The sequence below is a fragment of the Streptomyces kurssanovii genome (assembly GCF_040677245.1).
GTDB lineage: Bacteria > Actinomycetota > Actinomycetes > Streptomycetales > Streptomycetaceae > Streptomyces > Streptomyces kurssanovii.
In genome coordinates this window covers 56,232-113,902 of sequence record NZ_JBFAQK010000012.1, presented here as the reverse complement: position 1 = coordinate 113,902, position 57,671 = coordinate 56,232, and the positions used below count along the sequence as shown (strand labels likewise).

45 protein-coding genes, 1 tRNA gene and 1 riboswitch (2 of these 47 cut by a window edge) are annotated in these 57,671 nt (G+C 71.6%); of the genes, 25 read left to right on the top strand and 21 right to left on the bottom strand.

The features are described from left to right. On the top strand, positions 1-1,947 hold the 3' portion of the coding sequence (gene ppc / locus AB0K36_RS12150) for a phosphoenolpyruvate carboxylase (protein ID WP_364591958.1). It extends 783 nt beyond the left edge of the window; the window shows 1,947 of its 2,730 coding nt (coding positions 784-2,730); its start codon lies off the left edge, out of view; the stop codon is at positions 1,945-1,947. Between the two features lie 180 nt (positions 1,948-2,127). On the opposite strand, the gene AB0K36_RS12145 is transcribed toward ppc, so the two are convergent. From AB0K36_RS12145 to AB0K36_RS12115, 7 genes are all read right to left on the bottom strand, one after another. Beyond that, the gene (locus AB0K36_RS12145) at positions 2,128-2,874 is read right to left on the bottom strand and encodes an LPXTG cell wall anchor domain-containing protein (RefSeq protein WP_364591955.1); all 747 of its coding nucleotides are present in this window, start codon (positions 2,872-2,874) and stop codon (positions 2,128-2,130) included. Positions 2,875-3,064: 190 nt separating this feature from the next. Continuing rightward, a complete protein-coding gene (locus AB0K36_RS12140; protein WP_364591952.1) occupies positions 3,065-3,535 on the bottom strand; it encodes a hypothetical protein in 471 nt (156 codons plus the stop codon). 263 nt (positions 3,536-3,798) lie between these two features. Continuing rightward, entirely contained in the window at positions 3,799-4,392 is a 594-nt protein-coding gene (pth, locus tag AB0K36_RS12135; RefSeq protein WP_364591949.1) for an aminoacyl-tRNA hydrolase, read from the bottom strand. Between the two features lie 106 nt (positions 4,393-4,498). Next, positions 4,499-5,095, bottom strand: a complete 597-nt coding sequence (locus AB0K36_RS12130) for a 50S ribosomal protein L25/general stress protein Ctc (protein ID WP_189469218.1) — start codon at positions 5,093-5,095, stop codon at positions 4,499-4,501. A gap of 256 nt (positions 5,096-5,351) precedes the next feature. Further along, the gene (locus AB0K36_RS12125; protein WP_005316590.1) at positions 5,352-6,329 is read right to left on the bottom strand and encodes a ribose-phosphate diphosphokinase; all 978 of its coding nucleotides are present in this window, start codon (positions 6,327-6,329) and stop codon (positions 5,352-5,354) included. 123 nt (positions 6,330-6,452) lie between these two features. After that, positions 6,453-7,901, bottom strand: coding sequence for a bifunctional UDP-N-acetylglucosamine diphosphorylase/glucosamine-1-phosphate N-acetyltransferase GlmU (gene glmU, locus AB0K36_RS12120; RefSeq protein ID WP_189469223.1), 1,449 nt, complete (start codon positions 7,899-7,901; stop codon positions 6,453-6,455). Positions 7,902-8,026: 125 nt separating this feature from the next. Beyond that, positions 8,027-8,098, bottom strand: a tRNA-Gln gene (locus AB0K36_RS12115). Positions 8,099-8,216: 118 nt separating this feature from the next. On the opposite strand from AB0K36_RS12115, the gene AB0K36_RS12110 reads away from it, so the two are divergent. Then, positions 8,217-9,539 (top strand): sensor histidine kinase, encoded by a 1,323-nt coding sequence (locus tag AB0K36_RS12110; protein WP_364591944.1) that lies wholly within the window; start codon positions 8,217-8,219, stop codon positions 9,537-9,539. A 76-nt stretch (positions 9,540-9,615) separates the two neighbouring features. Here the strand turns inward: AB0K36_RS12110 and AB0K36_RS12105 are convergent, their stop codons facing one another. Together AB0K36_RS12105 and AB0K36_RS12100 are read right to left on the bottom strand one after the other, a co-directional pair. Next, positions 9,616-10,107 carry an SUKH-3 domain-containing protein gene (locus AB0K36_RS12105; RefSeq protein WP_159691190.1) on the bottom strand — a complete coding sequence of 164 codons (492 nt, stop codon included), beginning with the start codon at positions 10,105-10,107 and terminating at the stop codon, positions 9,616-9,618. A 10-nt stretch (positions 10,108-10,117) separates the two neighbouring features. Then, positions 10,118-10,624, bottom strand: coding sequence for a YwqJ-related putative deaminase (locus tag AB0K36_RS12100; RefSeq protein ID WP_364591940.1), 507 nt, complete (start codon positions 10,622-10,624; stop codon positions 10,118-10,120). A 231-nt stretch (positions 10,625-10,855) separates the two neighbouring features. On the opposite strand from AB0K36_RS12100, the gene AB0K36_RS12095 reads away from it, so the two are divergent. Beyond that, positions 10,856-11,869 (top strand): SMI1/KNR4 family protein, encoded by a 1,014-nt coding sequence (locus AB0K36_RS12095; protein ID WP_189469228.1) that lies wholly within the window; start codon positions 10,856-10,858, stop codon positions 11,867-11,869. 7 nt (positions 11,870-11,876) lie between these two features. Next, on the top strand, positions 11,877-14,633 hold the full coding sequence (locus AB0K36_RS12090; protein WP_364591937.1) for an SUKH-4 family immunity protein: 2,757 nt from the start codon (positions 11,877-11,879) through the stop codon (positions 14,631-14,633). A gap of 73 nt (positions 14,634-14,706) precedes the next feature. Here AB0K36_RS12090 and AB0K36_RS12085 read toward each other — a convergent pair whose 3' ends face one another. The 3 genes from AB0K36_RS12085 to AB0K36_RS12075 all read right to left on the bottom strand — a co-directional run bounded on the left by AB0K36_RS12085 (position 14,707) and on the right by AB0K36_RS12075 (position 18,606). Then, the gene (locus tag AB0K36_RS12085) at positions 14,707-16,308 is read right to left on the bottom strand and encodes a sodium/solute symporter (RefSeq protein ID WP_364591934.1); all 1,602 of its coding nucleotides are present in this window, start codon (positions 16,306-16,308) and stop codon (positions 14,707-14,709) included. Further along, complete coding sequence (locus AB0K36_RS12080) at positions 16,305-16,778, bottom strand: DUF485 domain-containing protein (RefSeq protein WP_364591931.1); 474 nt, start codon at positions 16,776-16,778, stop codon at positions 16,305-16,307. Before AB0K36_RS12080 ends, AB0K36_RS12085 begins: the two co-directional genes overlap by 4 nt. A gap of 304 nt (positions 16,779-17,082) precedes the next feature. Then, the gene (locus tag AB0K36_RS12075; RefSeq protein WP_364591928.1) at positions 17,083-18,606 is read right to left on the bottom strand and encodes an MFS transporter; all 1,524 of its coding nucleotides are present in this window, start codon (positions 18,604-18,606) and stop codon (positions 17,083-17,085) included. Positions 18,607-18,993: 387 nt separating this feature from the next. Between AB0K36_RS12075 and AB0K36_RS12070 the strand changes: the two genes are divergently transcribed. The 3 genes from AB0K36_RS12070 (at position 18,994) to mfd (ending at position 26,175) form a co-directional block, all read left to right on the top strand. Beyond that, complete coding sequence (locus AB0K36_RS12070; RefSeq protein ID WP_364591925.1) at positions 18,994-19,782, top strand: ABC transporter ATP-binding protein; 789 nt, start codon at positions 18,994-18,996, stop codon at positions 19,780-19,782. Continuing rightward, on the top strand, positions 19,779-22,355 hold the full coding sequence (locus AB0K36_RS12065) for an ABC transporter permease (RefSeq protein ID WP_364591922.1): 2,577 nt from the start codon (positions 19,779-19,781) through the stop codon (positions 22,353-22,355). Before AB0K36_RS12070 ends, AB0K36_RS12065 begins: the two co-directional genes overlap by 4 nt. A gap of 286 nt (positions 22,356-22,641) precedes the next feature. Further along, the gene (gene mfd / locus AB0K36_RS12060) at positions 22,642-26,175 is read left to right on the top strand and encodes a transcription-repair coupling factor (protein WP_364591919.1); all 3,534 of its coding nucleotides are present in this window, start codon (positions 22,642-22,644) and stop codon (positions 26,173-26,175) included. A 169-nt stretch (positions 26,176-26,344) separates the two neighbouring features. On the opposite strand, the gene AB0K36_RS12055 is transcribed toward mfd, so the two are convergent. Further along, on the bottom strand, positions 26,345-27,634 hold the full coding sequence (locus AB0K36_RS12055; RefSeq protein WP_364591916.1) for an SGNH/GDSL hydrolase family protein: 1,290 nt from the start codon (positions 27,632-27,634) through the stop codon (positions 26,345-26,347). A 250-nt stretch (positions 27,635-27,884) separates the two neighbouring features. Here AB0K36_RS12055 and AB0K36_RS12050 point away from each other — a divergent pair, with 250 nt between their 5' ends. Both AB0K36_RS12050 and AB0K36_RS12045 read left to right on the top strand, forming a co-directional pair. Next, positions 27,885-28,655 carry an HNH endonuclease family protein gene (locus AB0K36_RS12050; protein WP_364591913.1) on the top strand — a complete coding sequence of 257 codons (771 nt, stop codon included), beginning with the start codon at positions 27,885-27,887 and terminating at the stop codon, positions 28,653-28,655. A gap of 89 nt (positions 28,656-28,744) precedes the next feature. Further along, positions 28,745-29,491, top strand: coding sequence for an N-acetyltransferase (locus tag AB0K36_RS12045; protein ID WP_364591910.1), 747 nt, complete (start codon positions 28,745-28,747; stop codon positions 29,489-29,491). Between the two features lie 55 nt (positions 29,492-29,546). Here AB0K36_RS12045 and AB0K36_RS12040 read toward each other — a convergent pair whose 3' ends face one another. Further along, entirely contained in the window at positions 29,547-30,275 is a 729-nt protein-coding gene (locus AB0K36_RS12040; RefSeq protein ID WP_364591907.1) for a nucleoside/nucleotide kinase family protein, read from the bottom strand. 112 nt (positions 30,276-30,387) lie between these two features. After that, entirely contained in the window at positions 30,388-31,185 is a 798-nt protein-coding gene (locus AB0K36_RS12035; protein ID WP_364591904.1) for a DUF4190 domain-containing protein, read from the bottom strand. Positions 31,186-31,478: 293 nt separating this feature from the next. Here AB0K36_RS12035 and AB0K36_RS12030 point away from each other — a divergent pair, with 293 nt between their 5' ends. The 3 genes from AB0K36_RS12030 to AB0K36_RS12020 all read left to right on the top strand — a co-directional run bounded on the left by AB0K36_RS12030 (position 31,479) and on the right by AB0K36_RS12020 (position 35,843). After that, positions 31,479-33,509 (top strand): N-6 DNA methylase, encoded by a 2,031-nt coding sequence (locus AB0K36_RS12030; RefSeq protein ID WP_364592062.1) that lies wholly within the window; start codon positions 31,479-31,481, stop codon positions 33,507-33,509. A gap of 100 nt (positions 33,510-33,609) precedes the next feature. Further along, positions 33,610-34,338, top strand: a complete 729-nt coding sequence (locus tag AB0K36_RS12025) for a hypothetical protein (RefSeq protein WP_364591901.1) — start codon at positions 33,610-33,612, stop codon at positions 34,336-34,338. Then, on the top strand, positions 34,335-35,843 hold the full coding sequence (locus tag AB0K36_RS12020; RefSeq protein ID WP_364591898.1) for a serine/threonine-protein kinase: 1,509 nt from the start codon (positions 34,335-34,337) through the stop codon (positions 35,841-35,843). The genes AB0K36_RS12025 and AB0K36_RS12020 overlap by 4 nt, the downstream gene beginning before the upstream one ends. Positions 35,844-35,883: 40 nt before the next feature. Here AB0K36_RS12020 and AB0K36_RS12015 read toward each other — a convergent pair whose 3' ends face one another. Further along, entirely contained in the window at positions 35,884-36,786 is a 903-nt protein-coding gene (locus tag AB0K36_RS12015; protein WP_364591895.1) for a class I SAM-dependent methyltransferase, read from the bottom strand. A gap of 49 nt (positions 36,787-36,835) precedes the next feature. Then, positions 36,836-39,349 carry a YfhO family protein gene (locus AB0K36_RS12010; protein ID WP_364591892.1) on the bottom strand — a complete coding sequence of 838 codons (2,514 nt, stop codon included), beginning with the start codon at positions 39,347-39,349 and terminating at the stop codon, positions 36,836-36,838. Positions 39,350-39,473: 124 nt separating this feature from the next. On the opposite strand from AB0K36_RS12010, the gene AB0K36_RS12005 reads away from it, so the two are divergent. Together AB0K36_RS12005 and AB0K36_RS12000 are read left to right on the top strand one after the other, a co-directional pair. Beyond that, positions 39,474-40,463 carry a glycosyltransferase family 2 protein gene (locus AB0K36_RS12005; protein WP_364591889.1) on the top strand — a complete coding sequence of 330 codons (990 nt, stop codon included), beginning with the start codon at positions 39,474-39,476 and terminating at the stop codon, positions 40,461-40,463. Continuing rightward, positions 40,460-40,879, top strand: a complete 420-nt coding sequence (locus AB0K36_RS12000; RefSeq protein WP_364591886.1) for a GtrA family protein — start codon at positions 40,460-40,462, stop codon at positions 40,877-40,879. The genes AB0K36_RS12005 and AB0K36_RS12000 overlap by 4 nt, the downstream gene beginning before the upstream one ends. 73 nt (positions 40,880-40,952) lie before the next feature. On the opposite strand, the gene AB0K36_RS11995 is transcribed toward AB0K36_RS12000, so the two are convergent. Next, complete coding sequence (locus AB0K36_RS11995) at positions 40,953-42,263, bottom strand: polysialyltransferase family glycosyltransferase (protein WP_364591883.1); 1,311 nt, start codon at positions 42,261-42,263, stop codon at positions 40,953-40,955. Continuing rightward, entirely contained in the window at positions 42,260-43,210 is a 951-nt protein-coding gene (locus AB0K36_RS11990; RefSeq protein WP_364591880.1) for a glycosyltransferase family 2 protein, read from the bottom strand. The genes AB0K36_RS11995 and AB0K36_RS11990 overlap by 4 nt, the downstream gene beginning before the upstream one ends. Before the next feature lie 318 nt (positions 43,211-43,528). Between AB0K36_RS11990 and AB0K36_RS11985 the strand changes: the two genes are divergently transcribed. From AB0K36_RS11985 to AB0K36_RS11945, 9 genes are all read left to right on the top strand, one after another. Beyond that, entirely contained in the window at positions 43,529-44,179 is a 651-nt protein-coding gene (locus AB0K36_RS11985; protein ID WP_364591877.1) for a SurA N-terminal domain-containing protein, read from the top strand. Positions 44,180-44,201: 22 nt separating this feature from the next. Further along, a complete protein-coding gene (locus tag AB0K36_RS11980; RefSeq protein WP_364591874.1) occupies positions 44,202-45,197 on the top strand; it encodes a nucleoside triphosphate pyrophosphohydrolase in 996 nt (331 codons plus the stop codon). After that, complete coding sequence (locus AB0K36_RS11975; protein ID WP_364591871.1) at positions 45,194-46,447, top strand: cytochrome P450 family protein; 1,254 nt, start codon at positions 45,194-45,196, stop codon at positions 46,445-46,447. The genes AB0K36_RS11980 and AB0K36_RS11975 overlap by 4 nt, the downstream gene beginning before the upstream one ends. A 141-nt stretch (positions 46,448-46,588) precedes the next feature. After that, positions 46,589-47,578, top strand: coding sequence for a transglycosylase family protein (locus AB0K36_RS11970; protein WP_364591868.1), 990 nt, complete (start codon positions 46,589-46,591; stop codon positions 47,576-47,578). Between the two features lie 353 nt (positions 47,579-47,931). Continuing rightward, positions 47,932-48,069: riboswitch (cyclic di-AMP (ydaO/yuaA leader) on the top strand. 4 nt (positions 48,070-48,073) lie between these two features. Beyond that, a complete protein-coding gene (locus tag AB0K36_RS11965; RefSeq protein ID WP_364591865.1) occupies positions 48,074-48,757 on the top strand; it encodes a transglycosylase family protein in 684 nt (227 codons plus the stop codon). A gap of 308 nt (positions 48,758-49,065) precedes the next feature. Further along, positions 49,066-50,361, top strand: coding sequence for a phosphopyruvate hydratase (gene eno, locus AB0K36_RS11960; protein WP_189469277.1), 1,296 nt, complete (start codon positions 49,066-49,068; stop codon positions 50,359-50,361). Between the two features lie 125 nt (positions 50,362-50,486). After that, on the top strand, positions 50,487-50,969 hold the full coding sequence (locus tag AB0K36_RS11955) for an FtsB family cell division protein (RefSeq protein WP_364591862.1): 483 nt from the start codon (positions 50,487-50,489) through the stop codon (positions 50,967-50,969). Between the two features lie 57 nt (positions 50,970-51,026). Next, positions 51,027-51,557 carry a DUF501 domain-containing protein gene (locus AB0K36_RS11950; RefSeq protein WP_364591859.1) on the top strand — a complete coding sequence of 177 codons (531 nt, stop codon included), beginning with the start codon at positions 51,027-51,029 and terminating at the stop codon, positions 51,555-51,557. A 20-nt stretch (positions 51,558-51,577) separates the two neighbouring features. Beyond that, entirely contained in the window at positions 51,578-52,519 is a 942-nt protein-coding gene (locus tag AB0K36_RS11945; RefSeq protein WP_364591856.1) for a Ppx/GppA phosphatase family protein, read from the top strand. A gap of 45 nt (positions 52,520-52,564) precedes the next feature. Here AB0K36_RS11945 and AB0K36_RS11940 read toward each other — a convergent pair whose 3' ends face one another. Continuing rightward, on the bottom strand, positions 52,565-53,365 hold the full coding sequence (locus AB0K36_RS11940) for a VOC family protein (RefSeq protein ID WP_364591853.1): 801 nt from the start codon (positions 53,363-53,365) through the stop codon (positions 52,565-52,567). Between the two features lie 470 nt (positions 53,366-53,835). Between AB0K36_RS11940 and AB0K36_RS11935 the strand changes: the two genes are divergently transcribed. Continuing rightward, the gene (locus tag AB0K36_RS11935; protein WP_364591850.1) at positions 53,836-55,215 is read left to right on the top strand and encodes an NAD(P)/FAD-dependent oxidoreductase; all 1,380 of its coding nucleotides are present in this window, start codon (positions 53,836-53,838) and stop codon (positions 55,213-55,215) included. A 282-nt stretch (positions 55,216-55,497) separates the two neighbouring features. Then, complete coding sequence (locus AB0K36_RS11930; RefSeq protein WP_364591847.1) at positions 55,498-56,796, top strand: class I SAM-dependent methyltransferase; 1,299 nt, start codon at positions 55,498-55,500, stop codon at positions 56,794-56,796. 85 nt (positions 56,797-56,881) lie between these two features. On the opposite strand, the gene AB0K36_RS11925 is transcribed toward AB0K36_RS11930, so the two are convergent. Then, positions 56,882-57,671: the 3' end of an ABC transporter permease gene (locus AB0K36_RS11925; protein ID WP_364591844.1), read on the bottom strand. Its footprint extends 1,748 nt past the window's final position; 790 of the gene's 2,538 nt are visible here — the last part of the coding sequence; its start codon lies off the right edge, out of view; its stop codon occupies positions 56,882-56,884.

Genomic DNA, 57,671 nt, shown 5'->3' with positions numbered 1-57,671 from the left:
CTCCAGCACGAGCACGGCATCACCGACGCCATCGAGGTCATCGACTACCTGCGCGGACTGCTGTCCAACTCCATCCGCTACGCCGGGGCCACCGAGGAACTGCTCGCCTCGCTGCAGACCGACCTCGAGCGGCTGCCCGAGATCAGCCCCCGCTACAAGCGCCTCAACGCGGAGGAGCCCTACCGGCTCAAGGCCACCTGCGTCCGCCAGAAGCTCGTCAACACCCGCGAGCGCCTCGCCAAGGGCACCCCGCACGAGGAGGGCCGCGACTACCTCGGCACCGCCGAGCTGATCAGCGACCTCACCCTCATCCAGACCTCGCTGCGCGCGCACCGCGGCGGTCTCTTCGCCGACGGCCGCATGGACCGGGTCATCCGCACCCTGTCCGCGTTCGGCCTCCAGCTCGCCACCATGGACGTCCGCGAGCACGCCGACGCCCACCACCACGCCCTCGGCCAGCTCTTCGACCGGCTCGGCGAGGAGTCGTGGCGGTACGCGGACATGCCGCGCGACTACCGGCAGAAGCTGCTCGCCAAGGAGCTCCGCTCCCGGCGGCCCCTCGCGCCCACCCCGGCACCGCTGGACGCCGCGGGACAGAAGACCCTCGGCGTCTTCCACACGGTCAAGGAGGCCTTCGAGCGGTTCGGCCCCGAGGTCATCGAGTCGTACATCATCTCGATGTGCCAGGGCGCGGACGACGTGTTCGCCGCCGCGGTCCTCGCCCGTGAGGCCGGCCTGATCGATCTGCACGCGGGCTGGGCCAAGATCGGCATCGTGCCGCTGCTGGAGACCACCGACGAGCTGAAGGCCGCGGACGTCATCCTCGAGGGCATGCTCGCCGACCCCTCCTACCGCCGGCTCGTCTCGCTGCGCGGCGACGTCCAGGAGGTCATGCTCGGCTACTCCGACTCGTCCAAGTTCGGCGGCATCACCACCAGCCAGTGGGAGATCCACCGCGCCCAGCGCAGGCTGCGCGACGTCGCCCACCGCCACGGCGTGCGGCTGCGTCTCTTCCACGGCCGCGGCGGCACCGTGGGCCGTGGCGGCGGCCCCTCCCACGACGCGATCCTCGCGCAGCCCTGGGGCACGCTCGAGGGCGAGATCAAGGTGACCGAGCAGGGCGAGGTCATCTCCGACAAGTATCTGATCCCGTCCCTGGCCAGGGAGAACCTCGAGCTGACGGTCGCCGCCACGCTCCAGGCGTCCGCCCTGCACACGGCGCCCCGCCAGTCCGACGAGGCGCTGTCGCGCTGGGACGCGGCCATGGACACCGTCTCCGACGCCGCGCACGCCGCCTACCGCAGGCTCGTCGAGGACCCGGACCTGCCGGCGTACTTCTTCGCCGCCACCCCCGTGGACCAGCTCGCCGAACTGCACCTCGGCTCGCGGCCCTCGCGCCGTCCCGACTCCGGCGCCGGCCTCGACGGACTGCGGGCCATCCCGTGGGTGTTCGGCTGGACGCAGTCGCGGCAGATCGTGCCGGGCTGGTTCGGTGTCGGATCCGGCCTCAAGGCGCTGCGCGAGGCCGGTCTGGACACCGTGCTCGCGGAGATGCACGGCAACTGGCACTTCTTCCGCAACTTCATCGCCAACGTGGAGATGACGCTGGCCAAGACGGACCTGCGGATCGCCCGCCATTACGTCGACACGCTGGTGCCGGAGAACCTGAAGCACGTCTTCGAGACCATCGAGGCGGAGCACGCGCTCACCGTCAGCGAGGTGCTGAAGGTGACGGGCAACGACGAACTGCTCGGCTCCAACCCGGTGCTCCAGCAGACGTTCGCCATCAGGGACGCCTACCTGGACCCGATCTCCTACCTCCAGGTGGCGCTGCTCAAGCGGCAGCGTGACGCGGCCGAACGCGGCGAGGAGGCGGACCCGTTGCTGGCCCGCGCCCTGCTGCTGACAGTCAACGGCGTCGCGGCCGGCCTGCGCAACACCGGCTGACGCCGGGTGCATGAAGGTGCCCCCGCCGACCGCTGACATGCAGCGGACGGCGGGGGCACCGTCGTTCAGGCACCGCGTTCAGGCACCGTCGTTCAGGCGCCCTCGTTCACGTGCTGTCGTTCAGGCACCGTCGTTCACGGTTCCGTCGTCAGGCACCGTCGCGTTCACGGTGCCGTCCGTTCAGTGCTGACGGCCGGCCGTGCGGCGTCGCGCCAGCAGGTAGCCGCCGGTGGCGACGAGGGCCGCGGCGGCGGCCGCGAGCGCGCCGATGGGTGCGCCGTTGCCGGTCTCCGCCAGGTCACCGGCCGCGTCGTCGGCGGACGGCGAGGAACCGTCGCCGCCGGCGGGCGCGGAGGCGGCCGGGCTCGAGGAGTCGGGCGCGCCCGGGGTGCTGCCCGGCTCATCGCCGGGCTTGTCGGACGGCGTCGCGGACGGCTTGTCGCTCGGCTTGTCGCTCGGCTTGTCGGAAGGCTTGTCGGACGGCTCGCCCGGACCGGACCCCTCCGCCGGGCAGGTGTGCGACAGGTTGAACTTCTTCAGGTCGCCGCCCTTGACCTCGGCGGTGACAGCGGTGAGCGTGGCCCCCGGCTCCGAGGCGACATAGGCGTGCTTGTCGGAGGGCGGGCCGAACGAGGTGAGGACCTGCTGCCCGCCGGGCTCGAACGTCACCGTCAGCTTGACGAAGACCGACTCGTTGCCGGGCAGCACGAAGTGCCAGCCGTCCTTGCCGTCCGGGACACCGGGGCAGTTGTCCTCCTGCGGAGCTGCCCCGTCCTGCGTGGTGGCGGTACGCGGAAGCGGCTGACGCAGCTCCACGGTGTACGGATCGCTGCCGGTGGCGAGCGCCGGGGCAGCGCCTGCGACGAGGAGCAGAGAAGCCGCGGCGGGAAGCGCTGCGGCTGCCCAGCGGGTCCTGAGAATGGGCATTGAGATACCTCTGGGGCAGGTGAAGGGGAGGGGCCGTGGGAGGTGGCGGCTCAGCGTCCTGTGAACCGGCGAACCAGTCAAGAGGTGAAGTGCCGCATGCGCCCCAAGAGTTCCCGCTCATCCCGATAGTCCGGATAACGATCAGGTGAATGCGCCGTTCCGCTACGGCACTTGTGCCCGCCGACCGCGCTCACAGCGCCAGGAACGACGCCAGCAGCATGGCCCCGCCCAGGCCCGCCGCACCCCACGCGAGCCGGGTCAGCCGCAGCCCGCCACCGATCACCAGGGCCGCGAGCAGCAATGCCCCGCCCAGGGGAACCCACGCGTACAGACCGCCCGCCGGGCCCGTGCGCACCGCCTCGACCGTGCCGGGCTTCAGGACGACGGCCAGCGTGACGCCTTTCTTCACCGCGACGGACTTCTCGATCGTCACGTCCGCGCGGTCGGGCGCCGGAGCCTTCGGCGTGTAGGCGCCGGTGCAGGTGTCGTCTTCGCAGCGGGAGACGGTGAGCGTGCCGTGCTCACGCCCCTTGGACAGCAGGATGTGCTGGGCAGTGCCCCATGACGACCAGAAACCTGCGATCAGCAGCAGAAGGGCGACGAGCGCCATCGCCGCGTTTCGGGCGTGGACCAGTATCCGGCCGGAGGAGTTCCGCTTCATGGGCCGCGATCCTTGGCCATGGGGCTACGCCGGGTCAACTCCGGCTGGTCGGGAAGCGGCCTCCTGGCCCGGGCGAGCTGGACGCTCGGCCACCCCGGTTCGCGCGTAGGGGCGCCTGATCGGTGCAGGCGGGCAACGTCCCCGCTGCTCGCGGCAACTCTTCGGCGAAGACCGGAGCTCCTCCGAAATGGGCGCACGTGGACGGACTTCGGGACGTACGCGTCCGACAGCTGACCGGTCGCCGTACCCGGCCGCCCGGGTCGTCAGGAGTTGTACGTCCCCTGCGCCCGCTCCAGGCCGTCGATCACCAGGCACTCCACCGCGTCGGCCGCGCGGTCCACGAAGTAGTCCAGTTCCTTGCGCTCCGCCGAGGAGAAGTCCTTCAGGACGAAGTCCGCCACCTGCATCCGGCCCGGCGGCCGGCCGATGCCGAAGCGCACCCGGTGGTAGTCCGGGCCCATCGCCTTGGTCATGGACTTCAGGCCGTTGTGCCCGTTGTCCCCGCCGCCCAGCTTGAGCCGCAGCGTGCCGTAGTCGATGTCCAGTTCATCGTGGACGGCGACGATGTTCGCCGTCGGCACCTTGTAGAAGTCGCGCAGCGCCGTCACCGGGCCGCCGGACAGGTTCATGTACGACATCGGCTTGGCCAGGATCACCCGCCGGTTCGACGGCCCCGGAGCACCGATCCGGCCCTCGAGCACCTGTGCCTGGGTCTTCTGGGCACGCTTGAACGAGCTGCCGACGCGCTCCGCCAGCAGGTCCGCGACCATGAAGCCGACGTTGTGGCGGTTCGCCGCGTACCCGGGCCCGGGATTGCCGAGACCGACGATCAGCCAGGGCGCGTTCGTGTCGGACATCTGTGCTGCGTCTCCTCGTAGAGATGGCCGTGAACAGGGGAACGGGGTGGCGGGCCGCAGCCCGCCACCCCGTCGACAGTCGTCAAGCTCGAGAAGAGCTTACGGCTCAGGCCTCCGCGGCCTCTTCGCCAGCGCCCTCGGCACCCTCGGCGGCCGGCTCCTCGGCCTGCGCGGCCAGGATCTGCAGGACGACGGTGTCGTCCTCGACGGCCAGCGTGGTGCCGCTCGGAAGGGTGATGTCCTTGGCGAGGACGGAGTCACCGGCCGAGAGGCCCTCGATGGAGACCGAGACGGACTCGGGGATGTGCGTGGCCTCGGCCTCGACCGGCAGGGCGTTCAGCACGTGCTCGAGCAGGAACGCGCCGGGGGCCAGGTCGCCCTCGGTGTGGACCGGGATCTCGACGTTGACCTTCTCGCCGCGCTTCACGAGGAGCAGGTCGACGTGCTCGATGAAGCCCTTCAGCGGGTCGCGCTGCACGGCCTTCGGGATGGCCAGCTCGCTCGTGCCGCCGAGGTCCAGGGAGATCAGGACGTTCGGGGTACGCAGGGCGAGCAGCAGCTCGTGGCCCGGCAGCGTGACGTGGACCGGGTCGGTGCCGTGACCGTACAGAACGCCGGGGACCTTGCTGTCGCGGCGGATACGGCGGGCAGCGCCCTTGCCGAACTCGGAACGGCGCTCGGCGGTGAGCTTCACCTCGGACATGTGCACTCCTCGTATTGAGCAGAAATCTGGTGGCGGTCACCCGGCCACGACAGGCCTGCTACGAAGAGCGCGTCGATAACGGACCGCCGCACGAAAGTGCGGCCTCCCTCGCCGAGCAACTTCGACAGTCTACCCAGCACGCTCCCTCAGCCCAAAGTGGATCACTCCGGCATGCGCAAGGCCGCCCCGCGCGATGCGGGGCGGCCTACGAGGAACGTTACGCCGGGCCGTTACGCCCGGCCGTCGCGTCCGTCCGTCACGCCTGCTCCTCGAAGAGGCTCGTCACGGAGCCGTCCTCGAAGACCTCACGCACGGCACGGGCGATCGTCGGCGCGATCGACAGCACCTTGATCTTGTCGAGCTCCAGCTCGCCGGGGGTGGGGAGGGTGTTCGTCAGGACGAACTCGCTCACCTTCGAGTTCTTCAGGCGGTCCGCCGCAGGCCCGGACAGGATGCCGTGCGTCGCCGTCACGATCACGTCCTCCGCGCCGTGCGCGAAGAGCGCGTCCGCCGCGGCGCAGATCGTGCCGCCCGTGTCGATCATGTCGTCGACCAGGACGCAGACGCGGCCCTTGACCTCGCCGACGACCTCGTGGACGGTCACCTGGTTGGCGACGTCCTTGTCGCGGCGCTTGTGGACGATCGCCAGCGGCGCGTCCAGCCGGTCGCACCAGCGGTCGGCCACGCGCACACGGCCGGCGTCAGGGGAGACGATCGTCAGCTTGTCGCGGTCGACCTTGGCGCCCACGTAGTCGGCGAGCACCGGCAGCGCCGACAGGTGGTCCACGGGGCCGTCGAAGAAGCCCTGGATCTGGTCCGTGTGGAGGTCCACCGTGAGGATGCGGTGGGCACCCGCGCACTTCAGCATGTCCGCGATCAGACGGGCCGAGATCGGCTCACGGCCCCGGTGCTTCTTGTCCTGGCGGGCGTAGCCGTAGGACGGGATGATCACGGTGATGCTGCGGGCGGAGGCCCGCTTCAGGGCGTCGATCATGATCAACTGCTCCATGATCCACTTGTTGATCGGCGCCGTGTGGCTCTGGATCAGGAAGCAGTCCGCACCACGGGCGGACTCCTGGAAGCGGACGTAGATCTCGCCGTTGGCGAAGTCGAAAGCCTTCGTCGGGACGAGGCCGACACCCAACTGGTGTGCAACCTCCTCGGCCAGCTCGGGGTGGGCGCGGCCGGAGAAGAGCATCAGCTTCTTCTCGCCGGTCGTCTTGATCCCGGTCACAGCACTGTCTCCTCAGACGTGTTCTCTGGTCGCGGAGTCAGGGCACCAGGGTCCTGGACGCGAGCCAGCCGAATTTTGTGTGCACGTATCACGGTACGCCGAGTTCGACGCAGCCGTTTTTGGTCAGTTCTCCTCGGCGACCTGTTCCGTTGCCGCCGCGGCAGCCTGGGCGGCCGCGCTTCCGGGGCGCTTGCGAGCCACCCAACCCTCGATATTCCGCTGCTGGCCGCGGGCGACGGCCAGCGAACCGGCCGGCACATCCTTCGTGATCACGGAGCCCGCGGCGGTGTATGCACCGTCCCCGACCGTGACAGGAGCCACAAACATGTTGTCCGAGCCCGTCTTGCAGTGCGACCCGATCGTCGTGTGGTGCTTCGACTCCCCGTCGTAGTTCACGAAGACGCTCGCGGCGCCGATGTTCGTGTACTCGCCGATCGTCGCGTCGCCCACGTACGACAGGTGCGGCACCTTCGTGCCCTCACCGATCGACGAGTTCTTCATCTCGACGAACGTGCCCGCCTTGGCCTTCGCGCCGAGGCGCGTACCGGGCCGCAGGTAGGCGAACGGGCCCACCGAGGCGCCCTCGCCCACGGTGGCCGAATCCGCCACCGTGTTGTCCACCCGGGCGCCCGCGCGCACGGTCGTGTTCGTCAGGCGCGAGTTCGGACCGACCTCCGCGCCCTCCGCGATGTGCGTGGCGCCGAGCAGCTGCGTACCCGGGTGCACCACGGAGTCCGGCTCGAACGTCACCGTCACGTCGATGATCACGGAAGCCGGGTCCACGACGGTGACGCCGGCCATCATGGCCTGCTCCAGCAGCCGCTCGTTCATCAGCTTGCGGGCCTCCGCCAGCTGCACCCGGTTGTTGATGCCGAGGATCTCGCGGTGGTCGCCGGCCACGGAGGCGCCGACCCGGTGGCCCGCCTCGCGCAGGATGCCCAGCACGTCGGTCAGGTACTCCTCGCCCTGGCTGTTGTCCGTCCGCACCTTCGTCAGGGCGTCGGCGAGGAGCTGCCCGTCGAACGCGAACACACCGGAGTTGATCTCGCGGATCGCGCGCTGCTCGTCGGTGGCGTCCTTGTGCTCGACGATCGCGGTCACGGCGCCGGTGGCGGCGTCCCGCACGATGCGCCCGTAGCCGGTGGAGTCCGGCACCTCGGCGGTCAGCACGGTCACGGCGTTGCCGTCGGCCGAGTGCGTCGCGGCCAGCGCGGAGAGGGTGGCGCCGGAGAGCAGCGGGGTGTCGCCGCACACGACGACGACGGTGCCGTCAGGTCGGCCGCCGAGCTCCTCGAGCCCCATGCGCACGGCGTGCCCGGTGCCGTTCTGCTCGGCCTGGAAGGCGGTACGGGTGCCCGCGTAGTGCTCGCCGAGGTGCGCCTCGACCTGCTCCCGTGCGTGCCCGACGACCACCACGAGCTGCTCGGGGCCGAGCTCGCGTGCAGCGGACACGACGTGTCCGACGAGCGAACGTCCGGCGATTTCGTGCAGGACCTTGGGAGTCTTCGACTTCATGCGGGTGCCCTCACCCGCTGCGAGGACGACGACGGCTGCCGGGCGGTTGGCGCTCACGGGTATGCCCTTCGGCTTCGGGTGGTGGGACAACCGAAGGATACCGGGGGGTTTCGGGCCGGAAACGAGTGCGGGTCCCGACCGGAGGTCAGGACCCGAAGATGCGCGACCCGGAGGCCGGAGAGCTCCCCCGTCAGGACTCGAACCCGAACAGATGGCACCAAAAGCCACAGTGCTGCCAATTACACCACGGGGGATGGAACGCGCCGGAACCGGACATACCGTTCGGCTGCCGGACCGGCACCACACACTATGCCAGGTGGCCTCGGCGCGACGGTAGGAAAATGACTCGCACCCGCCCGTAGGCTGGAACACATGACCACAACGGGGGCACAGCAGGAGGCCTCGGGTTCGACCGCCCGGGGCCCGCTGTGGTGGAGACGGCGGCGTAGTGCTGCGCTGGACGTGGGACTTGCCGTCGCCTCCGCCGTCGAGTGCGCGCTACAAGGTGTCGGGTTCGCGGATCAGGCCGCGCTGCCCGTGCCGTTGGGCGTGCTGTTCGGGCTGGCGGTCGGATCGGTGCTGGTACTGAGACGTCGGTGGCCGATCGCCGTCGTCCTGGTGTCCATCGCCACCACGCCGGCCGAAATGGGCTTTCTCATGGGGCTCGTCGGGCTGTACACGCTCGCCGCCTCCGACGTGCCGCGACGGATCACGGCGACGCTGGCGGGGATGGCCCTGTCCGCGACGTTCATCGTGACGTTCGTGCGCGTACGGCAGGACGTGGAGGCCGGCGACTACAGCGCACCGTACGTGCCGCTGATGGCCGTCGTCATGTCCCTCGGACTGACGGCCCCTCCGGTGCTGCTCGGCCTCTACATAGGGGCCCGCCGGCGGCTCATGGAGAGCCTGCGGGAGCGGGCGGACAGCCTGGAGCAGGAGCTGTCGCTGCTGGCGGACCGGGCGGAGCAGCGGGCGCAATGGGCGCGCCAGGAGGAGCGGACCCGTATCGCGCGGGAGATGCACGACGTGGTGGCCCATCGGGTGAGCCTGATGGTGGTGCACGCGGCGGCGTTGCAGGCGGTGGCGCTGAAGGACCCGCAGAAGGCCGTGAAGAACGCGGCGCTGGTGGGGGACATGGGCCGCCAGGCGCTGACGGAGCTGCGGGAGATGCTCGGGGTGCTGCGCTCCGGCGAGAGCCGGGTGAGGGCACGGGCGGACGCGCCGCCACTGGCCGCGGTGGGCGCGGCTGCCGCCGCCGCCGCTGCCGCCGCCGCGGAGGACGGGCCGTGCATCGCGGACATCGAGGTGCTCGTGGGCCAGTCGCGGCAGGCGGGCATGGTGGTGGAGCTCGCCGTGCAGGGGGACGCACGGGCGTATCCGCCCGAGGTGGAGCAGACGGCGTACCGGGTGATCCAGGAGGCGCTGACCAACGTCCACAAGCATGCGGCGGGCGCCAAGGTGATGGTGCGGCTGGCGCATCGCGACGAGGAGGTCGCGATGCAGGTGGAGAACGGCGCCCCGGACGCGGCGGGAGGCGCGGCGGACGCCGGGCTGCCCAGCGGCGGCAACGGCCTCGTCGGCATGCGGGAGCGGGTGACCGCGCTGGGCGGGGTCTTCGTGTCGGGGCCGACGGACGCGGGGGGCTTCCGGGTGTCCGCGGTGCTCCCCGACCGCGCGGAGGTCAGCCTGCGCTGAGCGCGGCCCCGGCCGCCCGGCCAGGGCCGGGTGCTCAGCCCTTGGCCGCCCCGGCCGCCCGGCCAGGGCCGGGTGCTCAGCCCGGGGTGAGCCGGGTCGGCCGGACGCCGGTGACGAGGGTGGTCAGGGCCTGGTCGATGTCGGCGCCGAGATACCAGTCGCCGGTGTGGTCGATGCTGTAGACCCGGCCTTCCATGTCCATGGCCAGCACCGCCTGCTGGTCGCCCTCCATGCCGAGCGGTGAGATCTCCGTGTCGAGGGCCCGGCCGAGGTCGGCCAGGGTGCGTGCCAGATGCAGGCCTTCGAGCGGGTCGAAACGCAGCGGCGCCGGCGCGTGCTGCCGTCCCGGCCCGGGCGCGACGACGGTGAGCCCGCCGAACTCCGCCCACGCCTCCACGGCCGCCGGGAAGACCGTGTGCTGATGGCCGGCCGGCGAGACGTGCGCGCGCAGGGTGTCCGCCCAGTGCTCGGCCTGCTTGATGTCCCAGCGGCCTGGCTGCCAGCCCGCATCGCGCAGCGCGGCGTCGACGGCGACGGGGAAGCGGGTGGTGCTGAGGTGGTCGGGCATCGGTCGCGGGTCAGCCGTTCTCGGGTGCGGTCGGGGCGACGGGGCGTACGCCGAAGTGGTCGAGCATCGCGGTGCACGACCGGCAGGGCGGGGCGTAGCTGCCGTGCAGGGGGTCGCCGTCCTCGCGGATGCGGCGTGCGGTGAGCTTGGCATGCTTGAGCGCGCGCCGGGCCTCGCCATGGGTGAGGGGTTTGCGCTGGGCGCGCTTGGAGCGCTGGCTCTCCGCGGCGGTCAGATGGCGGGAGAGCAGGATCGCCTCCGGGCAGCGCCCGGTGAAGCGCTCGCGCTGGCCACTCGTGAGGGTGTCGAGGAAATCCTGTACGAGTGGGTGGAGGACCGGCGGCTGGTCGCCCTTCCCGGCCGTGCACGTGAGCGTCTCGCCGCGTACGGAGAGTGCGGCCGCCACGGCGGGCAGGATTCCGTCACGGCGGTGCCGCAGTCCGGGCGCCTGCCCGGACCCGTCGGCGCTCCAGCTGAGGCGTGGATCACCCGATGTGCTTGGTTGCGCTGTGTGCATGGTGTTGCCGTCCCTCCCGTGCACTCCCCCGTGGTGCGGTAGACAGCCTGCCAAATGGGGTGCCTGGTAAGGAAGCTGGGTAGCTGAAACGTGTCGCCGTGGTGTCGTCCCATGGCCTTTGGGTCACTCGAAAGTGACTCTTCGTTACGGAACCGGAGGCCAGGCAGCCACTATTGCCGCACCGCTTAGGCTGTGCTGAACCAGCCAGAAGCCAGCAGGGGGCAGAACGCCATGACGACAGGTCGGCAAGGCCTGGGGGCAGCTACGGGCCCCGGGGCCGGTGCGGGTACCGCGCCACCGAATGCGGCCTACGCCGGGCAGGTCGTGCACTTCCCGGACCCGGTCCGTGCCTCCCGTCACCCCAGAGGGGTGCGGGTCGACGACGGGGGACACCCGGACTTCTCGCCGTACGCCCGCGCGGCCGCGGAGATCGCCGAGCCTCCCGAGGGCTTCGGCGTGGACGAGTTGCGCCTCACGGACTTCGTCTCCGCGAACGCCGCTCTGGCCGCGCACGGCCACCCCCTGTGGGACACCGTCCCCGCGGTGGCCACGCCCCACGGCTGGACGTGGCACCACGTACCGAACTCGCGGCGGCTGGAGCTCGTGCCCGTCGAGGTGAAGGCGCTGCTGCGGCATCACGGCGGTCTGACGACGGCGGCCGTGGACCACTCCAAGCGGGGCACGCGCCCGCTCCAGGAGACCCGGCCCGCCCACTTCGGCCTGCCGAAGGGCGCCGTCTCGGTGACCGAGCAGCAGCTGCGGCACGTCGAGGAGGATCTCGGCTACCGCCTGCCCGGCGCGTACCGCTCCTTCCTCAAAGCCGCGGGCGGCTCCGCCCCGGTCGGCGCGGCGCTCGACGCGGAGCTGGGTCTGCTGGTGGACCAGCCGTTCTTCACGGTGCGCGAAGAGGCCGCGGTCAACGACCTGGTGTACGTCAACAAGTGCCTGCGGGACCACCTGACCAAGGACTACCTGGGCGTCGCGTTCGTCCAGGGCGGGATCCTCGCGCTGAAGGTGCGGGGCACGGACATCGGTTCGGTGTGGTTCTGCGCGTACGACGACGCCCGCGACCAGGACGGGTGGAACGTGCAGGAGCGCGTGGAGAGACTGCTGCTGCCCTGCGGCGAGGACTTCGACGCCTTCCTGCAGCGGCTCGCGGGCAATCCGCCGGAGCTGGAGACCGTGGCCAATCTGATGGTGGACGGCGGCTTCGCGCGTGCCGTTCCCGTTTCGGGCGAGGGGTGATCGACCGGTGGTGACATTCGCGCAGGCGCAGGAGCGCGCCGAGGAGTGGGTCAACGGCGACGTGCCCGCGTACCAGCACCGTGAGGTGCGGGTCCGGGAGTTCGACCTCGGATTCGTCGTGTGGGCGGAGGACCGCGAGCAGGGGGCCCGTTCCGACGGCGGCCGCCAGCGGCTGGTGATCGCCAGGGACAGCGGTGAGGCGACGCTGTGGCCGGGTCTGCCGGTCGGTGAGGTGATCCGCCGGTACGAGGAGGAGTACGGGGGCACCCAGGACGCCTCCCAGACCGCGGCGCCGGAAGCGCCGCAGCGGATAGACCTGAACCAGACGTCCTTCCTGTTGAGCCCGCCCGAGTGGCTCCAGGACGCGGCGGACAGGATGGGTATCCCCGACCGGCGTTCGTCGTCGGACTCCCCGGCTCCGGCCGGGACTTCCGCGCCGGCCGGACCCGCGGCTCCCGCTGCCGCCGCCGCTTCCGTCTCCGGCGTGGACGAATCGCCTGCCCCCGCCGCCGCGTCGTCGGACGGCCCGGGTTCGATCGGGGGCAACGCGTCGCAGGCGACCGGCAGTTCGGCCGCCTCCTCGCTGTCCTCATCGCCCTCGTCCGCCTCCTCGTCCTCTTCTTCTTCCGCCGCTTCCGCGTCGTCCTCGGCGGGGTCCGGCTGGCCGGAGGCGGGTTCGTCGCCGGGCGCGGACGCGTCGCGGGGCGGATCCGCGTGGCCGAGCGCCGGGGCGGCGGACCACGAGCCGACGGCGTCCGACGGGGTGCCCGCCACGCCGTCCGGCGGCACCGGCTGGACGGACACCAGTTCCGCGGGTCCTGACGACGCGTCCGTGCCGCTGCCGGCCACCGTGTTCGCGCCGCCGGTCTCGCTGGACGACAGCAGCACACCGCCGCCCGTAGGGGCCGACGCGCCCACGGCGCTGATGTCGGGCGGCAGCCAGCTGCCGAGGACCGCGATCGTGCCGGGGCTGGGCGCGCAGCCGCAGTCGGAGCCGCCGCGGTCGCCGCAGCAGCAGCAGACGCCGCCGCCCGCCCCGGGCGCCGGTGCGGCCGACATCGCGGACGCGGCGACGAGCAAGGCCGTCCTACCGCCGCGCGGAGCGCGCGGCGGTACGGGGTCGACGACCCCGCCGCCGCCCGGCGCTCCCGGCACCCCCGGTGCCCGGCCGGGCACCGGCGCGACGCCGCCGCCGTCGGGTCCGGGCGCGCCCGGCGCCCCGGCGGGCGGCTACCTGCCCACCCAGCTCGTCTCGCAGCTCGGCCCCGAAGGTCCGCAGCCTCCCGGTCCGCCGGCGCCTCCTGGTTCGACGCCGCCGCCCGTCGGCGGGGTGCATCAGGCCGCGACGATGCTCGCCGGTCCCGCGCAGATGGGTCCGGGGGCTCCGCAGCCTCCCGGCCCGCCCGGTCCGCCGAGGCCGCCGGGTTCGACGCCGCCGCCTCCCGGTCCACCCGCGGCTCCCGGTTCGACGCCGCCTCCTGGTTCGACGCCGCCGCCCGGTGGCGGGGTGCATCACGCGGCGACGATGCTCGCCGGTCCCGCGCAGATGGGTCCGGGGGCTCCGCAGCCTCCCGGCCCGCCCGGCTCGCCGCCGCCCCCCGGTTCGACGCCGCCGCCCGGCGGTGGGGTGCATCACGCGGCGACGATGCTCGCCGGTCCCGCGCAGATGGGTCCGGGGGCCCCGCAGCCTCCCGGCCCGCCCGGCGCCCCCGGTCCGGTGCCGAACGCGCCGCAGCCTCCGATGGGCGGCGGCCGTCCGCCGTACGGCTACCCGCAGCAGCCCACCGGCGTGCCGACGGTCGGCCCCGGCTATCAGGCCGTCCTGCGCTACCGCGCGCCCGACGGGTCAGAGGCCCAGCTGATCCGCCGCTCCGCGCCGGGCACGCCGCACCCGGAGTGGCAGATCCTGCACGAGCTGCGCGCGATGAACGTGCCGCCGCAGCAGGTGCTGGAACTGCACACGGAGCTGGAGTCGTGCGAGCTGCCGGGTGCGTACTGTGCCCGGATGATCCGCGAGACATGGCCGCAGGCGCGGATCACGTCGATCGCCCCGTACGGCAGGGACCATGCCTCCCGTCAGCAGGGCATGCAGCAGCTGCTCGCCCACCAGGGCGAGTTGCACCAGGTCGCGGACGGGCCGGCCCGTCCGGCGCCGGTGCGTGCTCCGTTGCCGCAGGTGCCTCCGGCTCCGCCGATCCCGCCGGAGGGCGTGGCGCAGGAGCTGGCGGGCGCGTTCGGTCCGCAGGGTCTGTGCCGGTTCGACCAGCGGGCCGTGTCGCGTCAGGGTGTGCCGGAGGTCGTGGCGGCGACCCTGGTGTGGGCGGGTCTGCCGGGCGACTTCAACCCGTTCTTCTGGGCGCAGCCGGCCCAGCCGGTGGTGCCGACGCTGGCGGAGCTCGCCGCCCAGCGCCAGGTCCAGCCGGCGTCCGACGCCGGTTCGTACCTGGTGATCGGCAGCGACTTCGGCCGTGCGATCTGCGTCCAGTACGGCACGGCGCACATCGTGGCGGTGCCGGTGGAGTCGGGTCCGGGCGGTCAGCCCGTGGCGCCGCAGTTCGTGAACACGGGCCTGCCCGAGTTCGTGCGCTGCCTGGCACTGCTCGGCCGCATGTGGCGGCTGCGCTTCGGCCTCACCCCGGAGCAGGCGGGCCGCTGGACGGTCGACTTCCAGGCCCAACTGGCGGCCCTGGACCCGGCGGCGCTGTCGTCGCCGGAGAGCTGGTGGTCGGTACTCCTCGAGCAGATGTGGGACGGCCTGCTGTAGGCCGCGCCGCACGACATGCGGGTGCGCCCGGTCCGTGACCCACGGACCGGGCGCACTCGTTCGTGCGCTCGGGTCAGGAGTTCGTCGGCGCCCCCGCCAGGATCGTCGGTTCCAGGTCCTCGTAGCGGCGGCGCTGGACCGTCGCGTCGTTGTCGTAGAGGACGGTCGCGAGCCAGCCGGCGAGGAAGCCGAGCGGGATGGAGACCAGGCCGGCCGTCGTGTACGGGAACCAGTTGAAGTCCTGGTCGGGGAAGACGGACTGCGGGGATCCGGACACCAGGTTGCTCCCGCTCGTCAGGACGAGCGCGGAGACGGTTCCCACGATGAGCGTGGCGAGCAGCCCGGTACGGGTGTAGCGGCGCCAGAAGAGGGTGTAGACGAGCGCGGGCGCCACGGCGGACGCGCCGATGCAGAAGGAGAGGGTCAGCAGCGCCTGGAGGTTCAGGTGCCTGGCGCCGGCGGCGATCGCGATGGCGACGAGGCCGACGCCCGCCGCGGCGGACCTGGCGATGGCCATCTCGGCGCGGTCGGTGAGCCTGGAATCGCGCAGCCCGTGCGCGATCAGGTCGTGGGCCAGGGTGTTGGCGCAGGCCAGGGTGATTCCGGCGACCGAGGCGAGCAGCGTGAGGAAGATCGCGGTGGCCACGGCGGTGAACACGAGCGTCTCGACGGTGTTCGGGTCGGGGCCCATGACGGCCTGGGTGACCATCAGGAACGCGGTCTTGCCCTGCGGGTCCCCGGCGGCGAGCTCCTTGTGCCCGACGAGCGCGGCGGCGCCGAAGCCGATCACGGCGATCAGCAGGCAGGTGACGACGACGATCGACACGGCCCAGGACATGGAGCGCCGTACGGCCTTCGCGCTGCGGGCGGTGAACATGCGCATCGTGATGTGGGGCAGCACCGCCGCTCCGAGCACGACGGTCAGCTGGGTGCTGATCATGTCGATCTCGTCGTCGGCGAACTGGAGCCCCGGCGTGAGGTAGGCGTCCTTCAGTCCGCTGCCTTCCTTGGCGGCGTCGAGCAGCGCGGGCGCGCTGAAGTCGAAGCGGTCGAGGATCAGTACGGCGATGACGGTGGCCGCGCCGAGCAGCACGACGGTCTTGACGATCTGGATGAAGGCGGTGCCCTTCATACCGCCGATCGCCGCGTACGTGATCATCAGCAGGCCGAGGAACACGATCGCCCCGGTCTTGAACCCGTCGGCGTGGAAGCCGAGGACGACGGCGAGCAGGTCGCCCGCGCCCGCCAGCTGGAAGATGACCAGCGGCAGCAGCGCGGCGAGGGTCACGGCCGCCACGGTGATCCGCACGACGGGGCCCGGGGAGCGGCGGCCGAAGACGTCGCCCATCGTGAACCGGCCCGCGTTGCGCAGGGGTTCGGCGAGCAGGAACATCATCAGGACCAGCGACAGCACGGTGCTCAGGGTGAGCGTCATGCCGTCGTACCCGAGGAGCGCGATGATGCCGATGGTGCCGAGGACGGTTCCGGCGGAGATGTAGTCGCCCGCGATGGCGAGCCCGCTCTGCATGGGGGAGAGGGAGCGGTAGCCGGTGTAGAACTCGCCGAGGTCGTCCCGGTCGGGTCCGGTCATCACGCACAGCAGCAGCGTCACGGTGATGACGGCGATGAACGCCATGAGGGACATGGTCTGGGCCTCGGAGCTGAACCCGTTCATGCGCGCGCACCTCCCATCGGCCGCCGTCCGCCGTGCGGGGCCTGCCGCTCGGAGCGGTCGCCGACCGAGGCGACCAGCGGGTCGACGCGCGTGCGTGCGATCCGCTCGTAGACGGCGATCGCGGCGAGCGCCACGGGCAGTTGGACGAGTCCCAGCACCAGTCCGGTCGTGAGACCGCCGCTGACCTCGCCGGTCATCATCGAGGGGGCGTAGGCGGACAGGAGCAGGAAGAGGACGAAGTAGCCGAGGGCGGTGAACGTCGAGACGCGCCGCAGCCTGCGGTAGGCCGAACCGAGGCTTTGCAGTTCGCGGCTGTGCCCGTCGTCGGCCTGGGGGTGCTGTGCGCCCTGCGGCCTGTCCCAGGGCTGCGGTTCGAAGCCCCATGCCGGGTCCGCCGCCTCCTGGCGGTGCCGGCCGGGAGTGCGCGGCTGCGGCGGCGGATCAGGGAAGAGCTGGTGGTGGTACGACATCGTCTTGCTCCTTGCCGCCCAGAGGGTGGGCGGGTGGCGCTGGTGGTCCGCGTACGTTACTCACGGGTATGGCGATGGCGTAAGACCTTCCCGACCAACTGGTATGTCAGTTCGGTGACGATCCTGTGCAGGAGCGAACGGACCGGCGGTAACACCGGCCGAAAGATTCGCCCTTGCCCCGGATGGCCGGAAATCGCCCTGCGCCGTAACGGCGGGGCGCTCTACGCCGTGACCGCCACTCCGACGCGCACGCAAGGCCGGTGCCGGGCGTCGCGAACGCGAGAACGTGCGGCCGGCACGCCGGTCAGTCCGCGTCCGCTCGCACCGGGAACCGTTTGGGCGCCATGAGGACCAGGACCAGCAGCGCGGCCCCCGCCGCTGCCGCCGCCCCCAGGTAGACGTGGTCGACCGCCGCGTCCACCGCCCGCCGCAGGCCGTCGGCGGCGTCGGTCGTCAGCGTGGCCGGGTTCTCCAGGGCGTGGGACACCGAGTCGAGGCTGCCGCCGCCGAGGCGGGAGAGCAGGACCGCGTTGGCGACCGCGCCGAAGAGGGCAGCCCCCATGGACTGGCCGACCTGGCGGCAGAAGAGGACGGACGCGGTCGTGGTGCCGCGCTCCGACCAGCCGACGGTGGACTGCACGCCGACGATCAGGGGGAGCTGGAACAGGCCGAGGGCCGCGCCGAGCAGCAGCATGGCCAGTGCCGGCTGCCACGGTTCGCCGGGGAACGGCAGCAGCGGGAAGGACAGCAGGACGAGCATGGCCGCGGCGATGCCGATGATCGCCGTCAGCCGGAACCCGATGCGGTTGTAGACCCGGTCGGACAGGGCGGCGCTGACCGGCCAGCTCAGGGTCATCACCGACAGGACGAAGCCCGCGGCGATCGGGCCGAGGCCGAGCACGGACTGGGCGTAGGTGGGGAGGAAGACGGTCGGCGCGACCATCAGCAGGCCCAGCGCGCCGAGCGCCAGGTTGACCGCGGCGATGGTGCGGCGACGCCAGACCCAGCCCGGGATGATCGGTTCCGCCGCGCGGCGTTCGACGACGACGGTGACCGCGACGAGGACGGCGCCCCCACCGAACAGCGCCAGCGAGGGTGCGGAGAGCCAGGGCCACGCGGTGCCGCCCTGGACGAGGGCCGTGAGGAGCAGCGCGCCCGTCGCGAAGACGCACAGCGCTCCCGCCCAGTCGACGCGGGGACGGGCCGCCGGAGCGGGACGGGCCGGCTCCACGAAGTAGCGGGCGACGAGGAAGAGCGCGACCGCCCCGACCGGCAGATTGACCAGGAAGATCCAGCGCCAGTCCGCGTAACCGGCGAGCAGCCCGCCGACCGCGGGACCCGCCACCGCCGCCGTCGCCCAGACCGTCGACAGCCTGGCCTGGATCCTGGGGCGTTCCTTCAGCGGGTAGAGGTCGGCGGCGATGGTCTGCACCGTGCCCTGGAGCGCCCCGCCGCCGAGGCCCTGGACGACGCGGAAGGCGATGAGCGCGGCCATGTTCCAGGCGACGGCGCAGAGCAGGGAGCCCAGCAGGAACAGGACGATGCCGGCGATGAGGACGGGCTTGCGGCCGAAGGTGTCGGAGAGCTTGCCGTACACGGGAAGGGTGACGGTGACGGCGAGGAGGTAGCCGGAGAAGAGCCACGAGAAGACGGCGAAGCCGCCCAGGTCGCCGACGATCTGGGGCACGGCGGTCGAGACGACCGTCCCGTCGAGCGCGGCCAGCGCCATGCCCAGCATGAGCGCCGCGACGACTGGGGCCCGCCCGCGGGGTGCGGCCGCGCCCGCCTCGGCTCCGGACAGGCGTTCCGTGCGGCCGGTGCTCCCCATCGCTGCCCCAAGTCCTTTCCGCATGCATCTATTTCTGGGACACCTTCTCACTTGAGGCTGACGCAGGGGGAGGGTGCAGTCTCGTCGTACGCCGGGTCCACCCGTGGGTGGAGTCCCCCTAGGGGCTCCTCCTTACTTCTGCCGGGGGGACGTTCGTCCCGGCGGACGACGTGAAGGCCCGGTGCCGTTCCTTAACTTGTTCTTACGGCCGCAGCTGAGGCCCGCAGTCCGAGCGGTTCCGTCCGGGGGTGGGGAAAACCCCCGGACGAAGACTGCGCTGCGCACCAGCGCGCCGGACCGCTTCCGTCGGAAGACTCGACACATACCCGCGGCGACGCCGTTCGCCGGAACCAGACCGCAGATTTCCCCAGAGCTAGGAGACCTACCGTGACTACGGCTGTAACCACCCCCGCACCCGGGGAGACCGGAGGGCGCACGGCCGTCGCCGCACGGGGGCGGCAGGTCGTCAAGGCGTACGGCAGCGGGGAGACCCGGGTCGTCGCGCTCGATCACGTCGACGTGGACATCGCCCGCGGGCAGTTCACCGCCATCATGGGCCCGTCCGGCTCCGGCAAGTCGACCCTCATGCACTGCCTGGCCGGTCTCGACACCGTCACCTCGGGTCAGATCTTCCTCGACGACACCGAGATCACCGGCCTGAAGGACAAGAAGCTCACGCAGCTGCGCCGGGACCGGATCGGCTTCATCTTCCAGGCGTTCAACCTGCTGCCGACGCTGAACGCCCTGGAGAACATCACGCTCCCCATGGACATCGCCGGCCGTAGGCCGGACGCCGCCTGGCTGAACCGGGTCGTGGAGACGGTCGGACTGGGCGAGCGCCTCAAGCACCGGCCCACCCAGCTCTCCGGCGGCCAGCAGCAGCGCGTCGCCGTCGCCCGCGCCCTCGCCGCCCGGCCCGAGATCATCTTCGGCGACGAGCCCACCGGGAACCTGGACTCGCGGGCGGGCGCCGAAGTGCTCGGCTTCCTCCGCACGTCGGTCGACGAGCTGGGCCAGACCATCGTGATGGTCACTCACGACCCGGTCGCCGCCTCCTATGCGGACCGCGTCCTGTACCTCGCCGACGGCCGCATCGTCGACGAGATGCTCCGGCCGACCGCGGAAGCCGTCCTCGACCGCATGAAGGACTTCGACGCGCGCGGGCGGACGTCATGACCGTCTTCAAGACCTCGCTGCGCAACTTCTTCGCGCACAAGGGGCGCATGGCCCTCTCGGCCGTCGCGGTGCTGCTCTCGGTGGCCTTCGTGTCGGGCACGCTCGTGTTCACCGACACCATGAACACCACGTTCGACAAGCTCTTCGCCGTCTCCTCGGCGGACGTGACCGTCAGCCCCAAGGGCGCCGAGAACACCGAGGCCCCGGCGACCGGCAGGCCGGAGACGCTGCCCGCTTCCCTCGTCGACCAGGTCGGCAAGGTCGAGGGCGTGAAGTCCGCCGAGGGCGCCGTGTCCAGCCTGAGCGTCACCGTCGTCGACTCCGAGAACAAGAACATGGGCTCCACGACCGGCGCCCCGACGATCGCGGCCAACTGGACCAGCAACGACCTCAAGTCGATGGAGATCGCCTCGGGCCACGCCCCCCGCGGCCCCACCGAGGTCATGGTCGACGCCGACACGGCCGACAAGCACAAGCTGAAGCTGGGTGACGAGCTGCGGACCATCGCCGTCACCGGCGACTTCACCGCGAAGATCACCGGCATCGCCTCCTTCAAGGTCACCAACCCCGGTGCAGCCGTCGTCTTCTACGACACCGCCACCGCGCAGCGTGAACTCCTGGGCAAAGAGGGCCTGTTCACCAACGTCATGGTCGTCGCCGACGACGGCGTCAGCGACGAGGTGCTGAAGAAGAACCTGGCCTCCGCGCTGGAGCAGCCGTACAAGCTGGAGACCGCGAAGGAAGCGGCGGACGCCGGCCGTGAGGAGGTCGGCTCCTTCCTGGACGTGATGAAGTACGCGATGCTCGGCTTCGCCGGGATCGCCTTCCTCGTCGGCATCTTCCTGATCGTCAACACCTTTTCGATGCTCGTCGCCCAGCGCACCCGGGAGATCGGGCTGATGCGCGCCATCGGGTCGAGCCGCAAGCAGGTCAACCGCTCCGTGCTCATCGAGGCGCTGCTGCTGGGCCTGGTCGGCTCGGCCGCCGGTGTGGCCGCCGGCGTGGGGCTGGCCGTCGGGCTGATGAAGATGATGTCCGCGGTCGGCATGAACCTCTCCACCGACGACCTGACCGTGAAGTGGACGACCCCGGTGGTCGGCATGGTGCTCGGCATCGTCGTCACCGTCCTCGCCGCCTACATCCCGGCGCGCCGCGCCGGGAAGGTCTCGCCCATGGCGGCACTGCGCGACTCGGGCATGCCGGCCGACGGCAGGGCCGGATGGATCCGCGGCGGCATCGGTCTCGTCCTCACCGGCGCCGGCGCCGTGGCTCTGCTGGTCGCCACGCAGGCGGAGAAGGCGAGCGAGGGGTCGATGTTCCTCGGCCTCGGCGTGGTGCTCTCCCTGATCGGCTTCGTCGTGGTCGGCCCGCTCCTGGCGGGCGGTGTGGTGCGGGTGATCAGTGTCCTGGTGCTGCGGATGTTCGGCCCCGTCGGCCGGATGGCCGAGCGCAACGCGCTGCGCAACCCGCGCCGCACGGGAGCGACCGGCGCCGCCCTGATGATCGGCCTCGCCCTGGTGGCGTGCCTGTCGGTGGTCAGCTCCTCGATGGTGGCCTCCGCGACGGAGGAGCTCGACAAGTCGGTCGGCGCCGACTTCATCGTGCAGTCAGCGGGCAACGACGGCCGCCCGATCGTGCCGCAGGCTCAGGAGGCGCTGGAGAAGGCCCCGGGCATCGAGCACGTCACCGAGTACAAGGGTGTCGACGCGAAGATCACCGCCCCTGACGGCACGGCGGAGGACCTGCAACTGGTCGCCGCGGACCCGACGTACGCGGAGGACCTGCGCCGCGAGACGGTGGCGGGTGACCTCTCCGCCGCGTACGGCAAGGACGCGATGTCCGTCGGCAGCGACTACGCGGAGAAGCGTGGTGTGAAGGTCGGCGACACGATCAAGGTCGACTTCAAGAACGGCAGCCCCGCCGATCTGAAGGTCGCCGCGATCACCTCCGACGACACCAACGTCGACAAGGGCGCGATGTACCTGAACATCACGACCGCCGCGCAGTACGTCCCGGCCGAGAAGATGCCCGAGAACATGATCATGTTCGCCAAGGCGGTCGACGGCCAGGAGAAGGAGGCGTACACCGCGCTGAAGAAGTCCCTCGCCGAGTACCCGCAGTACAAGGTGCAGAACCAGACCGACTTCAAGCAGGACCTGAAGGACCAGATCGGGCAGCTGCTCAACATCGTCTACGGCCTGCTGGCGCTCGCGATCATCGTCGCGATCCTCGGTGTGGTGAACACCCTGGCCCTGTCGGTGGTCGAGCGGACCAGGGAGATCGGTCTGATGCGGGCCATCGGCCTCTCGCGCCGCCAGCTGCGCCGGATGATCCGCCTCGAGTCGGTCGTCATCGCCCTCTTCGGAGCGCTGCTCGGCCTCGGCCTGGGCATGGGCTGGGGCACCTCCGCCCAGCAGCTGCTGGCGCTGGAGGGACTGGGCGTCCTGGAGATCCCGTGGCCGACGATCATCACGGTCTTCGTGGGCTCGGCGTTCGTGGGCCTGTTCGCGGCCCTGGTGCCGGCCTTTCGGGCGGGCCGGATGAACGTCCTGAACGCGATCGCGACGGAGTAGCGGCCACGGGTGGGCCCGGTACGGGGGTCCGGTCCCACCCGCACTCCGAACGGCCCCGGGCGTCCGCCAAGGACGCCCGGGGCCGTCGCGCTGCCGGGGCCGTTCGGGTGCCGGGGCCGTCGCGCTGCCGGGGCCGTTCGGCTGCCGGGAGCGCCGGACGCCGGAGGGAAACCTTTCGCTCGCGCGAGTGACATCGGCAGGACGTAGTCTGGAGACCCCCGGCCCGTACGACGTGTCGGGCGCATCGCGTTGTCCACCCCCTTGCTCCCCCTGGACGGAACCCTTCATGAGCCTGCACGGTCTGCTGGACGCCGTCGTACGTGACCCGGCGCTCGCCGAAGCGGTCAAGGCGGCCGGCGACGGCCGCCGTACGCACGTGGACCTGGTGGGGCCGCCCGCGGCGCGCCCCTTCGCCGTGGCCGCCCTGGCCCGTGACGCCGGCCGCACCGTGCTGGCCGTCACCGCCACCGGCCGGGAGGCCGAGGACCTGGCCGCCGCCCTGCGGTCGCTGCTGCCGGGCGAGGGCGTCGTCGAGTACCCGGCGTGGGAGACGCTGCCGCACGAGCGGCTCTCGCCCCGCTCCGACACCGTCGGCCGCCGCCTCGCCGTGCTGCGCCGCCTGGCCCACCCGTCGTCCGACGACCCGGCGGCAGGACCCGTGCAGGTCGTGGTCGCACCCGTACGGTCCGTGCTCCAGCCACAGGTCAAGGGACTGGGCGACCTCGAGCCCGTGGCATTGCGCACAGGGCAGCAGGCCGATCTGAACGAGGTCGTGGAAGGGCTCGCGGCGGCCGCCTACTCGCGGGTGGAACTGGTCGAGAAGCGCGGTGAGTTCGCCGTGCGCGGCGGCATCCTGGACGTCTTCCCGCCGACCGAGGAACACCCCCTTCGGGTGGAGTTCTGGGGCGACGACGTCGAGGAGATCCGTTACTTCAAGGTGGCCGACCAGCGCTCCCTGGAGGTCGCGGAGCACGGACTGTGGGCCCCGCCCTGCCGCGAGCTGCTGCTGACCGCCGAGGTGCGGCGGCGGGCCGCCGCCCTCGCGGAGGCCCACCCCGAGCTGGGCGAACTGCTCGGGAAGATCGCCGAGGGCATCGCCGTGGAGGGCATGGAATCCCTCGCGCCGGTCCTCGTCGACGACATGGAGCTGCTGCTGGACGTGCTGCCGCAGGGCTCGATGGCCGTCGTGTGCGACCCGGAGCGGGTGCGGACACGAGCCGCTGACCTGGTGGCGACGTCGCAGGAGTTCCTCCAGGCGTCCTGGGCCGCCACCGCGGGCGGCGGCGAGGCCCCGATCGACGTCGGCGCGGCCTCGCTGTGGGGCATCGCGGACGTGCGGGACCGGGCGCGCGAGCTGGGGATGATGTGGTGGTCCGTGTCCCCGTTCGCGGCGGACGCCTCCGACCAGGAGGACGACACCGTCAAGCTCGGCATGCACGCCCCGGACGCGTACCGCGGTGACACCGCCCGCGCCCTCGCCGACACCAAGGGCTGGCTCGCCGACGGCTGGCGCACCGTGTTCGTGACCGAGGCGCACGGCCCCGCCTCCCGCACGGTGGAGGTGCTGGGCGGCGAGGGCATCGCGGCACGGCTGGACGGCGACCTGGCCGAGATCACACCGTCGGTCGTCCACGTCGCCTGCGGTTCCATCGACTACGGCTTCGTCGACCCGGGACTCAAGCTCGCGGTCCTCACCGAGACCGACCTGACCGGCCAGAAGGCGGCCGGCAAGGACGGCCAGCGGATGCCGACCAGACGCCGCAAGACGATCGACCCGCTGACTCTCGAGGCCGGCGACTACATCGTCCACGAGCAGCACGGCGTGGGCCGCTACCTGGAGATGGTGCAGCGCACGGTCCAGGGCGCGACCCGGGAGTACCTGCTCGTCGAGTACGCCCCCGCCAAGCGCGGCCAGCCCGGCGACCGCCTCTATATCCCCACCGACCAACTGGAGCAGGTCACCAAGTACGTGGGTGGTGAGGCCCCGACGCTGCACCGGCTCGGCGGCGCGGACTGGACGAAGACCAAGGCGCGCGCGAAGAAGGCGGTCAAGGAGATTGCCGCGGACCTGATCAAGCTGTACTCGGCGCGGATGGCCGCCCCCGGCCACGCCTTCGGCCCGGACACGCCGTGGCAGCGGGAGCTGGAGGACGCCTTCCCCTACGTGGAGACCCCCGACCAGCTCTCCACGATCGCCGAGGTCAAGGAGGACATGGAGAAGACGGTCCCGATGGACCGGCTGATCTGCGGCGACGTCGGCTACGGCAAGACGGAGATCGCGGTCAGGGCGGCCTTCAAGGCGGTCCAGGACGGCAAGCAGGTCGCCGTCCTCGTCCCCACGACCCTCCTCGTCCAGCAGCACTTCGGCACCTTCTCCGAGCGGTACTCCCAGTTCCCCGTGGTCACCCGGGCGTTGTCGCGTTTTCAGTCGGACGCCGACGCGAAGGCGACGCTCGAAGGGCTGAGGGACGGCTCGGTCGACATCGTGATCGGCACGCACCGCCTCTTCTCCTCCGAGACCAAGTTCAAGGACCTGGGCCTCGTCATCGTCGACGAGGAGCAGCGCTTCGGTGTCGAGCACAAGGAGCAGCTGAAGAAGCTGCGGGCCGACGTGGACGTCCTGACCATGTCCGCCACCCCCATCCCCCGGACGCTGGAGATGGCGGTGACCGGCATCCGCGAGATGTCGACGATCACCACCCCGCCGGAGGAGCGGCACCCGGTGCTCACCTTCGTCGGCCCGTACGAGGAGAAGCAGATCGGCGCCGCCGTGCGGCGTGAACTGCTGCGCGAGGGCCAGGTCTTCTACATCCACAACCGCGTCGAGTCGATCGACCGGGCCGCGGCCCGGCTGCGCGAGATCGTCCCAGAGGCGCGCATCGCCACCGCGCACGGTCAGATGTCGGAGTCGGCGCTGGAGCAGGTCGTCGTGGACTTCTGGGAGAAGAAGTTCGACGTGCTGGTCTCCACGACGATCGTCGAGTCCGGTATCGACATCGCCAACGCCAACACCCTCATCGTGGAGCGCGGCGACAACTTCGGCCTCTCGCAGCTGCACCAGCTGCGCGGCCGTGTCGGCCGGAGCCGGGAGCGGGGGTACGCCTACTTCCTCTACCCGCCGGAGAAGCCGCTCACGGAGACCGCGCACGAGCGTCTCGCCACGATCGCCCAGCACACCGAGATGGGCGCCGGCATGTACGTCGCGATGAAGGACCTCGAGATCCGCGGCGCGGGCAACCTGCTCGGCGGCGAACAGTCCGGCCACATCGCGGGCGTCGGCTTCGACCTGTACGTCCGCATGGTCGGCGAGGCGGTCGCCGACTACCGCGCCTCGCTGGAGGGCGGCGTGGAGGAGGAGCCCCCGCTCGAGGTGAAGATCGAGCTGCCCGTCGACGCGCACGTCCCGCACGACTACGCCCCCGGCGAGCGGCTGCGGCTCCAGGCGTACCGGGCGATCGCCTCCGCCACCACGGAGGAGGACATCAAGGCGGTCCGCGAGGAACTCACCGACCGCTACGGCAAGCTGCCGGAGCCCGTGGAGAACCTCCTGCTGGTCGCCGGTCTGCGGATGCTCGCCCGTGCGTGCGGCGTCGGCGAGATCGTGCTCCAGGGCTCCAACATCCGCTTCGCGCCGGTGGAGTTGCGCGAGTCCCAGGAACTGCGCCTCAAGCGGCTCCATCCGCGCACGGTCATCAAGCCGGCCGTCCACCAGATCCTGGTGCCGCGGCCGACGACCGGCAAGATCGGCGGCAAGCCGGTGGTGGGCCGCGAACTGCTGGCGTGGACGGGCGAGTTCCTGACGACGATCCTCGGCTCGTAGCGGACACGGCACCGGCCCTGCCCGGGACATGGCACCGGCCCTGCCCGGGACACGGCACCGGCCCTGCCCGGGACACGGCACCGGCCCTGCCCGGGACACGGCACCGGCCCTGCCCGGGACACGGCACCGGCCGTGCCCGGGCGGGGCACGGCCGGCCGGTGGACCGCGGTCAGAACTCGTCGAGGTCCAGCGCCTGCGCCATCGCGCGGTACCCCGCGTCGCCCGGGTGCAGATGGTCGCCCGAGTCGTAGGCGGGGAGGATGCGGTCCGGGTCGGCGGGGTCGGCGAGCGCGTGGTCGAAGTCCACCACGGCGTCGTACTCGCCGGACGTACGGAGCCAGTGGTTGAACGCCTCGCGCTTGGCCTCGTTGACCGGGGTGTAGTACGAGGATCCCTTGACCGGCGTCAGCGTCGCGCCGATCACCTTGATGCCCTTGGCGTGCGCCTGGCGGATCAGTGAGCGGTGCCCCTCGATCAGCCGGTCGACCGACACCTCGGGGGTCGGCCCGCCGGGGAAGCCCTCCCAGTCGCTGCCCCCGATGTCGTTGATGCCCTCGAGGACGACGACCGTGCCCACGTTCGGCTCGCTCAGCGCGTCGAGCTTGAAACGGGTGACGCCCTTCTCGCCGGCCCAGACCGTGTCGTTGGTGACCTGGTTGCCGCCGATGCCGTGGTTGAGCACGCCGCGTGGCTCGCCGGCGGCCGTGAAGCGCTCGGCCAGCTCGTCCGGGTAGCGGTTGTCGGCGTCGAGGCCGGAACCGACGCCGTCGGTGATGGAGTCGCCGAAGGTGACGACGGCGTCGTCGTGGGCGGCGGCCCCACCGCTCACCTCGACGCCGGAGAGGAAGTACCAGGAGTCGCTGGTCTCCTTGAACGCCGCTCCACTCCGGTCGTAGCGGTGGTCCCCGTCCGCCCGGTAGCTGGTGGCGGAGGCGAAGGAGTGGAAGGTGGCCGGTCCGGTCGGCTCCGCCAGGTAGAGGGTGACGGTCACCGACTCCAGCGCCGCGACCGTGAGCGGCACGCCGTCGCTGTGGACCGTACCGCCGGCCGGGATCGTCACGGATCCACCCTTGCCGAAGGTCAGCCTGCGGACCGAGCCGGGCTCGACAGTGGCGCCTTCGCCGGTGCGGGCGACCGTCGCGCCGGTGATCCGCAGCGGGGTCTTCCCGTAGCGGTTCGTCAGCTCGATGCGGGCCTTGGTGCCGCCGGTGCTCACCCGGACGACCTGCCGGACCGTGTGGTCGGAGAAGCCCTGCTCCGACCAGTTGGGAGCGAACGGCGCGGTCGGCGGCTGTGGAGAGGCCGCCCAGCCGCCGTGCCAGGCGCGGCTGCCGCTCTCCGCTGCCGCGGCGGCGGTGCCGGCACCGCCTTGTGTGCCGACGACCGGAAGAACGACCAGGGTCGTCGCTGCCAGCAGCGCGATGCCGCTGCGCCGTAAGGAGTTCGTCGGTTGTGTCATACGGCCTGTCATGTGTCCCCGCCCCTTGTCCCGTTCCGATGCGTGATGTGATGAAAGCGCGCTCACGCAGGCTTCAAGCCGTGATCGACTTCCGCTATTCCCCGGGCGGTCGACCGACACGGACCGGGTCACGGCCACGAGGGCAGAAGTCGCCGGGTACCGGATCGCCGTGATCGGCCGGGGCCGGCCGCCCCTCGCGGGGGCACCCTGACTGTCGGCAGGACGCGGGAGCGGCAGTACCGTACGGACGGTGAACAGACACCGAGTGGTCGGGCGAGGGACGACGGTACTGCTCGCGGCACTGCTCCTCACCGGCTGCGACGGCATCGGGATCGACGGAGGCGGCGCCGAGGGCGGCGGGGGCCCGTCGCGGGGCGGACCGGCGACCGGCGGCACCAGCCCGCTCGCCAACCCGCGCGGCACGGAGCCGGGCCTCGGCGCCCTCCTCTCCGAGGAGGAGCGGGCAGCCGCCCGCGAGCTGATCGGCGAGGTGACCACCAAGGGCCGCGGCCCGAAGACCGGTTACGACCGCGACGAGTACGGCTACGCCTGGATGGACACGGCCGACGGGGTGCCGCTCGCGAGGAACGGGTGCGACACCAGGAACGACCTCCTTGCCCGCGACGGGAAGGAACTGGCCTTCCGCGACGGCTCCGACTGCGTCGTCGTGGCGATGACCATCCACGACCCGTACACCGGCAGGACCATCGAGTGGCGCAAGCAGGACGCCGCCGAGGTGCAGATAGACCATGTCGTTCCGCTGTCGTACAGCTGGCAGATGGGCGCGGCCCGCTGGGACGAGGCCAAGCGGCGCCGACTGGCCAACGACCCGCTGAACCTGCTGCCCGTAGAAGGCCGCGCCAACAGCGCCAAGAGCGACTCGGGCCCCGCCTCCTGGCTGCCGCCCAGCAAGCCCGTCCGCTGCTCGTACGCGGTGCGCTTCGCGCAGGTCGCGGTGAAGTACGAGCTGCCGGTGACCGGCGCGGACAAGCGGATCATGCTCGCCCAGTGCGGCGGATGACCCCGGCGGCTCCGGGGCGGTGGCCGGGCGGAACGGCGGCGTTCGTTTAACCGCTGGGGGCACGGCGCGGGCGTCGTTAGCCTGGCGCCATGGATCTTGAGATCACGACACTGGTCGAGCGGCCGGAACTGCAGGGCCCCATGTGGCAGATGATCGACACCTGGGCGGAGTTCATCGTCAACGACCCGGTCGGCTGGGCCTACATCGGGCGCATCGTCGGCGAACTGCCCGAGTACGTGCTCGTCGCGACGGACGCGGAAGGCGAGGTCGTCGGGCGGGCGTTCAGCGTGCCGGTGGCCATGGACGTCGACGGGCGCGGGGAGTTGCCGCCGGGCGGCTGGGACCAGGTGATGCTCTGGGCCTTCTCCGACCTGCGGCACGGCCGGAAGCCGGACACGATGAGCGCCATCGAGATCACGGTCGCCAAGGAGAGGCAGGGCCAGGGCATATCCGGCCTGCTCCTCGCGGCGATGCGGGACAACGCGCGCCGACGGGGCTTCGGCGAGCTGATCGCGCCGGTGCGGCCGAGCGCCAAGAGCGCCGAGCCGTCGGCACCGATGAGCGAGTACGCGTACCGCACCCGCGAGGCGGACGGGCTGCCGCACGACCCGTGGCTGCGCGTCCACGTCCGGGCCGGCGGCGTCATCGAGAAGGTGGCCCCGACGTCGATGACGGTCACCGGATCGCTGGAGCAGTGGCGCAGGTGGACGGGGCTCCCGTTCGACACCACGGGCCAGGTCGAGGTCCCGGGCGCGCTGGTGCCCGTGCACTGCGAGGCGGAACGGGGTTACGCGGTGTACGTCGAGCCGAACGTGTGGGTACGCCACCAGGTGTGACGCGCAGGCGGCCGTGCGAGCGGGGCGGTCCGGCCGGACGGCCCCGCTCGCACGGTCATGACGAGGCCACGACGTACGGGGCCTCGAACACCGAGTTGTCGATGACGACGTCCGTCCGCGACAGCGGGTCGGCCTCGTCCAGATAGAGGCGCTCCGCCACCAGGTACCGGTTCCGGTGGATCGACTCCGCTTCGGAGCCGGCCCAGTCCTGGTCGCGTTCGCCGCCACGGCGCACGGACAGTTCCTCGTCCACGTGCAGCCAGATGCGGAAGTCCCAGTAGTCGTCGATCTCGGGCCGGAAGGCGAAGACGCCGTCCACCATAAGGATCGAGTCGGGTGCCAGGGGCGCCCGCTCGCCGGAGTGGTCGATCTGCGTCAGCGGATCGATGCCGCACAGCGCGCAGGACGCCGCGTCCGGCGACCGGCAGGGGTCGAGCAGCAGCCGCCGTGCCGACGCGTAGTCGTAGGCGTTGCGGTAGTAACCCTCGCCCGATTCCCGGTCGTACAGATGGCGGTCCCGCCACGGGTTCTTGAAGTCGTCGAGCGTCGCACGGAGTACGGGGCGGCCGGAGGCGGCGACGAACTCGGCCAGTTCATGACCGAAGCTCGTCTTCCCCGCGGCGGTCAGGCCGTCGATGCCGACAAGGAGGCGGCCGTCCCCCAGGGCGAGTATGCGCTTCGCGGTCTCCGCGACGAGCGCGCCGCGTTGGGCCGAGGCCGGTGCGGGGCAGTCCTGCCGCCAGGTCGAGGGGGAATGGTGGACGTCCGCTCTACGAGATCCCATGAGAGGAACGTACCGGGGAGCCCCGTGGGCCGGACGGCGGAAGCCGGGGGCGGCCCGCCTCTTCGGCGGGCCGCCCCCGGCTCCTCGATCCGTGCCGCGTCCGCCGCGGGTGTCAGAGCTTCAGCTCCCACTGCGAGGCGTCGTAGTCGAAGCCCGGGGAGACCTCGACCGTCAGGTTCTTCGCGTCGGCGGGGGCGTCGAAGGCGAACGTGACCGTGGCCTTCTTGCCGGGCAGGATCGTGCCCTCGAAGCCGGTGCCCGCCTTGTCGTCGAAGATCTCCTCGGCGGTCACACCGTCCTGGCCGGCGCGGGCGGCGGCGGTGACGAGGCTCGTGTCGAACTTCTCCTTGCCGGCGTTCTCGATGGTGATCGTGACCTGGTAGGCCTTGTTGCCCTTGGTGTGGCCGATCGCGAACTCGCCCGGCGTGTACGGCTTGGGCGCGGAGACGGTGACCTGAACGTCGTCGTCGTAGATCGAGGTCTCGTCCGCGGCGAGGGACTTGCCCTCGGCCGGCGCTTCACCCTCCGCCGCACCGTCGGTGCCCCCGGCGGAGGTGTCCTTGGGCGCGGTGTTCTCGACGGCCTTGTTGATCTCGTCGACCGCGTCGTCCACCGCCATCACCGTGACGATTCCGATGATCACGCTGACGACGATCCCGATCAGGCCCAGCACGGTGCCGGCGAGGGCCACGCCCTTGTTCGTGGCCTCGCCGCGCTTGGCGCGGCCCCGGCCGACGATGCCGAGGATCAGCGCGATCAGGCAGAGGATGGTGCCGATCCAGAACAGGAACGGGATGACCGCGAAGACGAGGCCGATGATTCCGAGCACCAGGGCGGCCGTACCGAGGCCGTTGCGCGCCGGGCCGGGCGCTGCGAACTGGCCGGGCTGCGGCTGGGTGTACTGCGACATGGGTCCCCCCCATTGTTTGTGGCGGGCCCGATCTTCCGTGGCCCGTTCTGCATGGGTCAATAAGAGCAGAGCCTGTGAACCGAGTCAACAAGGAAGTCGTTCGTTCTTCAATCTCACGGTGTGAAGCGCCCTGTGGCCGTGAACCCGAGTACAGTGCCGGTCACAGCAAGCCGAACTGTGACGGGGGAGACAGCCGGGTGCCGGACAACGCAGCAGAGGTGACCGCAGCAGACGGGGCGGCGGCAGAGGCGACGGCGGCCGCGGTGACGCCCGCAGAGGTGACGGCCGCAGAGGTGACGGCGGCCGAGATCGCCAGGCTCGCCGGCGTCGGTCGTGCCGCCGTGAGCAACTGGCGCCGCCGGCACGCCGATTTCCCCAAGCCCGTCGGAGGGACGGAGACCAGCCCCTCCTTCGCCCTCGCCGACGTCGAACGCTGGCTGCGTGACCAGGGGAAACTGGCCGAGGTGCCGCTCCGCGAACGGGTCTGGCAGCAGCTGTCCGCCCACCCGGCCGGAGCCGTCACCGCGCTGGTCCACGCCGGCTGCGCACTCCTCCTCGTCCATCACCGGCCGTCCGGCTGGCCCGCCCTCGCGGCCGTCTCCGACGCCCGCCTGGCGGCGGTGCTGCCCGGCGCGCTGGAGGAGGTGCTGACCTTCCGCTTCGGCGCCCCGCGGGCCGTACGGACACCGCTACCCGACGAGCTCACGCCGTCCGTGCCGCTGCTGCGCGGCGCCGCCGCGCTCGCCGCCGAGACCGGTGCCCGTCAGGCCTTCGAGTTCCTGCTCGGGCGGCATCTCGACGCCAACCCCCGCCAGTACACGCTCACGCCGGCCGAACCGGCCGCGCTGATGGCCGCGTTGGTCGGGCCCGGGGGAACCGTCCTCGACCCCGCCTCCGGCACCGGCACCCTGCTGCGCGCCGTCGACCGCCCCGGCGCGCTCCACGCCCAGGAGACCGACCCGGACCTGGCCGCGCTCACCGCCCTGCGTCTCGCGCTGCACACGGACGCCGACGTGCGGGCAGCGGCGGGCGACGCGCTGCGCGCGGACGCGTTCCCGGAGCTCGCCGCGGACGCCGTCCTGTGCCATCCGCCCTTCAACGAGCGCAACTGGGGCCACGACGAACTGGCCTACGACCCGCGCTGGGAGTACGGTCTGCCCGCCCGCACGGAGTCCGAGCTGGCCTGGGTGCAGCACGCGCTCGCCCGGCTGCGCCCCGGCGGCACCGCCGTACTGCTGATGCCCCCGGCCGCCGCCTCCCGCCGGTCCGGGCGCCGTGTCCGCGCCGGACTGCTGCGCCGCGGCGCGCTGCGGGCCGTCGTCGCCCTCCCGGCCGGGGCCGCGCCCCCCTACGGCATCCCGCTCCACCTGTGGGTGCTGCGCAGGCCCGGCCCCGCCGAACGCCCGTCCCCGGAGCTGCTTCTGGTCGACACCGCCACGGCGGAACCTGCCGCGGCGGGCCGCGACCGGCTCGACTGGCAGGCCATCCGCGCCGCGGTGCTCGATGCCTGGCAGCCGTTCGAGCGGCAGGGAACCGTGCCGGAGACCCCAGGCGTGAGCCGGTGCGTCCCGGTCATCGAACTGCTCGACGACGACGTGGACCTGGCCCCGGCCCGCCATCTGCCGCCCCCGGCCGCCGGTGGCGGAGCCGCCGGACTGGACGCCGTTCGCGAACGCCTGACACAGACGCTGCGCCGCACCGGTGAGCTCACGCCCCCGCCGTCCCCGGCGGCGTCGCCGGCGGCCGCGCCCGTCCACAGGCCGGCCACCACCGTGGGCGAACTGGCGCGGGCCGGCGCACTCGTCATGCACGCCGGAGGCACCGGCGGCGGCGCCCCGGGGGAGGACGTGCCCGTCCTCACCGAGCAGGACGTCCTGTCGGGCAAGGCCCCCACGGGCACGCTTCCCGACGCACCGGACGAGGAGCCGGTGCGCCTCGAGGCGGGCGACGTCGTCGTTCCCGTGCTCGGCGCCGGCACGTTCGTCCGCGTTGTCGACGAGGCCACCGCGGGCGCGGCCCTCGGCCGTAACCTCCAGCTCCTGCGCCCCGACCCGGACACGCTCGACCCCTGGTTCCTCGCGGGCTTCCTGCGCGGCAGCGCCAACCAGCGCCAGGCGAGCAGCTACGCCTCCACCGCGACCCGCCTCGATGTCCGCCGCCTCCAACTTCCTCGCCTGCCGCTCGCGGAGCAGCGGCGCTACGGGGAGCGGTTCCGCACCCTCGCCGAGTTCGAGGAGGCGCTCCGCCTCGCGGGCCGCCTCGGCGAGCGGCTCGTCCAGGGCATGTACGACGGGTTGACGGACGGCAGCCTCCGGCCGGAGTGACGAAGAGGACGGCCGTTCCGTACAACCCGTAACCCCTTGTCGGTGTCGGTGTATACGCTCGGTCCCCTACGCCTCGTCCCCAGGCATCAGGAGCACAAGAATGCACGGCCACGGCTATGCGCCGCCGCAGCCCACGCGCCCACCGACAGCGGTGCTCGTGGTCCTGCGCATCGTCTTCGTCGCGCTCGCGCTGCTGAGCGTCGGGTTCCTCGCCTGGGCGGCGATGCTCCGGCTCGCCGTGGTGCGCCGGCGCCGCTCGGACTGGGTGCTCTTCTGGCTGTCGCTGGCCGTCACCGTCACGGTCTTCGTGGTCATCGGGGAGTTCAGCACCACGGGCACCGCGCCCGTCGCCGAGGAGGACCCGACGGCGCTCGACTTCGTCTGCGTGGGTGCGCTGTTCGGGCTCGCCATCGGGGTGCCGACGCACTATCTGGTCGCCGAGATCCGGCACTACCAGGAGCCGCGCCCCGGCTGGTCGCCCGCCGTCGCCGGCTCCCCCTACGGCCCGCCGGTCGCGGGTGCGCGTCCGGGGCCCTACGGGGCGCAGCCGCCGGCCCCGGCGTACGGATACCCGCCCGCGACGGGCACGCCGGCCGCCCCGGCCCCGGCGTACGGCTATCCGCCCGCGCAGGCGGCCCCTGCCGCACCTGTGCCGCCGCCGGCGGCCCCGTCCACGCCCCCTCCGGTGTTCCCGCCCGCGGCCCCGTCCGTCGCCGCCGGACGGCCGGCGGCCCCCGCGAGCGGAGGTTCGGCCACGCCCCGCATCGACCAGGTCCGCGCCGAGCTCGACGAGCTGAGCGACCTGCTCCGCAAGGAAGAAGGCAAGTGAACGGACGGGTCGTCGGTGGCCGTTACGAACTGTCCGCGCTCGTCGGCCAGGGCGGCATGGGCCAGGTGTGGACGGCCTACGACGGGCGTCTCGACCGCCGCGTCGCCGTCAAACTGCTGCGCCCCGACCACATGGCCGCGGCGACCGCCGCCGACGAGATGCGCCGGCGTTTCGTGCGCGAGTGCCGGGTGACGGCCCAGGTGTGCCACCCCGGTCTGGTCACCGTGCACGACGCCGGCAGCGACGGGGACGACCTGTACCTCGTGATGCAGTACGTCGAGGGCGCCGACCTGGCCGACCACCTGGCGGAGCACGACCCGTACCCGTGGGAGTGGGCGGTCAGCGTCGCCGCGCAGCTGTGCGCGGTGCTCGGCGCGGTGCACGCCGTGCCGATCGTCCACCGCGACCTCAAGCCCCGCAATGTGATGGTGAAGCCCGACGGCACGCTCACCGTCCTCGACCTCGGCGTGGCCTCCGTCATCGACACGGACACCACCCGGCTCACCCACACCGGCTCGCCCATCGGCAGCCCCGCCTACATGGCCCCCGAGCAGGCGATGGGCGGCGCCGTCGGCCCGTACACGGACCTGTACGCGCTGGGCGTCCTGCTGCACGAACTCCTCAGCGGGAACGTCCCCTTCGCCGGCTCCACGGCCCTCGGCGTGCTGCACCGGCACCTCCACGAGCCGCCGCTGCCGGTCCGGCAGCTGCGCCCGGAGGTCCCCGAGCCGCTGGAGGCCCTCGTCCTGCGCCTTCTCGCCAAGGACCCGCAGCACCGACCTTCCGGGGCGCAGGAGGTGTACGAGGCGCTGGTACCGCTGCTGCCGCAGCGCGGCGAGCCCCGTGGACCGCTCGACCCGACGCGCCCGTTCCTGCGCCCGCACGCCCCCTGGCCTGACCGCGCGGGTGTCGCGCCGGCCCCCGCCGCGCCGCCGGTGGCGCCCGCGCCGAAGGCCGATGTCGCGGGCGCCGTCGACGAGGTCAAGCGTCTCCTCGGCGAGGGCGGCATCACCCAGGCCGTCGACATCCTCGGCGGCATCCTCCCGGCCGCGGCGGCCGAGCACGGCGAGCACTCACCCGTCGTCCGCATCCTGCGCAAGCAGTACGCGGCGACCCTGATGGACGACGGCCAGTACCGCCGGGCCCTGCCCGAGCTGCGCCGCCTCGCCGACGACAGGACGGCGGAGGCCGGCCCGTCGGACACCCAGACGCTGCAGTACCGCTACGACGCGGCCCACTGCCTGGAGCAGCTCGGCGAGGCGGCAGCCGCGGTGGCCGAGTACCGCGCGGTCCTGCCGTACTACGAGAGCTCCGAGCCGGACCGCGCGCTCCAGGTGCGCCACCGCATCGGCCATCTGCTGCTCGCGGTGGGCGACCACACGGCGGCGCAGCAGCAGTTCCGGTCGCTGCTGTACGACGCGGAGCGCGCGTACGGCCCCTACCATCCCCTCCCGGCGGAGGTGCGGCGGGCGCTGGAGCGCCAGCAGCAGTTCCGCATGGGCTGACGGGCGGTGCAGGACAGGGTCCTTGATGCCGACGCCCGGCTCAGTCCGCCCGCAGGAACGCCGAGGTGGACACCCTCCCCAGCATCCGCAGCCGGGACGTGCCGCCGGCCAGGTGCTTGTCCAGTGCCTCCTGGACACCAGGCCAGGCCTTGTCGCCGTAGTCGTCGAGGACCACGATCCCGCCCGGCGCGATGATCTTCTCGACCCATTCGAGGTCGGCCGCGACACCCTCCATGGAGTGGTCGCCGTCCACGACGATCACCCCGTACTCCCGGTCGGAGACGGCCTCACGGACCTCCGGATCGGACGAGAAGCCCTGCTGGATACGGGCCTCGAGGGCCGAACGGCTGCCGCCCAGCGCCAGGTTGGCACGTACGACGTCCTCGCGCACCGGGGTGCCGGTCGGGTCGGCGGGCTGCGAGGTCCCCGGCTGGAGCTGTGAGCCGGCCAGCGGGTCGACGATCGTCAGGTCCGGCTCGATGCCCGCCCGGTGCACCATGCGCACCAGGGCGGAGGCGAAGAGCCCGTACAGGGTGCCGATCTCGAGGATGCGGCCGTTCGGCGGCGAGAGCAGCGGAACGGTCGCGAGCTTGCCGCAGATGTTGGACGTGGAGCCCGCCAGCCGCCCCACCCCGAGTGCCTCCAGAGCGACCACCGTGCGGAAGGCGACGACGACACTGCGGCGGGCGTGCTCCCCGCGGTCGCTGACGTCCCCCACCTCGCGCACCAGCCGGTCGATCTCCGCGGCGGGCGGGATGCGGTGCGCGCCTCTGCCCGTGCCGTCGAGGAGCAGTCCGACCGCGTACTGCTGCCGCCGCATCTCGGCCACCTCCCGCCGCAAGGTGTCGAGGTCGGGCTGCACGCCACGTCTCACGCGCTGGTCGAGCAGGGTGAGGGCGGGACGCAGGGCGCGCTTCGTCAGACGGTTGCGGAGAATGGGCATGCCCGGGAACGTACGCGTGAACAACCCCCGGGCCCACCAAGCTCCAGTGCTAGGCAGATGAAGTCTTGGTGTCCCCCCGGCGACGCGCGCGGGAAAGCATCGGGCGGCCGGGGCCGACGACGATCAGCCCGATCAGACCGGCCACCGCCGCGAACGCGCCCGCGCGCAGCCCCGGTGGCCGGAACGCGCACTCGACGGACGTCTGTCCGGCGGCCACGGGTGTCGCCACCAGGCCCAGGTAAGAGTCCGCCGGCCGGCCACCGCAGCTCCAGCCCGCGATCCGGGGCGCCGCGAGCACGGCCGTTCCGCCCGGACCGGCGGGCAGTTCGGCGCGGACACCGCTGCCGCCGACGTCGACGGACACCGCGCCGGTGCTCCGCAGCCGCTCCACCGCGGCCGCCAGCCGTTGCCGGTCGAGACAGCCGAGCGCCTCGTGGGGCAGGGTCCCGGCCCGCGCGGCGCGCAGCGACACGGTCACCTGCCCGTCGCCGCTCCGTCCGAGACCCGCCATCGCGGCGCGCCGGCCCGGGAGTTCGCCGCGGAAGTCGACCAGGTCTCCTTCGCCGGCACGGGCCGTGCCGAACAGGTCCGGCGCCCAGAGGAAGACCTCGCTGCCGGCGGGGCAGCGGGCCGTCAGGGTGTAACGGCCGGGTGCCAGCCGGTGGTCGAAGCGGTCCTGGTCGGGGACGGCCGCCCCGGCCTCGGTGCGCAGCAGGGTGGCGGGGACCGTGTAGACGGCCGAGCCGAGCAGCTTCTCCTGGTTGCGGTACGGGGAGCGGCCGAGGCGCAGGCCGTCCGGAAGGACCGGCCGCACGGTCACCAGCGGCGGGACCTCCTGCCGGGTCACCGTCGTGGGCCTGTCGTCGGGCCTGGTCCAGCCCTGGTGCGGGTCGCGTGGCACATGCACGCGGGCGCCGACGGAAAAGACCGCGTCGGTGACGGGGTTGTCGAGGCTGTGCATCGCCCGGCCGTTGGACGTCCAGCCGCTCCCGAGAGCGAGGAACGTGCGCGTCAGCACGGCGGGGGTATGGCTGCTGTAGTAGGCGGCGCCCTGGCCGCCGACGGTCATCGGGTCGTTGGCGGTGGTCTGCTCGCGGCCGGGGTCCGTGCGGTAGCGGGGCCATCCGTCGGCGGCTTCGACGGCGTCCGCCTGCACCTGCTGGCGCGTTCCCCAGGGCGCGTAGTCGTCGAGGCGGTTCAGGCGCTGCCGGTCCGCGTAGGCGGTGGTCGCCGCGGCCTGCCCCGCCAGGGCGCCGATCAGAAGGAAGGCGGCGAGCGGGGCCGTCCGCCCGCCGCGGCGGGCGAGCAGCAGCCCGCCCACGACGGCGAGCAGCCCGGCGGCGAACAGCGGGTACGTCCACCGGGTGATCAGGGGGCTGAAGGACGCGACGGCGGTGATCGCGAGGAGCACGGCGCCGCCGCCGAGCAGGGCCCGGCGGCCGGGCCAGGCGCGGGCGACGGTGGTCCACGCCGCGATGACGATCACACCCGCGAGAACGAAGGTCTGCCGGTACGGGCTGCCGTTGGGCGTCGCGAAGGCGTGCCACAGCAGATGTGTGGGGCCCCACTGCAGCGACAGCGCCACCGCCGCCACCAGGCCGGCCCAGGCCAGCCGCTCGCGACCCGGCACCGCGCGGTGGAAGGCCAGCGCGCAGGTCAGCAGCAGCGCTCCCGTGCCGAGGAAGAGCGCCGGGGTGAAGAAGCTGTAGGTGGCCGGCAGCAGGCGTGCCGACACGTCCGGCCAGGTGGCCGCCGCGAACTCACGCTTCCATCCGGGATAGGCGTGCCGGGTGCCGAGGAAGACGGGGACGAGCACGGGCGCCGCGAGCGCCGTGCCGAGCAGCACGGTCCGCACCGCGCGGAGCAGGGCCCGTATCCGCTCCCGGCGCTCCGGCTCCTCGAGGAGCAGCCGCAGGAGGAGGACCAGTGCGGCGCCCAGGGTGGCCATGTAGGCGGTGTAGAAGTTCGCGGTCCACGCCAGCGCGACGATCACGGGACCCAGCACGGGCCGCCTGCCCTTGCGGGCCCATTCGCCGACGAGACACAGCAGCGGGAAGGCGATCAGTCCGTCCAGCCACATCGGGTTGTACGAGGCCTCGACGACCGACCACCCGCACAGGGCGTACGAGGCGCCGAGGACCGCGGCCGCCCATCTTCGGTCCGTCCCCCGGTGGAGCGCGGTGAGCAGCCAGGTCATGGCGGCCGCGGCCGCCGCCATCTTGACGAGGGTGACCACGTAGACGGCGAGGTCGATCTCGTCACGGGGGAAGAGCCCGACGAGCACCGAGAACGGGCTCGCGAGGTAGGTGCCGAGGTCGGGCAGGAAGCTGGTGCCGTACCCGGACTGCCAGTTGAGCAGCACTCCGCCGTCGGCCCGCCCGTGCAGCAGGTCCCACAGCCGGGTGTGGAACGGGACGAACTGGTTGCCGAGGTCGTTCACGCTGCGGGTGTGCGGCCCGAAGGGGAAGCTGCGGGCGACGGCGTCGCCGGCGCACACGGTGCCGGCGGTGATGAGCGCGGCGAGACCGGCGGCACGGCCGCGCGCGGGGGGCAGAGTCCACATGATGTGTCGAATATGCCAGTAGTGATCGTGAAATCACCCTGGGGGACGACCAGTTCACCGAAAGGTCGCCTGTACGCCATGTCGTGACCCCGTCTGCGACATTCTGGGCGGATGTTGTTCTCTGGTGCTGATCTCGATAGTTGTCCCGTGCTTCAACGAAGAGGAGATCATCGGCCGCTTCCACGACCATGTGACCGCCGAACTGGACCTGCTCGGGCAGGAATTCGAGCTGGTCTATGTGGACGACGGAAGCCAGGACCGGACGCTCGATCTCCTCCAGGAGATCGCCGAGGCCGACTCCCGTACCCGTTACGTCTCCTTCAGCCGCAACTTCGGCAAGGAGGCGGCGATGCTCGCCGGCCTCCGGCACGCGGAGGGGGACGCGGTCGTCATCATGGACGCCGACCTCCAGCATCCGCCGGAGCTCGTGCGCCGCATGCTCCAGCTGTACGAGGAGGGCTTCGACCAGGTCATCGCCAAGCGCACCCGTAAGGGCGACCGGGTCTCCCGCACGGTCACGGCGCGCGCCTACTACTGGCTGATCAACCGGCTGGTCGACGTGCAACTCGTGGACGGCGTCGGCGATTTCCGGCTGCTTTCACGGCGCACCGTCGACGCGGTGCTCGAGCTGACCGAGTACAACCGTTTCTCCAAGGGTATTTTCGCCTGGGTCGGATTCCGCACGACGACATTCGAGTACGAGAACGCGGTGCGCGAGCAGGGCCGGTCCAAATGGAGCTTCGGAAAGCTCCTCAACTACGGTCTCGACGGGCTGTTGTCCTTCAACAACAAACCGCTGCGGGCCGCGATCTATCTGGGAATGCTGCTGCTGGCGGTCGCGATGGTGTACGCCGCCTGGATCGTCGGTGTCGCCCTGGCGAACGGCGTGGACACCCCGGGATATGTCACCCTGCTCGTGGCGGTCATCGCGCTCGCCGGCGTACAGATGCTGATGCTGGGTGTGGTCGGCGAGTACGTCGGCCGCATCTACTACGAGGTGAAGCGGCGGCCGCACTTCCTGGTGAAGGCGACCAACGCCGGCCTTCCGCGACAGGAGGACGGCCGACGGGACAGTGACGGGAACAGGCGCGCGGGGGAACTGGTAGGGAAATGACGGTACGGGGCCAGATCGTCAGGTTCGGCCTGGTGGGGCTGGTGAACACCGGGACGTACTACGGCCTGTACCTGGCCCTGCTCACGGTCCTGCCGTACGTGGCGGCCCACGTCGTCGCCTTCCTGCTGTCCATGGTCGGGTCGTTCTTCCTGACCTCGTACTTCACGTACCGCACCCGGCCGACGTGGCGGAAGTTCCTGCTGTTCCCGCTCACCAACGCGGCGAACTTCGTGGTGACGACCAGCGGGGTGTACCTGCTCGTCGACGTGCTGCACTTCGGCAGCACCTATGCGCCGCTGCTCGCGGCGGCCGCGGCCATCCCGCTGACGTTCGTCCTGTCGCGGTTCATCATGCTCGGCCCGGACCGCTCCCCGGTCCGGCCGGACACGGAACCGGAGCAGGCCGCCGTCCGCTGACGAGCGCCGTACAGGTCCGTGCCCCCGCCGATCCACGATCGGCGGGGGCACGGACCTGTACGGTTCGGGCGGCTCAGCGCATCCGGCGCGCCACCTTGCGCAGCACCGGATTCCGGCGCAGCGCCTCGCCCCGGACGGGCGGCGTGGCCCCCGGCAGGCCCAGGCTGGTCAGCCTGCGCCGCTTGAAGTAGCGGGTCAGCCTCTCCTCGGGGAGCGCGGAGAGGAAGGCCACCGCCTCCTCCCGCAGGCCCGGGTGGGACGCGGACTGCATGCAGTACCCGACCGCGCGCACCAGGCCGCCGACATCGGTGGTGAGGTCCACCGGCCCGCCCGCCCGTGCGATGTCGGTCAGGTCGGGGACGAGGGCGTCGACGATGGTCAGCGGGACGCGGTTGCTGTTCTGGTAGGGGGCGATGCGCTCCAGCAGCAGTTCGGTGCCCACCCGGGCGGCGGGGATGCCGTAGAAGGCCGCAGCCGTGATCATCGCGGTCGAGAAGCACCCCACGACCAGTTCCGGGCGGGCCCGTTCGTAGAGCGTCTCCGCCAGCACGGGCGTCCGCAGGATGTGCAGCTCGATGCCGAGGTCGGACCCGAGCTCCTCCAGGGCGCGCGTGGAGTCCGCGGGGGCGCTGGGATGCGGTTTGAACGTGATGACGCGGTGTCCGAGGGCCGCCGCCCCGCGGATCATGCCGAGGTGCAGCTCCTCCTCCTCGTCCCGGCTGATCAGCTCCAGCGCGGAGAGGTACTGGCCGAGCAGCAGCGCCGTGGGGCGCTCCGGACCGGTCTCCGCGGCCGATCCGATCCCGGCGAGCACGGCGCGGAACTCCGCGTCGGGCACGGCGACCGGCTCGACGCCGTACTCGGACAGCAGCATCGGCCGCAGGCCCGGCACCAGGTCGAGATGGATCAGCCGGCCGATGCGGCTGCTCATCGGCAGCGGGATCTGGTTGCGGGTGGGCCCGTAACTCATCAGCCCGTCCGCGTACACATGGAGCGGACTGTCCGCGAAGATCGCCGCGATGGCCCGGGAGGGGTTGGCCTGGATGGACTCGCAGGCGATCTCGACCTTGTCGTCGCCCAGTCCCCAGGCGAGCCGCAGGCTCTTCTCCCACAGCACGACGTCCTGGGACCGGGGGGACCAGCCGGCCGGGTGGTGCGGGCTGATCGTCGCGTTCCAGGAGCGGACCTCGTCGAACTCGGGGCGCAGCGCCTCGAAACCGGACATCCGGTCCAGCGGTGTGCCCAGCTCGGGGACGGCCGAGGTGTCACTGACCACCAGGATCCGGCGGTGCTCGGACCGCGGACCGAACAGGCCGGAACGAATCGCTGCCGTGACGGTGGCCGCCGCGTACTGGGTGGCGGCGCAGAAGATCTGGACGGTCATGCGGCGGCCTTTCTGATGATGGTGCGCCGTTCGTCGTCGAGCCCGGCGAGTGCCCGCTCCAGCTCGGCACCCGGAATGCGCCGCAGGGCCCCGCTGGTGAGGGCCTTGAGCTCGCGGGCGACGGAACGGCTGAAGCGCTGCCGGTCGCGGAGCTGATGGGCGATGACCACGCAGTAGCCGCGGATCGCCTTCGGCATCAGGAGGTCCGCCTGCGGGTCGTCGGCGAGCTCGGCCAGTACCTGGTCGAACGCCTTCACGAAGTCCAGCTGCCGCACGTCGCCGATCTGGGTGAGCGAGCCGGCGACGCCCCGCCGGTAGAAGATCTGGTGCAGCGAGGTCACGGCGTAGGACTCGGCGCTCCGGTGCAGTTGCCAGATCCAGGGCCGGTCCTCCGCGGTGCGCAGTCCGTCCGTGAACCGCAGCATGCCCCGGTCGAGGAGGGAGGCGTCGTAGACGCCGGCCCAGGCGTACGGGTAGTCGACCATGCTCGAGTCGCCGACCGGCAGGATCGACGAGCGCGGGTCCAGCGGCGTGTCCCGCCGTCCCTCCGGAGCTCGCTGGAGGGTCCGCTGAGAGCCGGTCACCTGCACATGGTCGGTGCGTACGAAGTCCACGCCGAGCCGGTCGATCGCGTCGACGAGAGCCGCCAGATGACCCCGCCCGAGCCAGTCGTCGCCGTCGAGGAAGGTGATCAGGCGGCCCTCGGCCCGGTCGATGCCGGTGTTGCGCGCCGACGCGAGTCCCCGGTTCTCCTCGTGGCGGACGACGGCGCTGTTCGGCAGGCGCCGGGTGAGCGCGGTGAGGGCCTCGAAGGTGTCGTCCGTCGAGCGGTCCTCGACGAAGACGAACTCGAAGTCGTCCCGGGCGTTGTTCACCAGGCCGGCCACCGTATCGGCTATGTACGCGGAGACGTTGTAGCAGGGGACGATGACAGAGAGCGTGGTCACCGGGCGAGGGTACGCGCGGCCGATGGAGCGGCCTCTGACGCCGGCGTGAGCGGAAGGTGAACGCCGGGTGAGCGTCGGGGGAGGCGGACGGGTGGCACCGGGCGCGGTTACCGGACCGTCGCCGGCGTCCCTGTTCCGGTCCGTCAGGGAAGGCGTTCCGCCGGGCCGGTCCCCCCGCGGGAGGAGGCGGAGTCCGCCCCGCATCCCGGGCTCCCGCCGAATCGTTTGGCGAATCAGTGGCCCACGCCACTCCCAGTGCCTAACATCGATCACCGCAAGGCCTTGTGCACCGAAGCACAATCATGCCGGGAGGCCCCTTTGCACCGCCGTCGTCGCACCGCGCTCACCGTCTCCGCCGCGCTCATCGCCGCCGCGCCGCTCCTCGCCGCCTGCGGCAACGACGCGCACCCCGGGACCGCCGCCGTCGTCGGCGGGCAGCGGATCGAGGTGTCCACCGTCCAGGCCAAGGTCCAGGACGTACGCGACGCGCAGCGGACCTCGCCGCAGTCCGCGCAGCTGATCAAGGACAGCGGGCAGCTCGGCCGGGCCAAGCTGTACGACCTGATCGTCGACCGGGTGGTCGCGAAGGCCGCGGAGGACGCCGGGGTGAGCGTCAGCCGCAAGGAGATCCAGGACGGGCGGGACGAGCTCGCGGAGCAGTCCGGCGGTGAGGAGCAGCTCGCCGCCATGTACCTCCAGCAGCGCGGCGTCGCCCCCGACCAGGTCGAGAACGCGGTGCGCCGCGACATCCTGGTCGGCAAGATCGCCACCGCGCTCGGCGCGGCGAACAGCCCCGAGGGCCAGCAGAAGCTGAACGAGGCCTTCACCGCCGCCGCGAAGGACCTCGACATCGACGTGAACCCCCGCTACGGCGCCTGGGACGACACGAAGCTGGAGCTCGGGACCTACAAGGCGCCCTGGATCACGCAGGTCTCGCGGGAGGCACAGCCCGTCGAGGCGGGTGCGTAGCGGCGGGAGGTAGGTTCGGGGTGTGACCACCGAAGCACCCGCCGTCGGCCGTATCGTCCTGCTCACCGCCAGCCACCGCGTCGCACCCGGACTGCTGTCCTGGCCCGCGTGGCGGACGCTGCACACCGCGGACCGGGTGCTGTGCGCGGATCCGCACCACCGGCAGCTGTCGTACCTGCGTGACGCCGGTGTGACCGTCGAGCACGCCGCGCCGAGCGCGCAGGAGCTCGTGGACGCCTGCGCGGGAGGCCGCACGATCGTCGTCCTGGCCTCCGGCGAGGGCGAGCCGGCCCTCACCGACGGTCTGGCCCGTCTCGGCGGGTCCGGCCGGGTGGCCATGCCGGACCTGGAACTGCTGCCCGGTGCGTACGACCTGCCCGGCGCTCGGCTCCTCGACCTCGTCGAGGTCATGGACCGCATCCGCCGCGAGTGCCCCTGGTCCTCGCAGCAGACCCACAAGGGCCTGGCCAAGTACGGCATCGAGGAGGCGTACGAGCTCGTCGAGGCCATCGAGGACGGTGACCGGGACGAGCTGCGCGAGGAACTCGGTGACGTACTCCTCCAGGTCGTCTTCCACGCGCGTATCGCAGAGGAAGGCGGCCCCGGGGAAGAGGACGAGCCGTTCTCGATCGACGACGTCGCGGGCACGATCGTCGAGAAACTGATCCACCGCCATCCCCATGTCTTCGGTGAGGAGACCGCCTCGACACCCGAGGAGGTCAAGGCGCACTGGCTGCGTACCAAGGCGATCGAGAAGCGGCGCGAGTCGGTGACCGACGGGGTCCCGCTCGGCCAGCCGGGTCTCGCGCTGGCCGCGAAGCTCGCGTCCCGGGTCCGTACGGCCGGCCTCGACGTCCCGCTCCCCGCCGGACAGGGCGTCGGCTACGAGCTGCTCGCCCTCGCCGCACGCGCGGAGGCGGCGGGCGTCGACCCCGAGGCCGCGCTGCGTGCCGCGGCCCGCGCGTACCGGGACGCGATCCGCGCGGCGGAGGGCCACCCCGGTAACGTCGAGGGGTGAACGACCCGACCGACCGGAACGCCGCTCCCGAACTCTTCACCTGGGAGTTCGCGACCGACCCCTACCCCGCCTACGCCTGGCTGCGCGAGCACTCGCCGGTGCACCGGACCCGGCTGCCCAGCGGCGTGGAGGCATGGCTGGTCACCCGGTACGCCGACGCCCGACAGGCCCTCGCCGACCAGCGGCTCTCCAAGAACCCCGCGCATCACGACGAACCGGCGCACGCCAAGGGGAAGACGGGCATCCCGGGCGAGCGCAAGGCAGAGCTGATGACGCATCTGCTGAACATCGACCCGCCGGACCACACCCGGCTGCGCCGGCTGGTCTCCAAGGCGTTCACCCCGCGCCGTGTGGCCGAGTTCGCGCCGCGGGTGCAGGAGCTGACGGACCGGCTCATCGACTCCTTCGCGGAGAAGGGGGAGGCGGACCTGATCCACGAGTTCGCGTTCCCGCTGCCCATCTACGCCATCTGCGACATGCTCGGCGTCCCGCGCGAGGACCAGGACGACTTCCGTGACTGGGCGGGGATGATGATCCGCCACGGGGGCGGCCCCCGCGGCGGCGTCGCCCGCTCTGTGAAGAAGATGCGCGGATACCTCGCGGAGTTGATCCACCGTAAGCGCGAGGAGCCGGGGGACGACCTCATCTCGGGACTCATCAAGGCGTCCGACCACGGCGAGCACCTCACCGAGAACGAGGCCGCGGCGATGGCCTTCATCCTTCTCTTCGCCGGTTTCGAGACCACCGTGAACCTCATCGGCAACGGGGTGTACGCGCTGCTGCGCAACCCCGGCCAGCGCGAGCGCCTCCAGGCCTCGCTCGCCACGGGCGAGAGCGAACTGCTCGCCACCGGTGTCGAGGAACTGCTGCGCTACGACGGGCCGGTGGAGCTCGCGACATGGCGGTTCGCCACCGAACCGCTCACCGTCGGCGGGCAGCGGATCGCGGCCGGCGACCCCGTACTCGTCGTGCTCGCGGCCGCCGACCGCGACCCCGAACGCTTCGATGCGCCGGACACGCTCGACCTGTCCCGGCGTGACAACCAGCATCTGGGGTACGGGCACGGCATCCACTACTGCCTCGGCGCGCCGCTCGCCCGCCTCGAGGGGCAGACCGCGCTCGGCACGCTGCTCCGCAGAATGCCTGACTTGCGGCTTGCGGGAGATCCGGCCGATTTGCGGTGGCGTGGGGGACTCATCATGCGTGGATTGCGCACTCTGCCCGTTGAGTTCACACCGCAAACAAACTGACGCTGCGTCAATTCTGTGACTTTCACGTGATCTCCGCTGCATCGACTTGTGACTCGCGTTCGAATACGGCTACGTTCACCGTCGACTCGGCATGCAACAGCAGGCCGCAGGTTTCCCAGCTGTCACGCGAAAGGCAACCGCATGCTCTCCGGGAACGGACGACACCGCCGACCCCGCCAGGCTCCGGCCCTCATCGTCGCGGCAGGGGTGACCGGTTCGGCCATCGCCATTCCGCTGCTCGGCGCGGGCTCCGCCTCCGCCGCGGACGCGAGCACGTGGGACCGTGTCGCGGAGTGCGAGAGCGGCGGCGCCTGGAGCGCCGACTTCGGCAACGGCTTCTACGGCGGCCTCCAGTTCTCCGAGGAGACCTGGGCCACGTACGGCGGCACCGCGTACGCGCCGAGCGCCGACCTCGCCAGCCGTTCGCAGCAGATAGCGGTCGCCGAGAAGGTGCTCGCCGCCGAGGGCCCGCAGGCGTGGCCCGCCTGTGGTCCGCTCGCGGGGCTCGTCGACGACGGCACGGACACCGGTGTCGACCCCGGCATCCTGCCGCTGCCGCAGCAGAGCGAAGCGCCGGCCGCCGAGCCGTCCGAGGACGCCTCCGGCGAGGACGCGCCGACCGGCGCCACGGACAGCGGGACCCGCGAGGGCTCTTCTGACGGTTCCGGCAGGACCGGTGGAGCGCCGGAGGGCACGGACACCTCCGAGCCGTCCGGTGACGCCGGTGGCGCGCCGGACTCCGCGGACGAGGCCACCACCGCTCCGGACGCTTCCGGCCCGGCCGAAGGGGCCGCGGGTTCGGCTCCCTCCGACGACGCGACGAGCGGCGGCGGCAAGCACCGCGGCGCCCCCGCCGACAACGAGGCGGAAACGGGCAATACGGAAGAGGGTCGCGAAAGTGGCCGTCATGCCTCACGCGGTGACAGTTCCGGCCGTAACGGCGTCGATGAGGCAACGGGCCCCGACGCCTACACCGTTCAGCCCGGCGACAACCTGTGTGACATCGCCGCCGAGAAGGACGTGCCCGGCGGATGGCCGGCGCTCTACGAGGCGAACGAGGAGACCGTCGGGGCCGACCCGGACCTCATCCTGCCCGGCCAGAGCCTCGATCTGGGCCTGAACCGAGGCTAGTTCGTTTGGGGTTTCGCGGGCTTATGTCCGTTGTGTGCGAGTGAGACAAGCATCTCTTTGCTGCAACTGGAGCAAATCCTCCCGCGAATTCGCCCACTCCGCCCCTCACCTGCGAAAACGGACATGTGTACGTGGCCGGTTCGGGCGATTTCTCCCCGATGTTCGACTTTGAACATCGGGGAGTCGTGTGTCTACCGTCTGAACCGTTCGCCATCGCGGGCACCGTCGACCGATACGCCGAATCCTGCCGTCGGTCGGGGGGAACAGTCGTCGCTCAGAGCGCCGAAGGCAGGAGCGGGGGACCCAAGGTAAGTGCCGGGCCCGTGGGCCGAGATCGCGAGAGGCCGACCGTACGTCGAGGTCGGCCGGACCGTGGAGACCGGCGGAACGGAACCGGCTGGGGGTGAAGACCGCGCGTCAGTGACGTGCGGCCGGGCAACTCACAGGCCCGAACCCGACAGCTCACCTCGCAGGCGTCGGTGAGGAGATAGCTCCATGCTGCGTTCTTCCGGCAACGCCAAGCACCGCCGCGCTTCCAGGGCGACCCGTATCGCCGCCTTCGTCGGCATCACCGGTGCGGCCGTCGCCGCCCCGCTGCTCGGCGCGGGCACCGCCTCCGCCGCCACCGCTTCCGAGTGGGACGCCGTCGCCCAGTGCGAGTCCGGCGGCAACTGGTCCATCAACACCGGCAACGGCTACTACGGCGGCCTGCAGTTCTCCGCCTCGACCTGGGCCGCGTACGGCGGCACCGCGTACGCCGCGACCGCCGACCAGGCGTCCAAGTCCCAGCAGATCGAGATAGCCGAGAAGGTCCTGGCCGGCCAGGGCAAGGGTGCCTGGCCGAGCTGCGGCGTCGGCCTGTCCAGCGCGTCCTACGACGGCGGCTCCGCCGAGGCCGAGCCCACGCAGCCGGCCCAGGAGCGCGCCGAGGTCCCCACCACGCGCTCCGAGCGCGCCGAGGCCCCGGCCAAGAAGGCCGAGAAGCCCGCAGCCGCTCCCGAGGCCAAGGCCTTCAAGAAGGGCGACGGCGAGTACAAGGTCAAGGCCGGTGACACCCTGAGCAAGATCGCCGAGGCCGAGAAGGTCAAGGGCGGCTGGGAGAAGCTCTTCGAGCTGAACAAGGACATCGTCGAGGACGCCGACGTGATCCACCCGGGTCAGCAGCTCCACCTGAGCTGACCTTCCTCCTCCCACGGTCCGGCGGTCGTGGGAGGCCACCCGTTCCTGGACGGGACCCGAGCACCCCGGTCCGGCGCGCCTTCCCCCGTACGCGCCGGGCCGGGGTCCGGTCCGTTCAGGGGCCGGGGCCCGAATGCCGGTTACCCGCAGGTAGATACCGCCCTGTTTGTCCGGCCTCAAGGGTCTTGATGCCCTTTTTCGTCCCAGGGGGCGGGCATCGGCCGGCCTTTGCCCCCGAGGCGGTTAGGCTCTTGCCGCAAGGCCAAGCAGACCTCTGCACTTTTTCTCGCGTCACATCCCAGAAGGAGATGCTCGTGCCGTCCATCGACGTCGTCGTAGCCCGGGAAATCCTGGACTCCCGAGGTAACCCCACGGTCGAGGTCGAGGTTGGCCTCGACGACGGCAGCACGGGTCGTGCTGCAGTTCCGTCCGGCGCCTCCACCGGTGCGTTCGAGGCTCTCGAGCTTCGCGACGGTGACCAGAACCGCTACCAGGGCAAGGGTGTCGAGAAGGCCGTCCTCGCCGTCATCGAGCAGATCGGCCCGGAGCTCGTCGGCTACGACGCCACCGAGCAGCGGCTGATCGACCAGGCGATGTTCGACCTGGACGCCACCCCGGACAAGTCCTCCCTCGGCGCCAACGCCATCCTCGGCGTCTCCCTCGCCGTGGCCCACGCCGCCTCCGAGGCCTCGGACCTGCCGCTCTTCCGCTACCTGGGCGGTCCGAACGCGCACCTGCTGCCCGTTCCGATGATGAACATCCTGAACGGCGGCTCGCACGCCGACTCCAACGTGGACATCCAGGAGTTCATGATCGCGCCGATCGGCGCCGAGTCCTTCTCCGAGGCTCTCCGCTGGGGCACCGAGGTCTACCACACCCTCAAGAAGGTCCTGAAGCAGAAGGGCCTGTCCACCGGTCTCGGCGACGAGGGCGGGTTCGCGCCGAACCTCGACTCCAACCGCGCCGCCCTCGACCTCATCCTCGAGGCCATCAAGGAGGCCGGTTACGCCCCGGGCAAGGACATCGCGCTCGCGCTCGACGTCGCCGCGTCCGAGTTCTACAAGGACGGCTCGTACGAGTTCGAGGGCAAGTCCCGCTCGGCCGCCGAGATGACCGAGTACTACGCGGAGCTCGTCGACTCCTACCCGCTGGTCTCCATCGAGGACCCGCTGTTCGAGGACGACTGGGCCGGCTGGCAGACCATCACCGAGAAGCTCGGCGCCAAGGTGCAGCTCGTCGGCGACGACCTGTTCGTCACCAACCCCGAGCGCCTGGCCCGCGGCATCGAGGAGAACGCCGCGAACGCCCTGCTCGTGAAGGTCAACCAGATCGGTTCGCTGACCGAGACCCTCGACGCCGTCGAGCTCGCCCAGCGCAACGGCTTCAAGTGCATGATGTCCCACCGCTCCGGCGAGACCGAGGACGTCACCATCGCCGACCTGGCCGTCGCCACCAACTGCGGTCAGATCAAGACCGGTGCCCCGGCCCGCTCCGAGCGCGTCGCCAAGTACAACCAGCTGCTGCGCATCGAGGAGATCCTCGACGACGCCGCGGTGTACGCGGGCCGCAGCGCGTTCCCGCGGTTCCGCCTCGCGGACCAGTAGGCGCGGCAGCTACGAAGGCTGATCGTCCCGACGATCAGCGGCTGACGCCCTGTCGTACGTACGTCCCCGGCCGCGGTCCCGTACCGTGTCCGGGGACGTACGTGTGTGAAGGGGAGGCGAGAGGCATGGCACGCACGCCGGAGGCGGACCGGTTCTCCACCGCGACCAGGCTGCGGCTGCTCGGCGAGCAGACCGCCGCCCGTGTCTACCGGTCCCAGAACCGCCGCCAGGCCCGCCGCTCCCGCCTCACCGGACGCGCGGCCTTCCTCGCCCTCGTCGTCTGCTCGCTCGTCGTCGCACTCGCCTACCCGATGCGCCAGTACGTCTCGCAGCGGGCCGAGATCGCCGAGCAGGAACGGCTGATGGACGAGGCCCGTACGAGCGTCGAGCAGCTCAAGGACGAGAAGGCGCGTCTGAAGGACGACATGTACATCCGGCGCCTGGCCCGCGAGCATCTGCACTACGTCCTGCCGGGGGAGACCGGATACACCATGATCGACCCGGAGGCCGCCGAGAAGCAGCACGAAGAGGGCGGTGCGGCCGACCGGCCCTGGTACTCGAACGTATGGAACGGCGTGGACAGCGCCGACGGCACGCAGCACAGGTAAGCCCCCGCCGCACAGGTAGACCCAGGCAGCACAGGTAAGTCAGCGAACAAGGCAGGCATGGAAACCCCTCCTCCCACCACCGAACCCACCGAGCCCACCGACGCGGACATCGCCGCGTTCAAGGACCAGCTCGGCCGGCCCCCGCGCGGTCTGCGCGCGATCGCGCACCGCTGCCCCTGCGGGCAGCCCGATGTCGTCGAGACCGCCCCGCGGCTCCCCGACGGCACCCCGTTCCCGACGCTGTACTACCTGACGTGCCCGCGGGCGGCCTCCGCGATCGGCACGCTCGAGGCGAACGGCGTCATGAAGGAGATGACCGAGCGCCTGGCGGCCGATCCCGAACTCGCCGCCGCCTACCGGGCGGCCCACGAGGACTACATCCGGCGCCGTGACGCCATCGAGGTGCTCGAGGGCTTCCCCAGCGCCGGCGGTATGCCGGACCGGGTGAAGTGCCTGCACGTGCTGGTCGGCCACTCGCTGGCGGCCGGCCCCGGCGTGAACCCGCTGGGCGACGAGGCGATCGCGATGCTGCCGGAGTGGTGGGCCAAGGGGCCGTGCGTGTCGCCCTGTGTGACGCCCGAAGCCTGATCACAGAGGAGACCGCCGACATGACCCGCGTCGCCGCGATCGACTGCGGCACCAACTCCATCCGGCTCCTGGTCGCGGACGTCGACCCGGCCACCGGGAAGCTCGTCGACCTCGACCGCCGGATGACCATCGTCCGGCTGGGCCAGGACGTCGACCGCACGGGCAGGCTCGCCCCGGAAGCGCTGAAGCGGACGTTCGACGCCTGCCGTGAGTACGCCGCCGTCATCGAGGAACTCGGCGCCCGCCGCGTCCGCTTCGTCGCCACGTCCGCGTCGCGCGACGCGGAGAACCGCGACGAGTTCGTCGCCGGCGTGCTCGACATCCTCGGCGTGGAGCCGGAGGTGATCACCGGTGACGAGGAGGCCGAGTTCTCCTTCACCGGCGCCACCAACTCGCTCCACGGCCGCTCCGACGTCGAGCGCCCCTATCTGGTCGTCGACATCGGCGGCGGCTCCACCGAGTTCGTGGTGGGCGAGGAGCACGCCCGCGCCGCCCGGTCCGTCGACATCGGCTGCGTACGGATGACCGAGCGGCACGCGCCGAGCAGTCCGGCGACGCCGGAGCAGATCGCCGCGATCACCGCGGACATCGAGGCGGCGCTCGACGACGTCGAGAAGACCGTGCCCATCCGGCAGACGCACACCCTGGTCGGACTCGCCGGCTCCGTGACCACGGTCGCGGGCATCGCGCTCGGCCTCCAGGAGTACGACTCCGAGGCCATCCACCACTCGCGGATCTCCTACGAGCAGGTCGAGGAGGTCACCACCATGCTGCTGAACTCGACGCACGACGAGCGCGCGGCGATCGGCGTGATGCACCCCGGCCGCGTCGACGTGATCGCGGCCGGGGCGCTCGTCCTGCTCACGGTCATGCGGCGGACCGGGGCCCGCGAGGTGGTCGTCAGCGAGCACGACATCCTCGACGGCATCGCGTACAGCGTCGCGGCCGGGACGAGGGACTGAGTCAGGGTCAGGACGTCACCACAGGGACGACGGACCGAGTCCGCGTCAGGACGTCGGGGCCGGGGACGGGGTGAGCACGACGAACTCCGCCCCGGCCGGGTCGTTGCACACCGCCAGCCGGCCCACGCCCTCCGCGTCCTCGGGGCCCATCGAGACCGAGCCGCCCTTCTCCCGTACGAGGGCGACCGTGGCGTCGCAGTCCGCGGTGCCGAAGACGGGGTGCCAGTACGGCCGGTTCTCGCCCGACGAGAACATCTGGGGGACGGCCATGATGCCGCCGAACATCCGCTCGGCCGGCTGGTCCTTCGGCGTGACCATCGTGTACGTGCCGCCGTCGCCGGGGAGTTCCATGTCCTGGCCGGACCAGCCGAAGACGGTGCCGTAGAAGGTCTGCGCGGCGGTCGAGTCGGTGGTGTAGAGCTCCACCCAGCCGAGGCTGCCCGGGGCGTCGGCCAGTTGGATGCCGGGGTACGAGCCCGGCTGCCAGACCGCGAACTGGGCGCCTTGCGGGTCGGTGAGCTGCGCGAACCGCCCTTCGTCCGACACCTCGGAGGGCGGGGTGCGCACCGAGCCGCCGGCCTGCTCGACGGCCTTGACGGTGGAGTCGATGTCCGGCGTGTGGAAGTAGACCGTCCAGGCCGGGCGTGCGCCTTCCTCGGTGAGCTGCCCGACCGCTCCGACCACCTTGCCGTCGAGCTGGAACGACTTGTAGCTGCTCGTCTCCTGGTCGAACGACCTGGCCTGCCAGCCGAACACGGCGCCGTAGAAGGCGGCCGCCGCGTCGATGTCGGGGGCGCCCAGATCGAGCCAGCAGGGGGAGCCGGGCACGAAGTCAGTGGTGATCACGCGATTCCCTTTCTCCGGGACTTCCCCGGTCTCTCCCGGGGCCTGCGGTTCAGCCTGGCACCGAGCGTGGGCCCCCGCGCGACGACGCTCCGGCCGCCGTCCGAAGGGCCCGCCGGACCGTCCTGTGGGTGTGCCCGCGAGAAAGTTCGTGAAGTTCTTCACAAGGAAAAGCGTCCCGACGGGCCCATGGAGGCTCCTGGAAGCCCTTTGTGCGCACCTGTTGGGCCCGGACGGGCACATTCGAAGGCGGTCGGCCGACCGCGCCCCCAGAGGGCAAGGGAGGGCGGTCCAGCGGCCCCGCAGCCCTAGGGGCCAGCTCAGAGGGGTGATCAACGTCCCCCGGCGTCCTGTGGTTCCCCCTGGGAACCATGACCTGGGTCACGTGGGCGGCGGAGTGTAGCAGAGTGGCGGCAACACCTTGTGAAGGGGCTCACGAGCGCCCCCTCCGAGGGGGGTGGATACTCGATGGCATGAGCACCACGGAGCGTCCCAGGATCCTCGTTGTAGGCGGTGGGTACGTAGGCCTGTACGCAGCTCGGCGCATTCTCAAGAAGATGCGCTACGGCGAGGCGACCGTCACGGTCGTCGACCCGCGGTCGTACATGACGTACCAGCCCTTCCTCCCCGAAGCTGCTGCCGGCAGCATCTCGCCTCGGCATGTCGTCGTCCCGCTGCGACGCGTGCTGCCCAAGGCAGAGGTTCTCACCGGTCGGGTCACGACCATCGACCAGGACCGCAAGGTCGCGACGGTCTCGCCGCTCGTCGGCGAGGCGTACGAGCTGCCCTTCGACTACCTGGTGATCGCCCTCGGCGCGATCTCCCGTACCTTCCCGATCCCCGGCCTCGCCGAGCAGGGCATCGGCATGAAGGGCATCGAAGAGGCCATCGGCCTGCGCAACCACGTGCTCGAGCAGTTGGACAAGGCCGACTCGACGACCGACGAGGACGTCCGCCGCAAGGCGCTGACCTTCGTCTTCGTCGGCGGTGGCTTCGCCGGCGCCGAGACCATAGGCGAGGTCGAGGACCTGGCCCGTGACGCGGCGAAGTACTACAGCAACGTCAAGCGCGAGGACATGCGTTTCATCCTCGTCGACGCCGCTGACAAGATCCTTCCCGAGGTCGGCCCGAAGCTGGGCAAGTACGGCAAGGAGCACCTCGAGGGCCGTGGGGTCGAGATCTACCTCTCCACCTCCATGGACTCGTGCGTCGACGGCCACGTGGTGCTGAAGAACGGCCTCGAGGTCGACTCCAACACGATCGTGTGGACCGCCGGTGTGAAGCCGAACCCGGCGCTGGCCCGCTACGGCCTGCCGCTCGGCCCCCGCGGCCACGTGGACTGCAGCGAGAAGCTCCAGGTCCAGGGCACCGACTACATCTGGGCCGCCGGCGACAACGCGCAGGTCCCGGACATGGCCGCCCGCAAGGCCGGTGTCGAGAACGCCTGGTGCCCGCCGAACGCCCAGCACGCGCTGCGCCAGGCCAGGGTCCTCGGCGACAACGTCATCTCCGGGATGCGCGGCTTCCCGCAGAAGGACTACGAGCACGCGAACAAGGGTGCGGTCGCCGGTCTCGGCCTGCACAAGGGCGTCGCGATGATCGTCATGGGCAAGATGAAGATCAAGCTCAAGGGCCGGCTCGCCTGGTACATGCACCGTGGCTACCACGGCATGGCCATGCCGACCTGGAACCGCAAGATCCGCGTGTTCGCCGACTGGACGCTCGCGATGTTCCTCAAGCGCGAGGTCGTCTCCCTCGGTGCGATGGAGTCCCCGCGCGAGGAGTTCTACGAGGCGGCCAAGCCGGCTCCGGTCGCCGCCAAGCCGGAGTCCGAGAAGGCCAAGGCCTCCTAGCGGTACCGCTCGCCCTGCCAAGGGGCCGCCCGCCATCCGTGGTGCGGGCGGCCCCTTCGGCGTTCCCGGAGACCTCCGCGTGCGCTCCGCCTGTCCGGCGGCCCGCGCGGCCGCGGGCGGCTGACTCCGACCAGGTACCGTTTCCCGCCTTTTTGCCTGTGCATTGCGTAGTGCGGGGAAGTACACACGGTGGTCATGTTGTTGAGGGAAGGGAACCGTGCAGACCCGCGGCGCGGGACTGCCGGGGCGTTCGTGGGAACCACCGTCACGGAGGTGTGCGCCATGGCCGACGCCGCACTGCGGCTGACCACTCTCGCCGAGGAACTGCTGGGGGCACCGCTCCCGGTCCGCATCCGCGCCTGGGACGGCAGCGAAGCCGGGCCGCCGGGCGCGCCCACCCTCGTCGTACGCCACCGGCGCGCCCTGCGGCGGCTGTTGTGGCGGCCGGGCGAGCTGGGACTCGCACGGGCCTGGGTCGCCGGGGAGGTCGACGTCGACGGCGACCTGTACGAGGCCCTGGACCTGCTCGCCGGGATCTTCTGGGAGCGCGGCGGCGAGCGGCGGAGCGCCGTACGTGCCGTACGCGCCGCGCGTGACCCGAGGCTGCGGGCGGCCGCCCTCGGTCTGCTGAAGCTCGGCGGGCCGCTGCCCCCGCCGGCCCCGCCCGCCGAGGAGGTGCGCCGCCGTACCGGCCCGCTGCACACCAAGCGGCGCGACAAGGAGGCCATCAGCCACCACTACGACGTGGGCAACGACTTCTACGAGCTCGTGCTCGGGCCGTCCATGGTCTACTCGTGCGCCTACTGGGACGAGGCGGGCACCCTGGAGGAGGCCCAGCGCGACAAGCTCGACCTGGTGTGCCGCAAGCTCGGGCTCAAGGAGGGCGACCGGCTCCTCGACGTGGGCTGCGGCTGGGGTTCGATGGCCGTCCACGCCGCCCGCGAGTACGGCGCCAGGGTCACCGGAGTGACCCTCTCCCGCGAGCAGGCCGTCTACGCGCGCAAGCGCATCGCCGACGAGGGTCTCACCGACCGCATCGAGATCCGCGTCCAGGACTACCGGGACGTCAGGGACGGTCCGTACGACGCCATTTCGTCCATCGGCATGGCGGAACACGTCGGCCGGGTCCGCTACCGCGAGTACGCCGACCAGCTGTTCTCGCTCCTCGTGCCGGGTGGCCGGCTGCTCAACCACCAGATCGCCCGCCGCCCGGAGCGGAACGAATCGGCCTACCGGGTCGACGAGTTCATCGACCGCTACGTCTTCCCGGACGGCGAGCTCGCGCCCCTCGGCCGTACCGTCGCCACCCTGGAGGACGCGGGCTTCGAGGTCCGGGACGTCCACGCCATCCGCGAGCACTACGGCCGCACCCTGCGCGCCTGGGTCGCCAACCTGGAGAAGGCGTGGCCCGAGGCCGCGCGGTCCACGTCCGCCGGCCGGGCCCGGGTGTGGCGGCTCTACATGGCCGCCTCCGCCGTCTCGTTCGAGCGCAACAGGATCGGCGTCAACCAGATCCTCGCCGTGCGGTCCCCCGGCAGCGGCGGCTCGGGAGTGCCGCTGCGGAGCCGCGACTGGCGCTGAGGTACCGGCGCCGGGCGTACGACGAAGCGGGGCCCCGTGGGCGCGTGCACAGCACGCGCCCACGGGGCCCCGCCCCTGGGAACCTCTACTCGGTCTTGATCGCCGTCAGCATGTTCAGCTTCGCCGCGCTCCTGGCCGGCCACAGCGCCGCCAGCACACCGACCACACCGGCCAGCAGCAGGAAGATCCCGATCCGGTCCCACGGCATGACCAGCACATAGCCGGGGATCTCCTTGCGGATCGTCTCGCCGATCGCCCAGGCGAGGAACGAGCCGAGACCGATGCCGACCACCGCGCCGAAGACCGAGATCACCACGGCCTCCAGCCGGATCATCCGCTTCACCTTGCCGCGGTCGAGGCCGATCGCCCGCAGCATGCCGATCTCCTGCTGACGCTCGAAGACGGACATCGCCAGGGTGTTGATGACGCCGAGCACCGCGATGATCAGGGCCATCGCCAGCAGTCCGTACATGATGTTCAGCGCCGTGTTGATGAACCCGCCGAACATGTTCCGGATGTCCTGCTGGTCCATCACGCTCATCGCCGGGTTGTCGCCCAGCGCGTCGACCAGCGCCTGCTCGTTCGCCGCACTCGCGCCGCCGTCCATCGTCACCCAGATCTCGGGGATGTACGGCTTCGGCTCGTAGGGGGCGACGACGTCGGTGGCGACCAGGATCGGGGAGAGGAACTCGTTGCCCTTGTAGACGGCGCCGACCGTCAGGTTCTTGGTCTCCTTCCTGCCCTCCTGGCCGAACTCGGCGGGCAGGGTGTCACCGGTCTTCCAGCCGTTCGACTTCGCGGTGTCGTCGTCGACCGCGATCTGTCCCTTGCCGAGCGTGGCGAGCGAGCCGGAGACCGTCTCCAGGTCGAAGACC

Bases quoted from the DNA above. Each gene is read 5' to 3' on its own strand.
- AB0K36_RS12145 (WP_364591955.1), bottom strand. From the start codon at position 2,874: ATGCCCATTCTCAGGACCCGCTGGGCAGCCGCAGCGCTTCCCGCCGCG.
- AB0K36_RS12140 (WP_364591952.1), bottom strand. From the start codon at position 3,535: ATGAAGCGGAACTCCTCCGGCCGGATACTGGTCCACGCCCGAAACGCG.
- pth (WP_364591949.1), bottom strand. From the start codon at position 4,392: ATGTCCGACACGAACGCGCCCTGGCTGATCGTCGGTCTCGGCAATCCC.
- AB0K36_RS12130 (WP_189469218.1), bottom strand. From the start codon at position 5,095: ATGTCCGAGGTGAAGCTCACCGCCGAGCGCCGTTCCGAGTTCGGCAAG.
- AB0K36_RS12110 (WP_364591944.1), top strand. From the start codon at position 8,217: ATGACCACAACGGGGGCACAGCAGGAGGCCTCGGGTTCGACCGCCCGG.
- AB0K36_RS12105 (WP_159691190.1), bottom strand. From the start codon at position 10,107: ATGCCCGACCACCTCAGCACCACCCGCTTCCCCGTCGCCGTCGACGCC.
- AB0K36_RS12100 (WP_364591940.1), bottom strand. From the start codon at position 10,624: ATGCACACAGCGCAACCAAGCACATCGGGTGATCCACGCCTCAGCTGG.
- AB0K36_RS12095 (WP_189469228.1), top strand. From the start codon at position 10,856: ATGACGACAGGTCGGCAAGGCCTGGGGGCAGCTACGGGCCCCGGGGCC.
- AB0K36_RS12085 (WP_364591934.1), bottom strand. From the start codon at position 16,308: ATGAACGGGTTCAGCTCCGAGGCCCAGACCATGTCCCTCATGGCGTTC.
- AB0K36_RS12080 (WP_364591931.1), bottom strand. From the start codon at position 16,778: ATGTCGTACCACCACCAGCTCTTCCCTGATCCGCCGCCGCAGCCGCGC.
- AB0K36_RS12075 (WP_364591928.1), bottom strand. From the start codon at position 18,606: ATGGGGAGCACCGGCCGCACGGAACGCCTGTCCGGAGCCGAGGCGGGC.
- AB0K36_RS12065 (WP_364591922.1), top strand. From the start codon at position 19,779: ATGACCGTCTTCAAGACCTCGCTGCGCAACTTCTTCGCGCACAAGGGG.
- mfd (WP_364591919.1), top strand. From the start codon at position 22,642: ATGAGCCTGCACGGTCTGCTGGACGCCGTCGTACGTGACCCGGCGCTC.
- AB0K36_RS12055 (WP_364591916.1), bottom strand. From the start codon at position 27,634: ATGACACAACCGACGAACTCCTTACGGCGCAGCGGCATCGCGCTGCTG.
- AB0K36_RS12045 (WP_364591910.1), top strand. From the start codon at position 28,745: ATGGATCTTGAGATCACGACACTGGTCGAGCGGCCGGAACTGCAGGGC.
- AB0K36_RS12040 (WP_364591907.1), bottom strand. From the start codon at position 30,275: ATGGGATCTCGTAGAGCGGACGTCCACCATTCCCCCTCGACCTGGCGG.
- AB0K36_RS12035 (WP_364591904.1), bottom strand. From the start codon at position 31,185: ATGTCGCAGTACACCCAGCCGCAGCCCGGCCAGTTCGCAGCGCCCGGC.
- AB0K36_RS12025 (WP_364591901.1), top strand. From the start codon at position 33,610: ATGCACGGCCACGGCTATGCGCCGCCGCAGCCCACGCGCCCACCGACA.
- AB0K36_RS12015 (WP_364591895.1), bottom strand. From the start codon at position 36,786: ATGCCCATTCTCCGCAACCGTCTGACGAAGCGCGCCCTGCGTCCCGCC.
- AB0K36_RS12010 (WP_364591892.1), bottom strand. From the start codon at position 39,349: ATGTGGACTCTGCCCCCCGCGCGCGGCCGTGCCGCCGGTCTCGCCGCG.
- AB0K36_RS12000 (WP_364591886.1), top strand. From the start codon at position 40,460: ATGACGGTACGGGGCCAGATCGTCAGGTTCGGCCTGGTGGGGCTGGTG.
- AB0K36_RS11995 (WP_364591883.1), bottom strand. From the start codon at position 42,263: ATGACCGTCCAGATCTTCTGCGCCGCCACCCAGTACGCGGCGGCCACC.
- AB0K36_RS11970 (WP_364591868.1), top strand. From the start codon at position 46,589: ATGCTCTCCGGGAACGGACGACACCGCCGACCCCGCCAGGCTCCGGCC.
- AB0K36_RS11965 (WP_364591865.1), top strand. From the start codon at position 48,074: ATGCTGCGTTCTTCCGGCAACGCCAAGCACCGCCGCGCTTCCAGGGCG.
- eno (WP_189469277.1), top strand. From the start codon at position 49,066: ATGCTCGTGCCGTCCATCGACGTCGTCGTAGCCCGGGAAATCCTGGAC.
- AB0K36_RS11955 (WP_364591862.1), top strand. From the start codon at position 50,487: ATGGCACGCACGCCGGAGGCGGACCGGTTCTCCACCGCGACCAGGCTG.
- AB0K36_RS11950 (WP_364591859.1), top strand. From the start codon at position 51,027: ATGGAAACCCCTCCTCCCACCACCGAACCCACCGAGCCCACCGACGCG.
- AB0K36_RS11945 (WP_364591856.1), top strand. From the start codon at position 51,578: ATGACCCGCGTCGCCGCGATCGACTGCGGCACCAACTCCATCCGGCTC.
- AB0K36_RS11935 (WP_364591850.1), top strand. From the start codon at position 53,836: ATGAGCACCACGGAGCGTCCCAGGATCCTCGTTGTAGGCGGTGGGTAC.
- AB0K36_RS11930 (WP_364591847.1), top strand. From the start codon at position 55,498: ATGGCCGACGCCGCACTGCGGCTGACCACTCTCGCCGAGGAACTGCTG.